The organism is Rhizobium sp. WYCCWR 11146, from assembly GCF_013591995.1.
Classification (GTDB): domain Bacteria; phylum Pseudomonadota; class Alphaproteobacteria; order Rhizobiales; family Rhizobiaceae; genus Rhizobium; species Rhizobium indicum.
The window spans coordinates 86,421-139,399 of the sequence record NZ_JACCEY010000043.1; the positions used below are offsets into that span (position 1 = coordinate 86,421).

47 protein-coding genes, 3 tRNA genes and 1 pseudogene are annotated in these 52,979 nt (G+C 61.4%); 20 read left to right on the forward strand and 31 right to left on the reverse strand.

Annotated elements, in window-relative coordinates; genetic code table 11:
• From HX899_RS35405 to HX899_RS33540, 3 genes and pseudogenes are all read left to right on the forward strand, one after another.
• Positions 1-655, forward strand: a pseudogene (locus tag HX899_RS35405) (ribonuclease E/G); the annotation flags it as partial.
• 143 nt (positions 656-798) lie between these two features.
• Entirely contained in the window at positions 799-1,008 is a 210-nt protein-coding gene (locus HX899_RS33535) for a type II toxin-antitoxin system VapB family antitoxin (protein ID WP_138328959.1), read from the forward strand.
• Entirely contained in the window at positions 1,005-1,394 is a 390-nt protein-coding gene (locus HX899_RS33540) for a PIN domain nuclease (protein WP_181294466.1), read from the forward strand. The genes HX899_RS33535 and HX899_RS33540 overlap by 4 nt, the downstream gene beginning before the upstream one ends.
• Positions 1,395-1,511: 117 nt before the next feature.
• Here the strand turns inward: HX899_RS33540 and HX899_RS33545 are convergent, their stop codons facing one another.
• Positions 1,512-3,170: an acyl-CoA dehydrogenase family protein gene (locus HX899_RS33545; protein ID WP_129418772.1), complete on the reverse strand. Its 1,659-nt coding sequence runs from the start codon at positions 3,168-3,170 to the stop codon at positions 1,512-1,514.
• Between the two features lie 179 nt (positions 3,171-3,349).
• On the opposite strand from HX899_RS33545, the gene HX899_RS33550 reads away from it, so the two are divergent.
• From HX899_RS33550 to rpmG, 9 genes are all read left to right on the forward strand, one after another.
• On the forward strand, positions 3,350-4,306 hold the full coding sequence (locus tag HX899_RS33550; protein ID WP_007626148.1) for an aspartate carbamoyltransferase catalytic subunit: 957 nt from the start codon (positions 3,350-3,352) through the stop codon (positions 4,304-4,306).
• Positions 4,303-5,592, forward strand: a complete 1,290-nt coding sequence (locus HX899_RS33555; protein WP_138328231.1) for a dihydroorotase — start codon at positions 4,303-4,305, stop codon at positions 5,590-5,592. The genes HX899_RS33550 and HX899_RS33555 overlap by 4 nt, the downstream gene beginning before the upstream one ends.
• Before the next feature lie 78 nt (positions 5,593-5,670).
• Entirely contained in the window at positions 5,671-6,291 is a 621-nt protein-coding gene (plsY, locus tag HX899_RS33560) for a glycerol-3-phosphate 1-O-acyltransferase PlsY (RefSeq protein ID WP_072638785.1), read from the forward strand.
• Positions 6,291-7,433, forward strand: a complete 1,143-nt coding sequence (dprA, locus tag HX899_RS33565) for a DNA-processing protein DprA (protein ID WP_181294467.1) — start codon at positions 6,291-6,293, stop codon at positions 7,431-7,433. Before plsY ends, dprA begins: the two co-directional genes overlap by 1 nt.
• Positions 7,434-7,681: 248 nt before the next feature.
• Positions 7,682-10,336: a type I DNA topoisomerase gene (topA, locus tag HX899_RS33570; protein ID WP_171599458.1), complete on the forward strand. Its 2,655-nt coding sequence runs from the start codon at positions 7,682-7,684 to the stop codon at positions 10,334-10,336.
• Between the two features lies 1 nt (position 10,337).
• Entirely contained in the window at positions 10,338-12,710 is a 2,373-nt protein-coding gene (rnr, locus tag HX899_RS33575; protein ID WP_181294468.1) for a ribonuclease R, read from the forward strand.
• A 123-nt stretch (positions 12,711-12,833) separates the two neighbouring features.
• Entirely contained in the window at positions 12,834-13,286 is a 453-nt protein-coding gene (locus HX899_RS33580) for a DUF983 domain-containing protein (protein ID WP_138328235.1), read from the forward strand.
• A 254-nt stretch (positions 13,287-13,540) separates the two neighbouring features.
• Positions 13,541-14,725, forward strand: a complete 1,185-nt coding sequence (locus HX899_RS33585; RefSeq protein WP_029872828.1) for an MFS transporter — start codon at positions 13,541-13,543, stop codon at positions 14,723-14,725.
• A gap of 92 nt (positions 14,726-14,817) precedes the next feature.
• Entirely contained in the window at positions 14,818-14,985 is a 168-nt protein-coding gene (gene rpmG / locus HX899_RS33590) for a 50S ribosomal protein L33 (RefSeq protein WP_003547442.1), read from the forward strand.
• A gap of 749 nt (positions 14,986-15,734) precedes the next feature.
• On the opposite strand, the gene HX899_RS33595 is transcribed toward rpmG, so the two are convergent.
• Positions 15,735-17,108 carry a PleD family two-component system response regulator gene (locus HX899_RS33595; protein WP_011651390.1) on the reverse strand — a complete coding sequence of 458 codons (1,374 nt, stop codon included), beginning with the start codon at positions 17,106-17,108 and terminating at the stop codon, positions 15,735-15,737.
• An 18-nt stretch (positions 17,109-17,126) separates the two neighbouring features.
• Positions 17,127-17,498, reverse strand: a complete 372-nt coding sequence (locus HX899_RS33600; protein ID WP_003547430.1) for a response regulator — start codon at positions 17,496-17,498, stop codon at positions 17,127-17,129.
• 132 nt (positions 17,499-17,630) lie between these two features.
• On the opposite strand from HX899_RS33600, the gene HX899_RS33605 reads away from it, so the two are divergent.
• Both HX899_RS33605 and HX899_RS33610 read left to right on the forward strand, forming a co-directional pair.
• A complete protein-coding gene (locus HX899_RS33605) occupies positions 17,631-17,939 on the forward strand; it encodes a DUF3572 domain-containing protein (RefSeq protein WP_138387543.1) in 309 nt (102 codons plus the stop codon).
• A gap of 2 nt (positions 17,940-17,941) precedes the next feature.
• Positions 17,942-18,616: a hypothetical protein gene (locus tag HX899_RS33610; RefSeq protein ID WP_181294469.1), complete on the forward strand. Its 675-nt coding sequence runs from the start codon at positions 17,942-17,944 to the stop codon at positions 18,614-18,616.
• Here HX899_RS33610 and HX899_RS33615 read toward each other — a convergent pair.
• The gene (locus tag HX899_RS33615; RefSeq protein WP_138328239.1) at positions 18,591-19,178 is read right to left on the reverse strand and encodes a GNAT family N-acetyltransferase; all 588 of its coding nucleotides are present in this window, start codon (positions 19,176-19,178) and stop codon (positions 18,591-18,593) included. The genes HX899_RS33610 and HX899_RS33615 overlap by 26 nt on opposite strands.
• Positions 19,179-19,254: 76 nt before the next feature.
• Between HX899_RS33615 and HX899_RS33620 the strand changes: the two genes are divergently transcribed.
• Both HX899_RS33620 and HX899_RS33625 read left to right on the forward strand, forming a co-directional pair.
• Complete coding sequence (locus HX899_RS33620; RefSeq protein ID WP_181294516.1) at positions 19,255-20,547, forward strand: DNA polymerase IV; 1,293 nt, start codon at positions 19,255-19,257, stop codon at positions 20,545-20,547.
• A gap of 92 nt (positions 20,548-20,639) precedes the next feature.
• Positions 20,640-21,893 carry a L,D-transpeptidase family protein gene (locus HX899_RS33625; protein ID WP_181294470.1) on the forward strand — a complete coding sequence of 418 codons (1,254 nt, stop codon included), beginning with the start codon at positions 20,640-20,642 and terminating at the stop codon, positions 21,891-21,893.
• A gap of 11 nt (positions 21,894-21,904) precedes the next feature.
• On the opposite strand, the gene dnaE is transcribed toward HX899_RS33625, so the two are convergent.
• Positions 21,905-25,402, reverse strand: a complete 3,498-nt coding sequence (gene dnaE / locus HX899_RS33630; RefSeq protein ID WP_181294471.1) for a DNA polymerase III subunit alpha — start codon at positions 25,400-25,402, stop codon at positions 21,905-21,907.
• Positions 25,403-25,903: 501 nt separating this feature from the next.
• Between dnaE and HX899_RS33635 the strand changes: the two genes are divergently transcribed.
• Positions 25,904-26,368 (forward strand): DUF5680 domain-containing protein, encoded by a 465-nt coding sequence (locus HX899_RS33635; protein ID WP_180196697.1) that lies wholly within the window; start codon positions 25,904-25,906, stop codon positions 26,366-26,368.
• Between the two features lie 203 nt (positions 26,369-26,571).
• Here HX899_RS33635 and HX899_RS33640 read toward each other — a convergent pair whose 3' ends face one another.
• From HX899_RS33640 to HX899_RS33760, 25 genes are all read right to left on the reverse strand, one after another.
• A complete protein-coding gene (locus HX899_RS33640) occupies positions 26,572-27,255 on the reverse strand; it encodes an ABC transporter ATP-binding protein (RefSeq protein ID WP_025394108.1) in 684 nt (227 codons plus the stop codon).
• Positions 27,256-27,269: 14 nt separating this feature from the next.
• Entirely contained in the window at positions 27,270-28,574 is a 1,305-nt protein-coding gene (locus HX899_RS33645; RefSeq protein ID WP_062943872.1) for a lipoprotein-releasing ABC transporter permease subunit, read from the reverse strand.
• Between the two features lie 15 nt (positions 28,575-28,589).
• Positions 28,590-29,912, reverse strand: coding sequence for a proline--tRNA ligase (gene proS / locus HX899_RS33650; protein WP_138328244.1), 1,323 nt, complete (start codon positions 29,910-29,912; stop codon positions 28,590-28,592).
• A gap of 590 nt (positions 29,913-30,502) precedes the next feature.
• Positions 30,503-30,778: a DUF1467 family protein gene (locus HX899_RS33655; protein WP_028741386.1), complete on the reverse strand. Its 276-nt coding sequence runs from the start codon at positions 30,776-30,778 to the stop codon at positions 30,503-30,505.
• Between the two features lie 206 nt (positions 30,779-30,984).
• Entirely contained in the window at positions 30,985-31,389 is a 405-nt protein-coding gene (mce, locus tag HX899_RS33660; RefSeq protein ID WP_180196696.1) for a methylmalonyl-CoA epimerase, read from the reverse strand.
• 2 nt (positions 31,390-31,391) lie between these two features.
• Positions 31,392-33,062: a ribonuclease J gene (locus HX899_RS33665; protein WP_181294472.1), complete on the reverse strand. Its 1,671-nt coding sequence runs from the start codon at positions 33,060-33,062 to the stop codon at positions 31,392-31,394.
• A gap of 17 nt (positions 33,063-33,079) precedes the next feature.
• Positions 33,080-33,844 carry a biotin--[acetyl-CoA-carboxylase] ligase gene (locus tag HX899_RS33670; protein ID WP_138328247.1) on the reverse strand — a complete coding sequence of 255 codons (765 nt, stop codon included), beginning with the start codon at positions 33,842-33,844 and terminating at the stop codon, positions 33,080-33,082.
• Positions 33,844-35,289 carry an NADH-quinone oxidoreductase subunit NuoN gene (nuoN, locus tag HX899_RS33675; RefSeq protein WP_138387550.1) on the reverse strand — a complete coding sequence of 482 codons (1,446 nt, stop codon included), beginning with the start codon at positions 35,287-35,289 and terminating at the stop codon, positions 33,844-33,846. Before nuoN ends, HX899_RS33670 begins: the two co-directional genes overlap by 1 nt.
• 18 nt (positions 35,290-35,307) lie before the next feature.
• Positions 35,308-36,819, reverse strand: coding sequence for an NADH-quinone oxidoreductase subunit M (locus HX899_RS33680; RefSeq protein WP_130667953.1), 1,512 nt, complete (start codon positions 36,817-36,819; stop codon positions 35,308-35,310).
• The gene (gene nuoL / locus HX899_RS33685; RefSeq protein ID WP_171599450.1) at positions 36,819-38,819 is read right to left on the reverse strand and encodes an NADH-quinone oxidoreductase subunit L; all 2,001 of its coding nucleotides are present in this window, start codon (positions 38,817-38,819) and stop codon (positions 36,819-36,821) included. Before nuoL ends, HX899_RS33680 begins: the two co-directional genes overlap by 1 nt.
• A gap of 7 nt (positions 38,820-38,826) precedes the next feature.
• Entirely contained in the window at positions 38,827-39,135 is a 309-nt protein-coding gene (gene nuoK, locus HX899_RS33690) for an NADH-quinone oxidoreductase subunit NuoK (protein WP_003547388.1), read from the reverse strand.
• 23 nt (positions 39,136-39,158) lie between these two features.
• Positions 39,159-39,773 (reverse strand): NADH-quinone oxidoreductase subunit J, encoded by a 615-nt coding sequence (locus tag HX899_RS33695; RefSeq protein ID WP_003547387.1) that lies wholly within the window; start codon positions 39,771-39,773, stop codon positions 39,159-39,161.
• A gap of 142 nt (positions 39,774-39,915) precedes the next feature.
• Complete coding sequence (nuoI, locus tag HX899_RS33700; protein WP_003547385.1) at positions 39,916-40,407, reverse strand: NADH-quinone oxidoreductase subunit NuoI; 492 nt, start codon at positions 40,405-40,407, stop codon at positions 39,916-39,918.
• Positions 40,408-40,447: 40 nt separating this feature from the next.
• Complete coding sequence (nuoH, locus tag HX899_RS33705; RefSeq protein WP_181294473.1) at positions 40,448-41,491, reverse strand: NADH-quinone oxidoreductase subunit NuoH; 1,044 nt, start codon at positions 41,489-41,491, stop codon at positions 40,448-40,450.
• A 12-nt stretch (positions 41,492-41,503) separates the two neighbouring features.
• Positions 41,504-43,585 carry an NADH-quinone oxidoreductase subunit NuoG gene (gene nuoG, locus HX899_RS33710; RefSeq protein WP_180196694.1) on the reverse strand — a complete coding sequence of 694 codons (2,082 nt, stop codon included), beginning with the start codon at positions 43,583-43,585 and terminating at the stop codon, positions 41,504-41,506.
• Positions 43,586-43,803: 218 nt separating this feature from the next.
• Complete coding sequence (locus HX899_RS33715) at positions 43,804-44,502, reverse strand: 5' DNA nuclease (RefSeq protein ID WP_181294474.1); 699 nt, start codon at positions 44,500-44,502, stop codon at positions 43,804-43,806.
• A gap of 2 nt (positions 44,503-44,504) precedes the next feature.
• Positions 44,505-45,809 carry an NADH-quinone oxidoreductase subunit NuoF gene (nuoF, locus tag HX899_RS33720; protein WP_138328252.1) on the reverse strand — a complete coding sequence of 435 codons (1,305 nt, stop codon included), beginning with the start codon at positions 45,807-45,809 and terminating at the stop codon, positions 44,505-44,507.
• A gap of 10 nt (positions 45,810-45,819) precedes the next feature.
• Entirely contained in the window at positions 45,820-46,986 is a 1,167-nt protein-coding gene (locus tag HX899_RS33725) for an NADH-quinone oxidoreductase subunit E (protein WP_181294475.1), read from the reverse strand.
• 16 nt (positions 46,987-47,002) lie between these two features.
• A complete protein-coding gene (locus HX899_RS33730) occupies positions 47,003-47,275 on the reverse strand; it encodes a hypothetical protein (protein ID WP_025394095.1) in 273 nt (90 codons plus the stop codon).
• Complete coding sequence (locus HX899_RS33735) at positions 47,275-48,465, reverse strand: NADH-quinone oxidoreductase subunit D (protein WP_012756960.1); 1,191 nt, start codon at positions 48,463-48,465, stop codon at positions 47,275-47,277. The genes HX899_RS33730 and HX899_RS33735 overlap by 1 nt, the downstream gene beginning before the upstream one ends.
• 65 nt (positions 48,466-48,530) lie before the next feature.
• A complete protein-coding gene (locus tag HX899_RS33740; protein ID WP_181294476.1) occupies positions 48,531-49,133 on the reverse strand; it encodes an NADH-quinone oxidoreductase subunit C in 603 nt (200 codons plus the stop codon).
• Between the two features lie 18 nt (positions 49,134-49,151).
• Positions 49,152-49,736, reverse strand: a complete 585-nt coding sequence (locus tag HX899_RS33745) for an NADH-quinone oxidoreductase subunit B family protein (RefSeq protein ID WP_027685149.1) — start codon at positions 49,734-49,736, stop codon at positions 49,152-49,154.
• Complete coding sequence (locus tag HX899_RS33750) at positions 49,727-50,092, reverse strand: NADH-quinone oxidoreductase subunit A (protein ID WP_010055493.1); 366 nt, start codon at positions 50,090-50,092, stop codon at positions 49,727-49,729. The genes HX899_RS33745 and HX899_RS33750 overlap by 10 nt, the downstream gene beginning before the upstream one ends.
• A 246-nt stretch (positions 50,093-50,338) precedes the next feature.
• Positions 50,339-50,415: transfer RNA gene (locus HX899_RS33755), tRNA-Asp, on the reverse strand.
• Positions 50,416-50,499: 84 nt separating this feature from the next.
• A tRNA-Asp gene (locus HX899_RS33760) sits at positions 50,500-50,576 on the reverse strand.
• A 404-nt stretch (positions 50,577-50,980) separates the two neighbouring features.
• Between HX899_RS33760 and HX899_RS33765 the strand changes: the two genes are divergently transcribed.
• The 3 genes from HX899_RS33765 to HX899_RS33775 all read left to right on the forward strand — a co-directional run bounded on the left by HX899_RS33765 (position 50,981) and on the right by HX899_RS33775 (position 52,184).
• Positions 50,981-51,056 (forward strand) — tRNA-Val (locus HX899_RS33765).
• A gap of 101 nt (positions 51,057-51,157) precedes the next feature.
• A complete protein-coding gene (locus tag HX899_RS33770) occupies positions 51,158-51,556 on the forward strand; it encodes a hypothetical protein (RefSeq protein WP_181294477.1) in 399 nt (132 codons plus the stop codon).
• A 415-nt stretch (positions 51,557-51,971) separates the two neighbouring features.
• Positions 51,972-52,184: a hypothetical protein gene (locus HX899_RS33775; protein WP_171599447.1), complete on the forward strand. Its 213-nt coding sequence runs from the start codon at positions 51,972-51,974 to the stop codon at positions 52,182-52,184.
• Positions 52,185-52,295: 111 nt separating this feature from the next.
• Here the strand turns inward: HX899_RS33775 and HX899_RS33780 are convergent, their stop codons facing one another.
• Positions 52,296-52,844 carry a glutathione peroxidase gene (locus tag HX899_RS33780; protein ID WP_138328256.1) on the reverse strand — a complete coding sequence of 183 codons (549 nt, stop codon included), beginning with the start codon at positions 52,842-52,844 and terminating at the stop codon, positions 52,296-52,298.
• Positions 52,845-52,979 lie beyond the last annotated feature (135 nt).

The window sequence follows — 52,979 nt, forward strand, 5'->3', positions numbered from 1 at the left end:
CAATGCCGAACAGCCGGTATCGGCAGGCGAAGCCGGCGACGAGGATGAGGACGGCGACGACGAGGGCGGCGAAGGTGATGAAAACACCGAAGCCACGCCCGAGACACGCGCTGAAAGCGAGGAATCGCAGCGCCGCAAGCGCCGCCGTCGCGGCAAGCGTGGCGGCCGTCGCAATCGCGCCGAGGATGGTTCCGAACTGACGGCTGGCGAAGCCGGTGAAGACAATGGTGGCGACGAGGACGAAGGCGACGACGTTTCGAACGACGGCGCTCCGGGCGAAGCCGTAGCGGTCGAAGCGATTGCCGAACAGGCCGACGAAGGCCAGGCCGCGATGGCAGCCGTGGAGAGCGCGCCTGTCATAACCGAAGAGGTGAAGCCCGCCCGTGCCCGCGGCCGCCGCAAACCGGCTGCAGCGCCGGTCGAGGAACCGGTTGCAGAGACGGCCCCTGCGGTCGAGCCCGAGCCGGAATTGGTGGAAGCCTCCGCCGATCTCGAAACGGCCGTTCAGGAAGAAGCAAAGCCGGTTCGCGCCAACCGCGAATCCAACATCTCCTCCTCCGAGCCGACGGTGAAATCCACCCGCGTCGAGAATGGCGAAGGCGATGACGGCAAGCCGAAGAAAGCCGGCTGGTGGCAGCGCCGTGGCTTCTTCTGAACGCTGATTTTCGGACGTAAACACTGAAATCCGGCCGCGGCGACGTGGCCGGATTTTCTTTTATGGGAACGATATCGTCAGTAGTCTTGAACCCCGTCGCGTTGATGTGTATATTTTACGAAGACTATACACATGGAGTAAAAATGCGGACTAATATCGATATCGATGATGCCTTGCTCAACGCGGCAATGACCGCCACGGGATTGGCGACGAAAAAGGCCACGGTCGAGCAGGCCTTGCGAAGCCTCGTTGAAAAGCATAGCCGGCGCAATGCGATCGCAAATCTTGCAGGAATAGGCTGGGAAGGTGACCTCGACGAGATGCGTAACGACCGGCCGGACGAAAAACGGTGATCGTTGTCGATAGTTCGGTCTGGATAGCGCATATGCGTGGGATAGAAAGCGCCGCCATGCGGCGTCTGCAGAACATCGAGGATCCATCAGATGTTATCGTCGGTGACCTGATCCTTCTGGAAGTGCTCCAAGGTGCGCGCAGCGAACGCCATGCAGCCATCATCGAACAGAGCCTGCGCAAGTTCACCATCCGCCCGATGCTTAACGATGACCTCGCGGTCCAGGCGGCTCGCAACTACCGCCTGCTGCGGGAGCGTGGCGTCACGGTGCGCAAGACCATCGATGTGATCATCGGCACCTTCTGCATCCATGAAGGCCATGCACTCCTGCATGACGATCGGGATTTCAATCCGATGGCCGAGCATCTCGGCCTCAGGATCGCCTGATCTCAAAGCGACCGGACGAACCAGACAGTCGTTTCGGATGGGGGAATGAGCGGCGGCTCCAAACGAACGCCCTCCGCGCCACCCAGGAGCGCAACCCACCCTGATTACCGCCTGCGATCAAGCCGCCGGCGGGTAGAGCAGGTCGACGATGTAGCTGGCGTCGAAGCGGGAATCGAGCATGCCGTAGGTGGAGCGCCAGCCGCCGGCAAGACGCGTCTCGATGAAGGCATCGGCAATGCGCCCTGCCCCAAGGCGATAGAGTTCGGCTGCACCGGCGGCGAGCGCCAGCTGCTCGACAAGCAGGCGCGCGGCGCCCTCATCCTGTTCGCACAGCGCGATTGCGGCGCGCAGCACGTCGATCGTCTTCTTGCCGGCGGGGCCAAGATCGCGGGCAAGGCCGGCAAAGACCGTTTCGAACAGATCCTTGCCGCGGTTGAGCACGCGCAGCACGTCGAGCGCCATGACGTTGCCCGAGCCTTCCCAGATGGCGTTGACGGGAGCCTCGCGGTAATGGCGGGCGATCGGGCGCTCTTCGATGTAGCCGTTGCCGCCGATGCATTCCATCGCCTCGTAGATCAGCGCGGGCGCGATCTTGCAGCACCAGTATTTGGCGACCGGCGTCATGACGCGGGCATAGGCCGCCTCCTCGGCGTTGCCGCGCGCCTTGTCGAAGGCGTCGGCTAGACGGAAGGACAGTGCCGTCGCGGCGGCGACATCGAGTGCCATGTCGGCGAGCACGCGCGTCATGATCGGCTGGTTGACGAGCATCTTGCCGAAGACGCTGCGGCCGCGGGTGTGGTGCACGGCTTCGGCGAGCGAGGCGCGCATCATGCCTGACGAGGCCAGCGCGCAGTCGAGCCGGGTCAGCGTCACCATGTCGAGGATGGTGCGGATGCCGGCATCCGGCCCACCGAGCAGGAAACCGAACGTGTCTGTAAACTCGACCTCGGAAGAGGCGTTAGAGCGGTTGCCGACTTTGTCCTTCAGCCGCTGGAATTGCAGGCCGTTGGCGGAACCATCCTCCAGAAGGCGCGGCACGAGAAAGCAGCCCATGCCCTCCTTCGTCTGCGCCAGCATGATGAAGGCATCGCTCATCGGCGCCGACATGAACCACTTGTGCCCGGACAGCCGGTAGATGCCCTCGCTGACCTTTTCGGCAGCGCTCCTGTTGGCGCGCACATCCGTGCCGCCCTGCTTTTCCGTCATGCCCATGCCGATGGTCACGGCGGATTTCTGCATGGCGGGCTTGTTCGACGAATCATATTTGCGTGAGAGGATTTTCGGCGCCCAGTCCTTCTGGACCGCGGGCGAAGCCGAGAGCGCCGCAACGGAGGCGCTCGTCATCGTCAGCGGGCAAAGATGGCCGGATTCCAGCTGCGACGTCAGATAAAACCGCGCGGCGCGAACCTTGTGGGCCTCGTCCTTGGCGTCGGTATCGGCCTGGGGATCCCAGACGGAGGAATGCAGGCCGACCGACATGGAACGGCGCATCAATGCATGCCAAGCAGGATGGAATTCGACGACGTCGAGGCGTTCACCGCGCGGACCGTGGGTGCGCAGCTGCGGCGCGCCCTGGTTTGCCATGCGCGCCATCTCCTGCGCCTCCGGCGAGGTGACGTAGCGGCCCATGTTTTCCAGGTCTTCGCGGATGCCGCGCGGCAGGGCCGCCGTCAGGTCGACGATCAGCGGATCGGACCGATAGGCGTTGATGCCGGACCACAGGCTCGGCTGGTTGAGTTCTGCGAGTTTGTCGTCAGTCCGGTTGGCGGAGGTCATAATTCGCTTCTAGTGTAAGAGCCCGGCAAAGGGAAACCGGAAGTTATGATTCGGTTCATTCTGCTCTATCGGAATTCGGGCGAAAATGCATGGGGACATAAGCCTTTGCCCACAGCACATGCTTGCCCCGGCGGGCAGCACTCTTTATAGACCCGCCAGAGACAGCAAGAGGCAGGGTCATGGTCTTTTTCCCCCACCGCCACCTCATCGGCATCAAGGGCCTCACCGAGCAGGATATCACCTATCTTCTCGACAAGGCGGACGAGGCCGTCAAGATCAGCCGCCAGAGAGAGAAGAAAACGTCGACGCTGCGCGGGCTGACGCAGATCAACCTCTTCTTCGAGGCATCAACCCGCACGCAGGCCTCCTTCGAGCTTGCCGGCAAGCGGCTCGGCGCCGACGTCATGAACATGTCGGTCGGCAACTCCTCTGTGAAGAAAGGCGAAACGCTGATCGATACGGCAATGACGCTGAATGCGATGCGCCCCGACGTGCTGGTGATCCGCCATTCGAGCGCCGGTGCGGCCGCCCTTCTTGCCCAGAAAGTCTCCTGCTCGGTCGTCAATGCCGGCGACGGGCAGCACGAACATCCGACCCAGGCACTGCTCGACGCGCTGACGATCCGCCGCGCCAAGGGCAAGCTGTCGCGCATCATCGTGGCGATCTGCGGCGACGTGCTGCATTCGCGGGTGGCGCGCTCCAATATCCTGCTGCTCAACGCCATGGGCGCCCGCGTGCGTGTCGTTGCGCCCGCGACTCTCCTGCCTGCGGGCATCGCCGAGATGGGCGTCGAGGTCTTCCATTCGATGAAGGAAGGGCTGAAGGACGCCGACGTGGTGATGATGCTGCGGCTGCAGCGCGAGCGCATGTCCGGCGCCTTCGTGCCTTCAGTGCGCGAATACTATCACTTCTACGGGCTCGACGCCGAAACGCTGAAGGCGGCCAAGGAGGATGCGCTGGTCATGCATCCCGGCCCGATGAACCGCGGCGTCGAAATCGCTTCGGAAGTGGCGGACGGGCCGCAGAGCGTGATCGCCGAACAGGTGGAGATGGGGGTCGCGGTGCGCATGGCCGTCATGGAGACGCTGCTCGTCTCGCAGAACCAGGGTCCCCGAAGCGATGGAATGATGGCATGAGCAACCCGATCGTCCTCAAGAACGTCCGCATCATCGACCCGTCGCGCAATCTCGACGAGGTCGGGACGATCATTGCCGAAAACGGCGTGATTCTCGCCGCGGGCCACAAGGCGCAAAACCAGGGTGCACCTGATGGAGCCGTCATCCGCGACTGCACGGGCCTTGTCGCGACGCCCGGCCTTGTCGATGCGCGCGTCCATGTCGGCGAACCCGGCGGCGAGCACCGTGAGACGATCGCCTCGGCGAGCCGGGCGGCGGCGGCCGGCGGCGTCACCTCGATCATCATGATGCCGGACACCGATCCCATCATCGATGACATCGCGCTCGTCGAATTCGTCAAGAAGACGGCGCGGGATACGGCCGACGTCAACGTCTATCCAGCAGCCGCCATCACCAAGGGCCTTGCCGGCGAGGAGATGACGGAGATCGGCCTGTTGATGCAGGCGGGCGCCGTTGCCTTCACCGATGCCCATTCCAGCGTCCACGACACGCAGGTGCTGCGCCGGATCATGACCTATGCGCGCGAATTCGGCGCCGTCGTCTCCTGCGAGACGCGCGACAAATATCTCGGCGCCAACGGCGTCATGCATGAGGGGCTTTTTGCCAGCTGGCTCGGGCTCTCCGGCATTCCAAAGGAAGCCGAGCTCATCCCGCTCGAACGCGATCTCAGGATCGCGCAGCTGACGCGCGGCCGTTATCACGCCGCGATGATCTCGGTGCCGGAATCGGTCGAGGCGATCGAGCGTGCCCGCAGCCGCGGCGCCAAGGTGACCTGCGGCATCTCGATCAACAATCTGGCGCTCAACGAAAACGACATCGGCGAATACCGCACCTTCTTCAAGCTCTATCCGCCGCTGCGCCCGGAAGACGACCGGGTGGCGATGGCCGACGCCGTTGCGAGCGGTGCGATCGATATCATCGTCTCCTCGCACGACCCGCAGGATGTCGATACGAAGCGCCTGCCCTTCGGCGAGGCAGAGGATGGCGCGATCGGCCTCGAAACCATGCTGGCGGCAGCGCTCAGACTTCATCATGGCGGCCAGGTGAGCCTAATGCGCCTGATCGACGCTATGTCGACCCGCCCCGCTCAGATTTTCGGCCTGAATGCCGGCACGCTGAAGCCGGGCGCTGCGGCCGATATCGCGCTGATCGATCTCGATGAGCCTTGGCTTGTCGCCAAAGACATGCTTCTCTCCCGCTCGAAGAATACGCCGTTCGAGGATGCGCGCTTCAGTGGGCGGGCGGTCGCGACATACGTCTCGGGAAAGCTTGTCCACGCAATTTAGAACCGACACGATCGCCGTCCATCCCGCAACGGGAGAAGGCTGACTCGAGGATAGGCCACGGAGAGGCTGAGGGGACATATGTTATCCAATCTCATGTCATGGCAGATCACGCTGCCGATCGCGCTTGCCGCCGCCGTTATCGGTTATCTCTTCGGCTCGATCCCGTTCGGCCTGATCCTCACGCGCGCCGCCGGCCTCGGCGACGTGCGCAGCATCGGCTCCGGCAATATCGGCGCGACCAATGTGCTGAGAACAGGAAACCGGACGCTCGCCGCGGCGACGCTGTTGCTCGATGCGCTGAAGGCATCGGCCGCGGCCTGGGTCGTCGGCTATTTCCTCGGTGAGGAAGCCGCGATCATCGCCGGCTTCTTCGCCTTTATCGGCCATCTTTTCCCGGTCTGGATCGGCTTCAAGGGCGGCAAAGGTGTCGCCACCTATATCGGCACCCTGCTCGGCGTCGCGCCGATCATGGTCGTGCTCTTCGCCGCCGTCTGGCTGGCGGTCGCCTTCACCACCCGCTACTCCTCACTGTCGGCGCTGGTTGCCATGCTTGTCATTCCAGTTGCCCTGTGGATATTGGGCAACGAAAAAGTTGCGGCAGTGATGGCAATCATGACCCTCATCTCCTACTGGAAGCACAAGGCAAATATTTCTCGCCTGATGGGCGGGACGGAAAGCAAGATCGGGGCGAAGGGATAATGGATGCGCTGAACGCCGAACCAAAAGGCGTCGTGCTGACCGAGCGGCAAAGAATTGCCTGGCTGCGCCTCATCCGTTCCGACAATATCGGCCCCGCCACCTTTCGTGACCTCATCAATCATTTCGGTTCGGCCGAGGCAGCACTTGCCGCACTGCCGGAGCTTTCGGCGCGTGGCGGCGCCACACGGGCAATCCGCATCGCCAGCGAGGCCGAGGCGCATCGGGAACTGGAAGCGGCGCGTCGCTTCGGGGCCCGCTTCGTCGGCATCGGTGAGCCGGACTATCCGCAAGCGCTGAAGCAGATCGACGGCGCGCCGCCGCTTCTGGCCGTCAAGGGCGCACTTGCCGCTGCCAAACGACCGGCCGTCGGCATCGTCGGCTCGCGCAATGCCTCGATCGCAGGCGCGAAATTCGCAGCGATGGTGGCGCGTGACTGCGGCCGGGCGGGTTACACCGTGGTCTCCGGCCTGGCACGCGGCATCGACACCGCCGCCCACCGGGCAAGCCTCGACACAGGCACGATCGCAGCACTCGCCGGCGGCCTCGACCAACCCTACCCGCCGGAGAATATCGGCCTGCTCGAAGAGATAACCGGCGGCAATGGCCTGGCGGTGAGCGAGATGCCCTTCGGCTGGGAACCCCGCGCCCGCGACTTCCCACGCCGAAACCGGCTGATCGCCGGCATCGGGCTCGGCCTCGTCGTCATTGAAGCGGCGACGCGTTCGGGCTCGCTGATCACGGCGCGGCTTGCCGGCGAGTTCGGCCGCCTGGTGTTTGCCGTGCCTGGCTCGCCACTCGATCCGCGCTGCCATGGCACCAACGGCCTGCTGAAGGACGGCGCTTCGATCGTCACCGCACCCGCCGATGTCATCGAGGCCCTGGCGCCGCTTGCGCAATTCGAGCTGTTCCCGTCATCGATGGCGGAGGAACTGGCACCTGACGGCAAGGCAATGTCGGTGCCACCAGGTGATTCCGATCGAAACCGCATCATCGATGCGCTCGGGCCGACGCCGGTCGAGATCGACGACGTCATCCGCCATACCGGCCTGTCGGCATCCGCGGTCTATCTCATCCTTCTGGAGCTTGATATCGCCGGCAGGCTGCACCGGCATCAGGGCGGCCTCGTCTCGCTTTCAGATTGAACCTGAGTACGACATCGGGTGGCGGCTTTCGAATTGCCAAACGCTGAGTCGAAAACCTTCGACAGCATATCTAAAATTGTATTTTACCGACAATCTCCCTTTGGCTGCAGCGAACACAAGAGGTAAAATTGTAGCAAACCCCTTGACCGCGGCGATTTCCCTGTCCATGTCGGAGGGCCGATATCCATGTTGCGGTGTGTGTCGCGCTGGCTTCAACGCTGGCGTCGTTTCCTTTTTAGAGAATCATCATGAATGTTGTAGTGGTGGAATCGCCTGCCAAGGCCAAGACGATCAATAAGTATCTGGGTCCGGGATACAAAGTGCTCGCCTCCTTCGGCCATGTGCGCGATCTGCCTGCCAAGGACGGCTCAGTTCTTCCTGATCAGGACTTCGAAATGCTTTGGGAGGTCGACAGCGCCTCCGCCAAGCGCATGAAGGACATTGCCGACGCGTTGAAATCCTCGGACGGCCTCATTCTCGCGACCGACCCGGATCGCGAAGGAGAGGCGATTTCCTGGCATGTTCTCGACATGCTGAACAAGAAGCGCGCGCTCACCGGCAAGTCGGTCAAGCGCGTCGTCTTCAACGCGATCACCAAAAAGGCAGTGCTCGACGCGATGGCTGCGCCACGCGATCTCGATGTGCCTCTGGTCGACGCTTATCTCGCTCGGCGCGCACTCGACTACCTCGTCGGCTTCAACCTTTCACCGGTTCTCTGGCGCAAGCTGCCCGGCGCGCGTTCGGCCGGCCGCGTCCAGTCGGTGGCACTGCGCCTCGTTTGCGACCGCGAATCCGAGATCGAGCGCTTCATCTCGGAAGAATACTGGAACATCTCGGCGCTGCTGAAGACGCCGCGCGGCGACGAGTTCGAGGCGAGGCTGGTTTCGGCGAACGGCAAACGGCTGCAGCCGCGCGCAATCGGCAACGGCGAAGATGCCGGCCGGCTGAAGGCATTGCTCGAAGGTGCGAGCTACGTCGTCGACTCAGTCGAGGCGAAGCCGGTCAAGCGTAATCCCGGACCGCCCTTCACGACCTCGACGCTGCAACAGGCCGCCTCCTCCAACCTCGGCTTCTCGGCCTCGCGCACCATGCAGGTTGCCCAGAAGCTCTATGAGGGCGTCGATATCGGCGGCGAGACGGTCGGTCTCATCACCTATATGCGAACCGACGGCGTGCAGATGGCGCCCGAGGCGATCGACGCGGCGCGCAGCGCCATCGTCGACCAGTTCGGCGAGCGCTATATGCCGGAAAAGCCGCGCTTCTACTCGACCAAGGCGAAGAACGCCCAGGAGGCGCACGAGGCGATCCGACCGACTGATTTCTATCGTTCGCCCGACCGTGTGCGCAAATTCCTCGATGCCGACCAGATCCGGCTCTACGAGCTGATCTGGAAACGCGGCATCGCCAGCCAAATGGCGTCGGCCGAGATCGAGCGCACGACGGCTGAAATCACCGCCGACAACAAGGGCGAGAAAGCCGGTCTGCGCGCCGTCGGTTCGGTCATCCGCTTCGATGGTTTCATCGCCGCCTATACCGACCAGAAGGAAGATGGCGAGCAGAGCGACGACGGCGACGAGGATGGCCGCCTGCCGGAGATCAATGCGCGCGAGGCGCTCGCCAAGCAGAAGATCAATTCGACGCAGCATTTCACCGAACCGCCGCCGCGCTATTCGGAGGCCTCGCTGATCAAGAAGATGGAAGAGCTCGGCATCGGCCGCCCCTCCACCTATGCCGCGACGCTCGCGACACTGCGCGACCGCGACTATGTGACGATCGACAAGCGCAAGCTGATCCCGCAGGCCAAGGGCCGGCTGGTGACCGCCTTCCTCGAGAGCTTCTTCACCAAATATGTCGAATACGACTTCACCGCCGATCTCGAAGAGAAGCTTGACCGGATTTCCGCCGGCGAGCTGAACTGGAAGCAGGTGCTGCGCGATTTCTGGAAGGATTTCTTCGCCCAGATCGAGGACACCAAGGAACTGCGCGTCACCAACGTGCTCGATTCGCTGAACGAGGCGCTGGCACCCCTCGTCTTCCCGAAACGGGAGGACGGTAGCGATCCGCGCATCTGTCAGGTCTGCGGCACCGGCAACCTGTCGCTGAAGCTCGGCAAATACGGCGCCTTCGTCGGCTGCTCGAACTATCCGGACTGCAACTACACCCGCCAGCTCTCTTCCGAAAACGGCGGAGAAGCGGACGGTGCGGCACTCAACGAGCCGAAGAACCTCGGCACCGATCCGACGACAGGCGAGGAGCTGACGCTGCGTTCCGGCCGCTTCGGCCCCTATATCCAGCGCGGCGACGGCAAGGAAGCCAAGCGCGCTTCGCTCCCGAAGGGCTGGAAGCCCGAGGACATCGATTATGAAAAGGCGATGGCGCTGATCTCGCTGCCGCGCGATATCGGCAAACATCCCGAATCGGGCAAGATGATCTCGTCCGGCATCGGCCGCTATGGGCCGTTCCTCCTGCATGACGGCTCCTATGCCAATCTGGAAACCGTCGAGGACGTGTTCTCGGTCGGCCTCAATCGCGCCGTGACTGTTATCGCCGAAAAGGCGAAACAGGCCCCGGGCCGGGGTGCGCGCGGCACGCCGGCAGCGCTGAAGACGCTCGGCGATCATCCTGATGGCGGCGCCATCACCGTTCGCGACGGCAAGTACGGCCCTTATGTCAATTGGGGCAAGGTCAACGCTACACTGCCGAAGGGCAAGGATCCCCAGGCGATCACCGTCGAGGAGGCGCTTGCGCTGATCGCCGAGAAGGCCGGCAAGGCCCCTGCGGGCAAGGCGGCCAAGGCGAAAGCCAAGCCGAAGGCGGCCGCCGCCGAAGCCAAGAGCACCAAGACGGCTGCCAAGCCGAAGACAACGAAGGCGAAAGCGCCCGCGAAATCGAAAAAGGGCTGACGTGAGCAGAATACCGCGCGAGAGAACGAACCCTGCGGGCAAGCGCCCGGGCAAGACCGGCCGCGCCGGCAAGGATGCTCCCGCCGTCGAGCCGCTGAACATCGTCCACGGCGCGCTGCCTTCGCGCGAGGTGATCCTGCGCTTCATCGCCGATCATCCGCAGAAAGCGTCCAAGCGTGAACTCGCCAAGGCTTTCGGCCTGAAGGGCGACAACCGCGTTGAGCTCAAGCACATGCTGCAGGAGCTCGAGCAGGAAGGCATGCTGCAGAAGAACCGCAAGTCGCTGATCCGGCCCGGTGCGCTGCCGCCTGTCACCGTCCTCGATATCACCACGCGCGACAAGGACGGCGATCTGATCGGCCGGCCGGCGGAATGGCCGGAGGACCAGGGCGTGGCACCCGCCGTTTCCATCCGCCAGCAATCGCCGGCAGGCCGCCAGGGCAAGGGCAAGGCGCCCGTCGCCGGGCTCGGCGACCGCATCCTGGCGAAGATCTTCCCGGCTGTCGATCGCGGCGGGCCGGCCTATACGGCGCGGATCATCAAGGTGATCGACAGGCGCCGCGGCGCCTCGATGGGCGTTTTCCGCACTGCACCCGGCGGCGGCGGCCGACTGCTGCCGATCGAACGGCGCGGCGAGGAGATGGTGATCGATCCCGACTTCACCGGCGGCGCCACGGACGGCGACCTGGTCGAAGTCGAAATCGCCCGTCTCGGCCGTTTCGGCCTGCCGCGCGCCAAGGTGCTTTCCGTCGTCGGTTCCGTCGGTTCGGAAAAGGCGATCTCGATGATCGCGATCCATGCGCACGGCATCCCGCATGTCTTCCCGCCGGCCGTTATCGCCGAGGCGGAGGCCGCAAAGCCCGCCAGCATGTCGCATCGCGAGGATTGGCGCGACGTGCCGCTGATCACCATCGACCCGGCCGACGCCAAGGACCATGACGACGCCGTCTATGCCGAGCTCGACCCCTCGCCCGACAATCCCGGCGGCGTCCTCGTCACCGTCGCGATCGCCGACGTCTCCTGGTATGTCCGACCCAATTCGCCGCTCGACCGCGAGGCGCTGAAGCGCGGCAACTCGGTCTATTTCCCTGATCGTGTCGTGCCGATGCTGCCGGAGCGCATCTCAAACGATCTCTGCTCGCTGAAAGAAGGCGTCGACCGCCCGGCGCTCGCCGTGCGCATGAGCTTTTCCGGGGAAGGCCGCAAGATCGGCCATACTTTCCATCGCATCATGATGAAGAGTGCCGCCAAGCTCTCCTACCAGCAGGCGCAGGCAGCCATCGACCGGAAACCGGACGATCAGACCGGACCGATGCTCGAGCCGATCCTGAAGCCGCTCTGGCACGCCTATGAGGTGATGAAGCGCGGACGCGACCGGCGCCAACCGCTGGAACTCGATATGCCGGAGCGCAAGATCCTGCTGAAGCCCGACGGCACGGTCGACCGGGTCGTCGTGCCGCCACGCCTCGATGCGCATAAGCTGATCGAAGAGATGATGATTCAGGCGAACGTCTGCGCCGCCGAGACCTTGGAAAAGAAGCGTCAGCCGCTGATCTACCGTATCCATGACGGCCCGACGCTTGCCAAGCAGGAGATCCTGCGCGAGTTCCTGGCCACGCTCGGCATCTCGCTTGCCAAGGGCGGCAACATGCGTGCCAACAACTTCAACGGCATCCTGGCGAAGGCGGACGGCACGCCGCATCAGACCATGGTGAGCGAGATGGTGCTGCGTTCGCAGAGCCAGGCGATCTACGGCCCGGAGAATATCGGCCATTTCGGCCTCAACCTGATGAAATACGCCCACTTCACCTCGCCGATCCGCCGTTATGCCGATCTCATCGTGCATCGCGCCCTCGTCGGCTCGCTCGGCTTCGGCGAAGGCGGCATCACGCCCGAAGAAGAGGCGGCACTCGACGATATCGCCGCCGAAATCTCGACCTTCGAGCGCCGGGCTATGGCAGCCGAGCGAGAGACCGTTGACCGGCTGATCGCGCATCACCTCAGCGGCCGTGTCGGTGAGGAATTTGCCGGGCGGGTCTCGGGCGTGACAAAATCGGGACTTTTTGTTTCCCTGCCGGACTATGGCGCCGACGGTTTCGTCCCTATATCTACGCTCGGCAGCGATTATTTCATCTATGACGAGGCGCATCAGGCACTCTCGGGTGAACGAACAGGGCTCGGCTATCGCCTGGGCGATAGCGTCACCGTGAAACTTGCCGAAGCGATCCCGCTTGCCGGTGCACTGCGTTTCGAGATGATTAGCGAGGGCCGAGAAATGCCGGCTGCGGTGCGTTCCTTCCACAAGGCGGGGCGCCGCGACAGGGGCCAGGTTCGTAAGAAGCCCGGAACGAGGCCGCCGCGCGGACGGCACTAAAGCGCGTCGCAATCTTTCAGATTGGCTCCCCCGCGCTGTAGGTCCTTGTTTTTACGCGTGTCGTTATCGCGAAACCGCTGCACAGTTTGCGCGACATGTTTTAGATCCGAAGAGGAACATGCGATGAGCACACCGACCGATCCGGCCGTCCGCTACGGCGATACGCCCGAGGTCGAGCGTCCGCTTGGGCGCTCCATCATGCGCGGGCTGATGAACCGCTGCCCGGCCTGCGGCAACGGCAAGCTCTTTCGTGCCTTCCTGAAGCCGGCCGATCATTGCGCGGCCTGCGGCGAGGCGATGCATCACCAACGCGCCGACGACCTGCCGCCCTATATCGTCATCCTGGTCCTCGGCCACGTCGTGGTCGGCGGCTATATGCTGACCGACCTAACTTTCGTGCTGCCGGTCTGGGTGCATCTCGCCATCTGGGCGCCGATCACCGTCATCACCGCGCTTGCCTCGATCCAGCCGATCAAGGGCGGCGTCATCGGCCTGCAATGGGCGCTGCGCATGCACGGCTTCGGTGGCGAGAGTGACGGTCCGGACGATTATGACATCCCCGGCCGGCCGAATTAGCGCCTTCACCTTCCAGACATATTTAACGTGTAGTGCCAGCCCTCCACCGACCACCACCCAAATGCGGGAGCCGACGATCCTCAAGACCTGACATGGTAAGCATTTCTTGCCCGAACGGGCTTTACATTCCGCAGATGGTCACTCACATCGGAAATACTGCGAAGCGGCATCCGTCACCTGGATTTGGCACGTCCGTGTCTATCTATCTGACGGGATCGGTCGATTCGTTCGCGCACCTCTCTAAGGATGGATAAATGTCTCAGCCGAGAACCGGCACACCGGGCGATGTCGAAGAAATCCATTGGCCTTCTCTGGTGGCAGCCATCTCGTCCATCTCAGCCGTTGGCATAGCAATCGGCCTCGGTCTGCCCCTCCTCAGCATCATCCTCGAAAAACGCGGTATCTCGTCCACCCTGATCGGGCTCAACACGGCGATGGCCGGGGTCGCGGCGATGGCCGCCGCACCGATCACCACCAAGCTCGCCCATAAATACGGCGTTGCGCCGACGATGATCTGGGCTGTGCTGATTTCGGCGCTGAGCGCGCTTGGTTTCTATTACGCCCAGGATTTCTGGATGTGGTTTCCGCTGCGTTTCGCCTTCCACGGCGCGACGACGACGCTGTTCATCCTCTCCGAATTCTGGATCAACGCCGCTTCGCCGCCTTCCAAGCGCGGCTTCGTACTCGGCATCTATGCGACGGTGCTTTCCCTTGGCTTCGCGGCCGGACCGCTGCTGTTTTCGATCCTCGGCAGCGACGGTATCTTCCCCTTCCTGATCGGCGCCGGCGCCATCCTGCTTGCCGCCATCCCGATCTACATCGCCCGCGACGAAAGCCCGGTGCTCGAGGAAAAACCGGAGCTGCATTTCATGCGCTACGTTTTCCTGGTGCCGACTGCGACGGCGGCGGTCTTCATCTTCGGCGCGGTCGAAGCCGGTGGGCTGTCGCTTTTTCCGATCTTTGCCGTGCGCGCCCATTTCACCGAATCGCAGGCAGCACTTCTGCTCACCATGATGGGCGTCGGCAACGTCATCTTTCAGATCCCGCTCGGCCTGCTTTCCGACCGCATCGCCGACAAGCGGCCGCTTCTGGCCGGCATGGCGCTGATGGGCTTCATCGGCTCGATGATGTTGCCGCTGTTGCTCGACAACTGGCTGCTGATGGCCGGGCTCCTGCTTTTCTGGGGCGGCTGCGTCTCAGGCCTCTATACGGTCGGCCTCAGCCATCTCGGCTCGCGGCTGACGGGCTCCGATCTTGCTGCGGCCAATGCTGCCTTTGTCTTCTGTTATGCGATGGGAACCGTGGCCGGGCCGCAGGCGATCGGCGCAGCGATCGATGTCGCTGGAAATAACGGTTTTGCCTGGGCGATTGCGGCTTTCTTCGGTCTTTACGCCCTACTTTCCGGCATCAGACTGATGTTCATTCGAAAACGGGCTTGACTTTTCGGGCGGGATTCGTAGTTTCGCGCCAGGATTTGCCGTGGAGCCCATCCGGCTTCCACGGCTTTCATTTTCTTAGAGGCAGGACGACCATGGCCAAGGCTACAACAATCAAGATCAAGCTGCTGTCGACGGCTGACACCGGTTTCTTCTACGTCACCACGAAGAACAGCCGCACGATGACGGACAAGATGACGAAGACGAAGTACGACCCGGTTGCGAAGAAGCATGTCGAGTTCAAGGAAACCAAGATCAAGTAATCACTTGGCCTGACGGATTTCAAAAAAGCGCGCGCCTTCGGGTTGCGCGTTTTTTATTGCCCGGATTAATCGTCTTTAAAAAATGATAGCGCAAACAGACAAAACGCCGCCCTTCCATCTTCGGGAAGTGGCGGCGTTTTCGTGAAAGGGGGTCGGCCAGCATGCAAAACGGCACGAGGAACCGCTATAACTTGCCTACTAGCCGACCGACCCCACGACCCAGGAGATGCGGCGGACCTGAGCATCATGGGGTATCGACAACTCCTCAACGGGAGCGCTTCTCTTATGAGCGATAATTTGCGCAAAAATGAAAGAAAATCAACAAATTCTTAATGATGAATTTTCTCATCTTGATTCTATGGTTAAAAGTCCAGATTTGGGACATACAAAGATTTGTCGCCTCTGCTTTGGATCGAAGCGTAGCGCCTGCTCTTTCCAAGAAATTCGACAATATAACTTAATAACTTACGCCACCCTTCCCCTTACGTGAGGTGACGCCGCCGCAATCTATTTGACCCCGTCGGCGATAGGCATTTTTTATAGTCTTCATTTCATATTGAGCTACGGCCTGCCGCTATCAAGACTATCGCGCGGCAACACATCCGCGGCAACGCGGCGAGTCCAATTTTGGGCTATTGGGCTGCAATTTTTTCGCCCCGCAGTGCACAGGCGGAGATTAAAAATCGGTAACAATTCGCTTACCGCAGTGGAAAACCCGCAAATGGCGCCTAATGGCGGAAAATGATTCGTCACGCGGCCGCGGCGACCACGCGGTTGCGGCCGGTATTCTTTGCCTCGTAAAGGGCCAGATCCGCCTGTTTCATCAGTTGGTCCGGGGTCAGCACCGACGTAATGCGCGAGGCGATGCCGAAGGAAGCAGTGACGTTCAGTGCTTCCCCGGCGTGTTTCAGCATGAAGGGAGCGTTTTCGATCGCCGCACGAAGGCGCTCGGCGACGGCGGCGGCAATTTCCGGCGAGGTGTCGGGCATCACGACAACGAATTCCTCTCCGCCGTAGCGGCAGGCGAGATCGGCACCGCGGATGGTCGACCGGACGCGATTTGAAAATTCCCGCAGCACCTCGTCGCCGCCGTCATGGCCGTAGGTGTCGTTCACATGCTTGAAGCGGTCGATATCGGTGATCAGCACCGAAAGTGGCCGGCCCCGCGCCATCGAACGGTTGAAGAGCACGTTCAGATGATTGTCGAGATAGCGCCGGTTATAAAGGCCGGTCAGCGGATCGGTCACGGCAAGCTCGATCGTCTGCTTGACGCTGGCGCGCAGGCGGTCGTTATAGCGCTTGCGGCGGATCTGCGTCAGGCTGCGGGCAACCAGTTCGTTGGGATCGACCGGGCGGATGATGTAGTCGTTGACGCCGAGATCGAGCGCGCGCACGACCATTTCGTCAGCGCCCTGCTCGGTGATGATCAGGATCGGCAGGAAGCGGGTGCGCTCCAGCGAGCGCAGCTGCGAGCAGAGGCGAAGCGGATCGTAATCGTCGAAGTTGGCGTTGACGATGACGAGATCGAACGCGCTTTCGGCCGCCTCGAAGAGGGCGGCCTGCGGATCGGAAAGGGCAAGCACGTCGGCGACGGGCTTCAGCGCCTTGATGATGCGCTCCTGCGAATTGGCGCGGCCGTCGACGAGCAACACTTGTGCGGTTTCGTCGGCGCGGCCCTCGCCTGCCCGTGTGAGGTCGTCAATGCCCATCGTATGGGCGGTGTCGGCGCGGATGCGCAGCTCATCGCTCAACGTCTTCAGCCGCAGCAGGCTCTTCACCCGGGAGATCAGTTGCAGATCGTTGACCGGCTTGGTGAGAAAATCGTCAGCGCCGGCCTTCAGGCCGCGCACGCGATCGGTCGGCTGGTCGAGCGCGGTGACCATGACGACTGGAATATGGGCGGTCTTCTGGCTGGCCTTCAGCCGCTCGCAGACCTCGAAACCGTCTATGCCGGGCATCATGATGTCGAGCAGGATGAGATCGACCTGGTTGCGCTCGCAGATCGCCAGTGCCGTGTAGCCGTCGGCTGCGGTCATCACGTCGAAATACTCCGCAAGCAGCCGCGCTTCGAGCAGCTTCACGTTGGCCGGAATATCGTCAACCACCAGTATTCGCGCAGTCATCAGCGTCTTTCCGATGCGTCAGGCATCGCCCAGATAGGTCTTGATCGTCTCGATGAATTTCGGAACCGAGATCGGCTTGGAAACATAGGCCTCGCAGCCGCCCTGGCGGATCCGCTCCTCGTCGCCCTTCATCGCGAAAGCCGTAACGGCGATGACGGGAATCACGTGCAACTCGTCGTCTTCCTTCAGCCATTTCGTGACTTCGAGGCCGGAGACTTCGGGAAGCTGAATATCCATCAGGATGAGGTCGGGGCGATGCTTGCGCGCCAGATCGAGCGCCTCCATACCGTTTCTGGTCTGGATCGTCGTATAACCGGACGCCTCGATGAGGTCGCGAAAGAGCTTCATGTTGAGCTCGTTATCTTCTACAATCATCACCTGTTTGGGCATGACAAGCTGTCCCTACGTCCGTTCGCGCAGCGGTTCGTCCCATGAGAAAGGCACATGCGGACAAATAGCTCGTGAAACCGATAGCGCACGCTACCGGTATTTGGTTGAAGAAAAGGTAACTTACCCAGCGAAATGCAAAGCAACTTCAAGACTTCGAAACAACAGGCCGCCGACCCGCACGAGACAGCGATCGCCGTGCTCGGCTGGCTTGCCGACGATCCCGACATGTTCGGCCGCTTTCTTTCCCTGACGGGTGTAGCGCCCGGCCAGGTGCGCAACGCCGTCAACGATCCCGGATTCCTCGCCGGCCTGATGGATTTCCTGATGAACCACGAACCGACGGCGATGGCCTTCTGCGCGGCGAGCGGGATCAGCCCGGAGACGGTGACCGCCGCCTGGCGGCATTTCTCGTCACCGGGCCTCGATTCCGGAGAATACTGACCGTGACCTCCGGGGAATTCGACATCTCGCATATCCGCCTCGGCGAACGGCCGTTGATCGTCTGCGACGTCGACGACGTCGTGCTGCAGTTCATCGGTCCCTTCCAGCTTTTCCTTCAGAGCCAGGGCCACGCGTTTCTGCCGCGATCGTTCCGGCTTCACGGCAACATCGTATCGCAAGCGGACGGCGTGGAGATCGAGGATCAAGAGGTCAACCGGCTGATCGAGGAATTCTTCGAGGCCCAAGAGCTGTGGCAGACGCCGCTCGACCGCGTGGTCGAAACGCTCGACCGACTTTCGGAAGAGGCCGATGTGCTTTTCCTGACAGCCATGCAGCCGCGGTTCCAGGACCAGCGCCGACGCCTGCTGGACAGGATGGGCCTCGTCTTTCCGCTGCTTGCCACCGAACAACCCAAGGGGCCGATCGTTCACGCATTGCATGCCAGCCGCTCCCTTCCCGTCGTCTTCATTGATGATATGGCGCGCAATCTGCATTCCGTTAGGGATCACGTCGCCGATTGCCTGCTGATTCACCTGATGCCGAACTCGCCCGTCCATCGTTTCGCACCGGCGGTTGCCGACGAGATCACCCGCGCCACCGACTGGACGCATGCGGCCGAGCTGATCGAGGCGCATTTTCTTTCCGGCACCTTCACGCACGCAGTTCCAGCCGCATGAGCGGCCGCCCGTCCTTGCGCCGTGCTATCGTCTCGAAACCGGCGGCATCGAAGATCGCCGTCGAGCCGATGCAGAGCGTCACGGATTTCGACTGCTTCACATGATCGATCGGACAGGCTTCGAGCAGCCGCGCTCCCTGGCGCCGCGCATGGTCGATCGCGCCGGCGAGCAGACGGTGGCTCATTCCCTTGCCGCGCAGTTTGGGCAGCAGGAAGAAGCAACTGACGGCCCAGATGGATGGATCATGCGCATCGCTCTCCTCCAGCGGCCGCGAGACGGTGCGCGGCGAATTGAACTGCGACACGTCGTGGCGCGGCCCGACCTGCACCCAGGCGACCGGCGCGCCGTCGGCATAACAGAGGATGCCAGGCGGCGGACCCGCCTTGATCCGCTCCCGCATATGCGCCTTGCGCTCGTTGGCCGCCATCTTGGTCCTCACCGCATGTGGCAGGCGCAACGCGACGCACCAGCAGTTATAGAAGCCACCCTGTGGCCCGAACACGATTTCGAAGTCATCCCAGCGTTCTGGCGTTACCGGCTCGAAACGAAGATCGTTATCCAAAGGCAAAGCTTCCACCCTATCTTGTGACTCGGAAGCTTAAGGCGTAACCTCACAATGTTCAATCTTTGTTCCCATGATGACGCCCACGCCTGACAAGACACCCGGCTTCTGTCGCGACTGCCTTGCCGAGCAGAAGGGCGAGGCGCGCCGTTGCGTTTCCTGCGGCAGCCCGCGCCTCGTGCGCCATCGCGAACTCTACGCGCTGACGCTCGCCCATATCGACTGCGACGCCTTCTACGCAGCCGTCGAGAAACGCGACAATCCCGAGCTTGCCGACAAGCCTGTCATTATCGGCGGCGGCAAACGCGGCGTCGTCTCCACCGCCTGCTATATCGCCCGTATCCATGGCGTGCGGTCGGCCATGCCGATGTTCAAGGCGCTGGAAGCATGCCCTCAAGCGATCGTCATCCGTCCCGACATGGAGAAATATGTCCGGGTCGGACGGCAGGTGCGCGCCATGATGCAGGATCTGACGCCGCTAGTGCAGCCGCTATCGATCGATGAGGCCTTCCTGGAGCTCGACGGCACCGAGAGGCTGCATCACGATCCGCCGGCACGCACGCTGGCCAAATTCGCCCGTCGCATCGAAACGGAGATCGGTATCACCGTTTCGGTCGGGCTTTCCTATTGCAAATTCCTCGCCAAGGTCGCCTCCGATCTGCAGAAGCCACGCGGCTTTTCCGTCATCGGCCGCGAGGAAGCGGTCGAGTTCCTGGCGCCGCGTCCCGTCACCACGATCTGGGGCGTCGGCAAGGCCTTTGCGGCGACGCTGGAGGCGGACGGCATCCGCACCATCAGCCAGTTGCAGCAGATGGAGGAAAACGACCTGATGCGCCGCTACGGCAGCATCGGCCAGCGGCTCGCACGGCTGTCGCGCGGCATCGACGACCGCGAGGTGCATCTCAATGATGCCGCCAAGAGCGTATCGGCCGAGACGACCTTCTTCGACGACATCTCGCGCTACGACGATCTGGTGCCGATCCTGCGCAACCTTTCCGAAAAGGTGTCCTGGCGGCTGAAGAAAAACGGCATTGCCGGCCATACCGTCGTCCTGAAGATGAAGACCGCCGATTTCAAATCGCGCACCCGCAACCGCAAGCTCGAAGACCCGACCCAACTTGCCGACAGGATCTTCCGCACCGGGCTCGAACTTCTCGAAAAGGAAACGGACGGCACGAAATTCCGCTTGCTTGGCATCGGCGTCACCGATCTCGGCGATGCCGGCCGCGCCGATCCGCCCGATCTCATCGACCAGCAATCGGGCCGGCGAGCGGCGGCCGAAGCGGCGATGGACAAGCTGCGTGACAAATTCGGCAAGAACACAGTGGAGACCGGCTATACGTTCGGCAGCGGCAAACGCGATCACTAAAGCGTGAGGCCTGCCAGCCATGCCGCCTATAAAATCTTCCTTAAACTTCGTCCCATAATGTGCCGGGCAAGTATTGCGTATGGTTGGGTATCATGTTCTCGCGTCTCGTCTTCGGCCTCGGCTTGCTGTCGGCCACCGCACTCGTGCACCCCGCTCTTGCCGCGGATGTGCGCACGCTGCAGATCATCGTCTCGAAGGACAAGCAGTCGCTTGCGGTCTATGATGGCACCGAGGTCGTCGCGACCTCGAAGGTCTCGACCGGCAAGGACGGCCACACGACGCCGAGCGGCATCTTTTCGGTGCTGGAAAAGCAGAAATACCACGAATCCAATCTCTATTCCAACGCCCCGATGCCGTTCATGCAAAGACTGACATGGTCAGGTATCGCGCTGCACGAATCCAATTCGGTGCCGCGTTATCCGGCCTCGCATGGCTGCGTGCGTATGCCCGGCGCCTTCGCAAAAATGCTCTATGGGATGACCGACCGCGGTGTCCCCGTCATTATCAGCGACGGTGAACTGGCGCCGCAGCCGATCGAGCATCCGACGCTTTTCCATCCGGATGCACCGGCGATGCCGCTGCTGTCAGACGTCGAACTGCGGCCCTCCATGCCCGACAGCCCCGAGAAGCCTGTGCAGGTGGCGATGAACGACACGGCTGCGATGCCGATGCCGGCAGCGCCGCCGATTGCAGCGCCCGAACCCGAGCCGCCGTCCGAGCCGATCAGCATGCTCGTTACGCGCCGGACCCTTCGCGAGACGGTGATCGACATCCAGACCCTCCTCAACCAGCTCGGCTTTTCCGCCGGCAATCCGGACGGCTTCCTCGGTCCGTCGACCGTGCAGGCGATCAAGGCTTTCAGGACATTGCGGCCGACGGAATTCGCCGCCGACAGGAGCCTGGTCTCCGACACACTCCTCAGGGAAGTCTATGCCGCAGCTGGCAAGGGCGAGCCGCCGAACGGCGTCATCATGGTGCGGCAGGCCTTCAAGCCCCTCTTCGAAGCGCCGCTGACGATCGCCGATCCGGGACTGGCGCTTGGCACGCATTTCTTCACGTTGCATGCCATCGATGCAAAGGCCGGCACAGCGGACTGGCTCGGTATCACCCTCGAGAACAATCTCTCCCGCGAAACGATGAAGCGGCTCGGCATCACCAATCAGGAAAGCTCGATCATCACAGGCAAGCCGATCGCCCGTTCGCTCAGCCGGATTACCATCCCAGATGAGACCCGTCACAGGATCGACGCCCTCATCGCGCCAGGCTCGACGCTGACGATCTCCGATACCGGCCTCGGCCGGGAGACCGGCGAAGGCACGGATTTCATCACAATCACCCGCGGGTGACGCGGGGCTGATCAAACCAGTTCGACGTCGACGACGCCGGGGGCGGCACGAAGGGCGGCGGCAATCTCCGGCGTGATGCGGTATTTCTCCGGCAGCACCACCTCCACCTCGCGTTTGCCCTCCTCCTTGATGACGATGAAGGAAACGAGGCCGTCGCCCTTGGCGTTCAGATGGCCGGCCACCATTCTCAGCGGTCCGGAATCGCGGACATAGACGCGCAGCGCCTTCTGCATCTGCAGCGACTTTTCCTCCAGCGATTGGATCGTCTGGATGCGCAGGCCGATGCCCTCCGGCCGTTCCTCGCCCGTCGCGGCCAGCACGAAGGATTTGCCTGACTCCAACACGTCGCGATACTGGTTCAGCATTTCCGAAAATAGCACCGCTTCGAACTGGCCCGAAGAATCCGAAAAGACGATGATGCCCATCTTGTTGCCGGTGCGGGTCTTGCGCTCCTGCTTCGAGATGACGGTACCGGCAAGGCGCGCATTGGCAGAGCCCTGTTTGATGGCGGCGGAAAATTCGGCAAAAGTCTGCACCCGCATCTTCTGCAGGATGTTGTTGTAGGAATCGAGCGGGTGGGCTGTCAGATAAAAGCCCAGCACCTGGAATTCCTTGAGCAGCCGCTCGGAGGGGAGCCAGGGCGAGAACGGCGGCAGGGAGATCTTCTCGGGCCCCGACGTCAGCGTGCTGCCGAAAATGTCTGACTGGCCGCTCAGCTTGTTCTCCTGGGCGCGCTGGGCATAACCGAGAACACGATCGAGGCCGGCTGCCAGCTGGGCGCGGTCCATGTCGAAACAATCGAAGGCGCCGGCATAGATCAGGCTTTCGAGCACGCGACGATTGACCTGACGCGGATCGATGCGCAGGCAGAAATCCTCAATGCTGGCAAAGGGCTTGTCGCCGCGCACCTCGACGATATGGTCGACGGCGGATTCGCCAACACCCTTAAGGGCGGCGAGCGCGTAATAGATACGGTTGTCGCCGGTCTCGAAATGGCGGAAGGAGGTCTGCACCGAGGGTGCGATCACCTCGATGCCGAGGCGCTTGGCATCCTGACGGAAATCATTGACCTTTTCCGTGTTGGACATGTCGAGCGTCATCGAAGCGGCGAGGAATTCGACCGGATAGTGCGCCTTCATGTAGGCCGTCTGGTAGGAGACGATGGCATAGGCGGCGGCATGCGACTTGTTGAAGCCGTAATTGGCGAACTTCGCCAGCAGTTCGAAGATATTGTCGGCCTGCGGTTTCGATACGCCGTTCTTGACCGCGCCAACGACGAAGCGTTCGCGCTGCTGGTCCATCTCGGCCTTGATCTTCTTACCCATGGCGCGGCGCAGAAGGTCGGCTTCGCCCAGCGAATAGCCTGATAGTACCTGGGCGATCTGCATCACCTGTTCCTGATAGACGATGACGCCTTGCGTTTCCTTGAGCAGGTGGTCGATCATCGGATGGATCGATTCCAGCTCTTCGTCACCGTGCTTACGGGCATTGTAGGTGGGGATGTTCTCCATCGGACCCGGACGATAGAGCGCCACCAGCGCGATGATGTCCTCGATGCAGTCCGGCTTCATGCCGATCAGCGCCTTGCGCATGCCGGCACTTTCCACCTGGAACACGCCGACCGTCTCGCCGCGCGACAGCATCTCGTAGGTCTTCTTGTCGTCGAGAGGAATGGCTGCGAGATCGACCTTGATACCGAGCTTGGCGACGAAATCGACCGCGACCTTCAGCACGGTCAGCGTCTTCAGGCCGAGGAAGTCGAACTTGACGAGGCCTGCCTGCTCGACCCATTTCATGTTGAACTGGGTGACCGGCATGTCCGAGCGCGGATCGCGATACATCGGCACCAGCTTGGAAAGCGGCCGGTCGCCGATTACGATGCCGGCGGCATGGGTCGAGGCGTGGCGGTAAAGCCCCTCGATCTTCTGGGCGATGTCGAGCAGGCGCGCGACAACAGGTTCTTTCGCCGCCTCCTCCTGCAGCTTCGGCTCCTCCTCGATCGCCTTGGACAGCGGCGTCGGATTGGCCGGGTTGTTCGGCACGAGTTTGCAGATCTTGTCGACCTGGCCGTAGGGCATTTCCAGCACGCGGCCGACGTCGCGAAGGGCGGCGCGCGCCTGCAGCGAACCGAAAGTGATGATCTGCGCCACCTGCTCGCGGCCATATTTGGCCTGGACGTAGCGGATCACTTCTTCGCGGCGGTCCTGGCAGAAGTCGATGTCGAAGTCGGGCATCGAGACGCGTTCCGGATTGAGGAAGCGCTCGAAGAGCAGCGAAAAACGTAAGGGATCGACGTCGGTGATCGTCAAGGCATAGGCGACCAGCGAACCAGCGCCCGAACCACGGCCGGGACCGACCGGAATGTCATGCTGCTTGGCCCATTTGATGAAGTCGGCAACGATCAGGAAGTAGCCGGGGAAACGCATGCGCTCGATGACGCTGAGTTCGAAATCCAGCCGTTCGCGATAATCCTTTTCCTCGTAACCCGGCGACATGCCGAGCGTTGCAAGCCGCATGTCCAGCCCTTCGACCGCCTGGCGGCGCAGCTCGCTCGCCTCGGCGCGTTCGGCCTCCTCGGCATCGTCGGTCGCACCGGTGAAGCGTGGCAGGATCGGCTTTCGCGTCTTCAGCACGAAGGAGCAGCGCGTGGCGATCTCGATCGTATTTTCCAGCGCTTCCGGCAGGTCGGCGAAGAGCTTGACCATCTCGGCCCGGCTCTTCAGATAGTGATCTGGCGTCAGGCGAAAGCGGCTGTCGTCGGAGACGATGGCGTTGTGCGCGACCGCCATTAGCGCATCATGGGCGTCGTAATCGTCGCGGGTCGGAAAGAAAGCCTCGTTGGTCGCAACCAGCGGCAGGTCGTGGGCATAGGCGAGCCCGATAATCTTCTGCTCGTGCCGCTTGTCGTAGGTGCCGTGGCGCTGCAGCTCGACATAGAGCCTGTCGCCGAAGAGACGCTTCAGCGTGAGCAGCCGGACTTCCGCCTGAGCGGGATGGCCTTCCTTGATCGCCACGTCGACCGGCCCGGTCAAGGCGCCGCTCAATGCGATCAGCCCTTCCGTGCCCGCCTCCTCCAGCCAGGAGGCGCTGATATGAACGGCCTGGTTGCTCTCGCCGCCGAGATAGGCCCGACTGACGAGATCGACCAGCCTTTCATAACCGGCATCCGTCGCGGCGAGAAGAACGATCGACGGCAGCTTGACCAGTGCCTGCTGGCCGCCGCGCTTCTCCGTTTCCAACCCATCTTCCATGTCGATCGAGACCTGGCAGCCGATGATCGGCTGCAGGCCGTCTTCCATCGCCTTCTGGGAGAATTCGAGGGCGACGAACAGATTGTTGGTGTCGGTAATCGCAATCGCCGGCTGACTGTCGCCGGTCGCCTTGTAGAGGATCTTCTTCAGTGGCAGGGCGCCCTCGAGAAGCGAATAGGCGGAATGGACCCTCAGGTGGATGAAGCCTGGCGTGCCGCCGGTCGCCTCACCCGTTGAACCCTTTGCCGTATCCGCCATGACATGCCTTCCCAATCACCCGAATGAATCGGACGCATTGTCGGCATAGAGGGCGATGATGTCCAGAAGAAGTCCCGCGTCCGGACCGCATGATTGCCATACGGTCCCCTGAAAACTTTAGAGCGCCATGACGATGAGCGAGAAGCTTGCAACGAACATTGCGATGGAGGTGAATGCTGCGATATCACGGATCATGTCAGTCATCGGGCTCTCCTTTACTCGTTATGTTTTCAATTTGTTCCATTTATGTTCCGTTGTCAACAGGAATCTTTTCCTTCTTTGTTGTGTTCGAAAAATGCCGGGATGTGCACCTGCGAATCGCTGGGAGCCAGTACCCGATGTGATGGGCAGCAGGTTGCCCCTTCTCGGCCTGTCCCAGATCGGTCACGGCGCCTAGACGGCCAACCTCCTCGGTGGCCCGTTTATTTCCAACCTACGTTCCCTTTTTGTTCTTTACACATCGCAGCATATTTGCCAGCATCAGGCTGAGAGGAGAAGGACATGTTGGATATTGCGATGCTGAACCAATTCGTCGTGGAGGCGAAGGCTGCGACCTATGTCGGCGGCGGCGTGGCGCGCGCGCCCTGCCGGCCGGGTGCCCACGATATCGGTTTCGAACGCGGCGACTGGCGCTATCTCGACAGCTATTTCGGCGGGACCGATTTCGCCGGACAGGAAGTGGTGTGGCTCGCCGACGAGCCCGTCTGGGCGATGAATTATTTCGGCTGCATCATTGCGCCTGAGCTTATCGACGGCGCAGCAGCCGGAACGGTGATCAAGGCTGCACTTTCTGCGATGTATCGCGAGGGCCGGTTTCTTGGCGGGATGGAATTCGACCATCCGTTCGGCCACTATATCGACAGCAGCGAAGGCGGCTGCGAGCGGTTCATCGGCCACGAATGCATCATGGTCGATGGCCAGAAGGCCTATATGCTCGACTATCGCGGCGGACTGGTCATCCCCTGATCGCGGCCCGCTGCACCTTCCCCGCTCGCGGGGCGAAGGGATATGCCGCACCGGCTTTCTCTAACCTCGACGCTGCGTTTGGCACGTTCCCTCGCCCCGCTTTTACGGGGGTCCGAAGGACGGGGCGAGACGAGTGGCTCGCCCCCGGTAGGTTAGGGTGAGGGGCAGCCATCGGCGCAAACCGGACATCCTGGACCGCAGTCTCAGAAATCGACGATCTTGCCGTCGGAGATCGTCACGCGCCGATCCATGCGGCGGGCGAGTTCGTGATTGTGGGTGGCGATGAGGGCAGCAAGGCCGGACTGGCGCACCAGCGCTTCCAGTGCGTCGAAGACGTAGCTTGCCGTTTCAGGGTCGAGATTGCCGGTCGGCTCGTCGGCAAGAAGCAGGGTCGGCGCATTGGCGACGGCGCGAGCAATCGCAACGCGCTGCTGCTCGCCGCCGGAAAGCTCGCCCGGGCGATGCGAGCCACGATGGCCGATGCGCATATAATCGAGAAGCTGGCCGGCCCGCTCTCCGGCTTCCTTCCAGGAAAGCCCGGCGATCAGCTGCGGCATCATGATATTTTCGAGCGCCGAGAATTCCGGCAGCAGGTGGTGGAACTGATAGACGAAGCCGATTTCGCTGCGGCGGATGGCGGTGCGTTTCTCGTCGCTCAGGCCGTCGCAGGCATGGCCGTTGATGTTGACCTCACCGCCGTCCGGATGCTCCAGGAGGCCGGCGACATGCAGCAGTGTCGACTTGCCGGTGCCGGAAGGGGCGACGAGAGCGACAATCTCCCCCTTCGATATCGAAAAATCCGCGCCCTTCAGGATCGAGAGCAGCGTACCGCCCTGCCCGTAATGGCGCTCGACGCCGGTAAGCTGGAGAACGACGTTGCGTTTCATGAAGGCGGCATTCCTTATTCGTAGCGCAGGGCCTGCACCGGATCGAGCCTGGAGGCACGCCAGGCCGGGAAGATGGTCGCGATGAAGGAGAGCGTCAGCGCCATGACGACGATCGAGATCGTTTCGCTCAGATCCATCTCGGCCGGCAGCTGGCTGAGGAAATAGACCTGCGGATTGAAGAGTACGGTGCCTGAAATCCAGGAGAAGAACTGGCGGACGGATTCGATGTTGACGCAGACGAGGACGCCGAGCAGCACACCGGCAATGGTGCCGACAATGCCGATCGCCGCCCCGGTCATGAAGAAGATGCGCATGATCGCGCCGGCGCTGGCGCCCATGGTGCGCAGGATGGCGATATCGCTGCCCTTGTCCTTCACCAGCATGATCAGGCCGGAGATGATGTTCAGCGCCGCGACAAGCACGATCAGAGTCAGGATCATGAACATGACGTTGCGCTCGACCTGCAGCGCGGAGAAGAAGGTCTGGTTGCGCTGGCGCCAGTCGGTGATGGCGATCTGGCGGCCGGCCGCTTCCTCCACCTTGGGCCTCAGATCGTCGATATCGTCGGGGTTGTCGACGAAGAGCTCGATCGACTGCACCAGTCCCTCGGCATTGAAATAGAGCTGCGCCTCCTCGAGCGGCATGAAGATGATCGAGGAGTCATATTCCGACATGCCGATCTCGAAGAGGCCGGAAATCTTGTAGGACTTGATACGCGGGCTGACGCCCATCGGCGTAATGTCACCATCTGGCGACGTCAGCGTAATGAGATCGCCAACACGCAGACCGAGTTGGTCGGCCATGCGGGTGCCGATCAGCACGCCGTCGCCGGAGGCATACCCCACCATATCGCCTGATTTGATGTTGTCGGAGACCGTTTTGAGCTTGGTCAGATCCTCGGCGCGGGCGCCGCGCACCAGAGCGCCGGTGCTGCCGCCGGCCTGGGCGGAGGCGAGCACCTGGCCTTCCACGAGCGGTAGCGCCATCTTGACGCCGGGCACGGCGGCGAGTTTGCTGCTGAGGACCGGATAATCGGTGAAGGGGCCGTCGACCGGCTGGACGATCATGTGGCCGTTGATGCCGAGGATGCGCGAGACGAGTTCGGTGCGGAAGCCGTTCATCACGGCCATGACGATGATCAGCGTCGCAACGCCGAGCATGATGCCGACAAAGGAGAAGCCGGCGATCACCGATATGAAGGCTTCCTTGCGGCGGGCACGCAGATAACGCCACGCCACGAGGCGTTCAAAGGTGGAAAATGGCTTGCCAGCCGGACCCAAGCCGGATTTCGAACTCCGGTCCACTGCTGCCTCTGCCATTTCGCCTCCGTTTCCTTAAGCCACGAACCGATTGATCGCCGCTTCGATGGTCATCGTTTCGCGGGCGCCGGTCTTGCGGTCCTTCACTTCCACCTCGCCGTTTGCGACCGCGCGCGGGCCGGCGATAATCTGGACGGGTACACCGATCAGGTCGGCGGTCGCGAATTTCGTGCCGGCCCGGTCGTCGGTATCGTCATAGAGCACATCCTTGCCGGCCTTGCTCAGCGCGGCATAGATCAACTCGCAGGTATCGTCACAGGCCTGATCGCCCGCCTTCATGTTGATCACAACGATATCGAAGGGTGCGACCGATGCCGGCCAGATGATTCCGTTATCATCATGCGATGCTTCGATGATGGCGGGAACAAGGCGTGTCGGGCCGATACCGTAGGAACCCATGTGAACGAAGTGTTCCTTGCCATCAGGTCCCTGCACTTTCGCGCCCATCGGCTCGGAATATTTCGTGCCGAAATAGAAGATGTGGCCGACCTCGATGCCGCGCGCCGACAGGCGGTCGCCTTCGGGAACGGCGTTGAAAGCCGCCTCGTCGTGCATTTCCGAGGTCGCAGCATAGAGCGAGGTCCACTTGTCGAAGATCGCCTGCAGGCCCTCGACGCTGTCGAAATCGGTATGTTCACCAGGAATATCGAAGTCGACGAAATCCTTGTGGCAGAAGACTTCGGATTCGCCGGTATCGGCGAGGATGATAAATTCATGGCTGAGCTTGCCGCCGATCGGGCCGGTATCGGCGCGCATCGGGATGGCGCGCAGGCCGAGTCGGTCGAAGGTTCTGAGATAGGCGGCGAACATCTTGTTATAGGAATGCTCCGCCGCTTCGCGCGTCAGATCGAAGGAATAGGCATCCTTCATCATGAATTCGCGCGAGCGCATGGTGCCGAAGCGCGGACGGATCTCGTCACGGAACTTCAGCTGGATATGATAGAGATTGAGCGGCAGGTCCTTGTAGGACTTGACGGAGGAGCGGAAAATATCCGTCACCATCTCCTCGTTGGTGGGGCCGTAGAGCATCGGCCGATCCTGACGGTCCTTGATGCGCAGCATCTCCTTGCCGTAGGCGTCGTAGCGGCCGCTTTCCTGCCAGAGCTCGGCCGATTGCAGGGTCGGCATCGACAGCTCGATGGCACCGGCGCGGTTCTGCTCGTCGCGGATAATGGCGTTGACCTTGTCGAGCACACGCTTGCCGAGCGGCAGCCAGGAATAAATGCCCTGCGACTGCTGGCGGATCATGCCGGCGCGCAGCATCAGCCGGTGGGAGACGATTTCCGCCTCCTTGGGGTTTTCCTTGAGGATGGGCATGAAATAGCGGGACAGACGCATGGCGGATTCCGGAGCAGTTGAGATCCCGCAGCAGGCGGAATCGAAAGACCATTGTTAATGTCGGGAGCGTTCATAGCCGCTTCGCGGCAGGAAGGAAACCCGCAACGGATGCCGGCAACCTCCCGGAAGCGCATGTTCGCACCCGCAAAATGAAATGGCATGAAAAAGCGCGTGTTTATAAGGGCTTGAACGAAAATCTTGTCAACAGAAAAATTTTGCTAGAGTGTAGCAAAAATGCAAAAAAAGCTGATGACAAAGCCCAATGTTTGAGCTAGTTTTAGCTCACAAAACAGGCAGGAAGTTAAATTCTTGCCGAATTCGCGGTCAAGTCTTGGGAGGATCAGATCTTAGGCGCGCTCGTCGCAGCCCCGGCAACGGTTACAGATCACGCGATACTTAAAACAAGGCTTTTAGCCTTGTTTTTTTTTGGCTTTTCGGCCTCCACCCCACCCAGAAATCCAACCGGCTTCCGTAAGGGGATGGCCATCATTCCGTTACGAGAGCTCTTTGCCGCAACAGTATGACGCTGGTATGACGAAATTCGCTTTCAATAGGGTTACATCTGCTCAAAGTTTGAGCAAAAGCCACACTCAATAGAAGCTGGGGCCGAGTTGCGGCAGGGCATCGAAGCCCCAGCCGAAATAGGTGTCGCAGAGGTACCAGAGGCCGTAGACCAGGGCCGAAATCAGCGTCGTCAGCGAAAACACGAAAGCGGCGCGAAACCGGGTGGGCGCGCTCGGAACGGTGCCGAGCACGACATCATTGTCGTCCGCCTGGGTGCGCAGGCCGATCGGCAGGACGGCGAAAAGCGTCATCCACCAGATGATGAAGTAGACGGCAAATCCCTGAAGAAAGATCTGGAGCATTCTGGTTCCCGTTGGTGTGGCGCTGCTGCATTCCTTAAATCGGAATCGATTTAAGGAATGCAGCAATTTAAATTGTTACAGCGTCCTTTGCGCGTCTTAGAAGACACGCGGCGCTGTAATATCGCGTCCTTATACGGTGGAATGGCGACCAACTCAAAGCGGACGAAAGGTTTTGCGGTCTTCGGGTCACTCTGCCGCAGCAGTGCTCAGGCCTGTTCGAGTTCGATCAGCGTGCCGAAGAAATCCTTGGGGTGCAGAAAGAGCACCGGCTTGCCGTGTGCTCCGGTCTTCGGCTGGCCATCGCCAAGCACCCTTGCGCCCGCCGTGACCAGCCGGTCACGGGCGAGAAGGATATCGTCCACCTCGTAGCAGATGTGATGCATGCCGCCGGATGGGTTCTTTTCGAGGAAGGCTGCGATCGGCGAAGTATCGCCGAGCGGTTGCAGCAATTCGACCTTGGTGTTCGGCAATTCGACGAAGACGACGGTGACGCCGTGTTCCGGCAGAGCCTGCGGCTGCGATACGGCAGCACCCAGCGTATCGCGATAGGCCGCCGTCGCTGCGGCCAGATCGGGCACGGCGATGGCGATATGGTTGACCCGGCCGAGCATGGTCAGACCTTGGTGACGAAGGCGGTGACAAGAGGTTTCTTGCCCCAGGTGTTGTTCGCGGCCGAGCGGATGGCGCGGCGCACGGCCTCCTGCAGCATGTCGATATCCTTGCGGCGGGCGCGCGGAATGCTCTCGATGGCGCTGACCGCCGCGTCGAAGAGCGTATCCTCCATATCCTCGCCCTCATCATCGTAGGTCGGCAGGCCGATCGAAATGAGGTCGGGTTCGCCGACGATGTCATAGCGGGCGTCGAGCAAGACGTTGACCGCGACATGGCCGACATAGGAGAGCTTCTTGCGCTCGCCGATACCCATCTCGTCGAAATCGCCGATCAGCGTACCGTCCTTATAAATCCGGCCATGCGGCGCCTCGCCGATCACCTCGACGGGACCGGGCGCCAGCCGCAGGATATCGCCGTTGCGCACCCGCGGCACCAGTGCGATGCCGGATTGCTCGGCAAGTTCCTTATGCGCCGTCAGATGTGTTGCCTCGCCATGCACCGGCACGACGATCTTCGGCCGTGTCCACTCATACATCCGCTGCAACTCGTTGCGGCGCGGATGGCCGGAAACGTGGACCAATGCCTCGGTATCCGTGATGATGTGCACACCCTGCTCGACGAGGCCGTTCTTGATGTCCTGGATCGCCTTCTCGTTGCCGGGAATGGCGCGCGAGGAAAAGACGACGATATCGCCTGCCGTAAACGCCACATTGCGCATCTCATCGCGCGAGAGTTTGGCAAGGGCTGCCCGCGCCTCGCCCTGGCTGCCGGTCAGGATGACGACGACCTTGTCGCGCGGGATATAGCCGTATTCGTCCTCGGAGATGAAGGGCTTCACACCTTCCATCAGGCCGATGTCCTGGGCAACGTTCACGACGCGCTTCAGCGAACTGCCGAGCAGCAGCACTTCGCGGCCTGCCGCCTCTGCAGCCTCGGCAACAGTACGGATGCGCCCGACATTCGACGAGAAGGTGGTGATCGCCACCCGGCCCTCGGCATTCTCGATGATCTTACGCAGGCTTTCGGACACATCCTTCTCGGAAGGCGAAACACCGTCGCGCAGCGCATTGGTGGAATCGCACATCAGCGCCAGCACGCCCTCGTCGCCGAGTTGGCGGAAACGTGTCTCGTCGGTCAGGGGCCCGAGCGAAGGCTCGTGGTCGATCTTCCAGTCGCCTGTATGGATGACATTGCCGACCGGCGTGCGGATCATCAGCGACATCGGCTCGGGGATCGAATGGTTGACGGCGACACCTTCGATACTGAACGGGCCGACATTGATCGTATCGCCGGCCTTGAACGGCGTCACCGGCACTTCGCCGATCGTCGCCTTCTCGAAATTGCGCTTGGCTTCGAGCAGACCTGCGGTAAAACCAGAGGCATAGACCGGCACGTTGAGGCCGGGCCAGAGATCGGCGAGCGCACCATAATGGTCTTCATGCGCATGGGTGATGATGATCGCCTTGAGGTTCTTTCGTTCGCTGGCGAGGAAGCGGATATCCGGCAGTACGAGGTCGACGCCCGGCAGGTCAGGCCCGGGAAAAGTGACGCCACAATCGACCATGACCCACTGGCGATGCTCGGGCGGGCCGTAGCCGTAGAGAGCGAGATTCATGCCAATCTCACCGACACCGCCCAGAGGCAGGAATACCAGTTCGTCCTGTTTCGCCATAATTTTCGTTTTTTCCGCTATCCAAAAAACACATCACCGGCAGCAATGGGCATTATCCTGCCAGCGCCGGTATCGAGCATCAACAAGCCATTATCATCAATTCCGGCGAATTGTCCGGAAATCGATCGGTCCGGCAAATTGACCGTAATCTTTTCGCCGATGCCGCAGGCGATGGCGCGCCAGAGCGTCGTGATCTCGCCGACGCCACGGCCCTGGTCCCATATTTCAAGCACTTCCGCCGTGGCGGCGAAGAGATGCGCGAAAAGTTCCTCCGGCGACGCCGCACTTCCCTGCTGACGCAGGCAGGTAACGGGGTAGAGCGGATTGTCGGGCATTATCGAGATATTGATGCCGATGCCGACGATCAGCGCGTAACGGCCGTCCGGCAGCCCCTCGCCTTCGACGAGAATGCCGCAGGTCTTCTTTCGGCCGATGAGGATATCGTTCGGCCATTTGACCTCGAGCGGTTCGGCGCCCAGTGGCAACACCCTGCGGATCGCCTGGTGCACGGCAACGGCGATTGCCAGCGGCAGCGAGCCCAGCCGCTCCATCGGCGCCGGGTCGATCAGGAGAAGGGAAGCGTAGAGATTGCCGCGCTCGGAAACCCAGAGCCTGCCGCGGCGGCCGCGACCGCCCGTCTGCCTCTCGGCGGTCACCCAGAGATTACCGCCATCGCCCGCCCGAGCCCGGGCGAGGCATTCGCTGTTGGTGGACGATGTTTCCGACAGAGCCTCGTGCCTGAAATCGCCGAGCGATATCCGGCGCCGTCCGTCGGAAGCCATCAAAAGAGCGTCGCAGCAGCTAGCTCTGCCGCACCGCCGATCGGGCCGCCGATGAGGACATAGGCGGTGACGAAGAGACCGGAGAGACCGAAGACCAGACGCAGAGAACCGGAGACACGGGCGAATTCGCCGGTCGCCTCATCGAACCACATCAGCTTGATGACACGCAGATAATAGTAAGCGCCGACGACCGAGGCGAGAACGCCGATGATGGCGAGCGCATAGAGCTTGGCCTCGATGGCGGCAACGAAGACGAAGTACTTCGCGAAGAAGCCGGCGAGCGGCGGGATGCCGGCGAGCGAGAACATCAGCGCCGTCAGCACCACGGCCATGAACGGGTTGGTTGTGGAGAGGCCGGCGAGATCGTCGACATTCTCGACGACGGTGCCGTCCTTGCGGCGCATCGACATGATGATCGCAAAGGTGCCGAGCGTCATGACCATGTAGATGACCATATAAAGCATGACGCCGGTGACGCCGGTCTGGTTGCCGGCGGCAAGGCCGACCAGCGCATAACCCATGTGGCCGATAGAGGAATAGGCCATCAGTCGCTTGATGTTCTTCTGGCCGATCGCGGCAAACGAACCGAGCAGCATCGAGGCGATCGAGATGAAGACGACGACCTGCTGCCAGTCCGCCAGAACCGGCTGGAAGGCGGTAATGACGATGCGGGTCATCATCGCCATGGCAGCAACCTTGGGTGCTGCGGCAAGGAAGGCGGTCACCGGCGTCGGCGCGCCCTCGTAAACATCCGGCGTCCACATATGGAAGGGAACAGCGGAGATCTTGAAGGCGATGCCCGCGAGGATGAAGACCAGGCCGAAGATCAAGCCGAGCGAACGCGCACCCTCAACGGACAGCGCCTGGGCGATTTCGGAGAAGTGGGTGTGGCCGGTGAAGCCGTAGACCAGCGACATGCCGTAGAGCAGCATGCCGGAGGAAAGCGCGCCGAGGACGAAATATTTCAGGCCGGCTTCGGTCGACTTCAGGCTGTCGCGGTTGATCGCGGCGACGACATAGAGCGCCAGCGACTGCAGTTCCAGCGCCAGATAGAGCGAGATCAGGTCATTGGCCGAAATCATCAGCAGGATGCCGAGGGTCGCAAGTACCAGGAGAACCGGGAACTCGAACTTGTCGAGCTGATTTTCGCGGGCGTGGCCAATCGACATGAACATGGCGACCAGCGAACCAATGAGCGCCACCAGCTTCATGAAGCGCGAGAAGCCGTCGGCCATGTAGACGCCGCCATAGGCAAGGCCTTCTGCGGGCACGAAGAGCAGCCACAGGCCGGAGGCCAGGAGCAGGACGATGGCCAAGCCGGTGACGACAAGGCCCGACCGCTCGCCTGAGAAGACGCCGACCATCAACAGGACAAGGGCGCCGACCGCGAGGATGAGCTCCGGCGCGGAAAGATGCAGACTGAGGAGAATTGTTTCAGCGGTCATGTCCAATAAGTCCCGTCATCATTTCATAGACAGCGCAACATTCTGCGCTGCGTGCACGGCGGCCGTGTAGTTGTTGACCAGCAGATCCACCGAGGCGGCCGTCGCATCGAAGACCGGAGCCGGATAAACGCCGAAGAAGATGGTCAGCGCGACCAGCGGGTAGAGGATCAGCTGTTCGCGTCTGGAAAGATCGAGCAGCGCCTTCAGCTTCTCCTTCTCCAGCGCACCGAAGATCACCCGGCGATAAAGCCAGAGCGCGTAGGCGGCCGAGAGGATGACGCCGGTGGCGGCAAAGAGCGCCACCCAGGTGTTGACCCGGAAGACACCGATCAGCGTCAGGAATTCGCCGACGAAGCCGGACGTGCCGGGAAGCCCGACATTGGCCATAGTGAAGACCATCATCGCCACGGCATATTTCGGCATGTTGTTGACGAGGCCGCCATAGGCGTTGATCTCGCGGGTGTGGGTGCGGTCGTAGACGACGCCGACGCAGAGGAAGAGCGCGCCGGAGACGATGCCGTGCGAGAGCATCTGGAAGATCGAGCCTTGGACGCCCTGCATATTGGCGGCAAAGATGCCCATGGTCACGTAGCCCATGTGGGCCACGGAGGAATAGGCGATCAGCTTCTTGATATCGTCCTGCATCATCGCCACCAGAGAAGTGTAGATGATGGCGATGACGGACATGGCAAAGACGAGCGGCGCGAAATAATCGGACGCGACCGGGAACATGCCGAGCGAGAAGCGGATGAGACCGTAGCCGCCGAGCTTCAGCAGTACGCCGGCCAGGATCACCGAGCCAGCCGTCGGCGCCTGAACGTGGGCATCGGGAAGCCAGGTATGGACCGGCCACATCGGCATCTTCACCGCAAAGGAGGCGAAGAAGGCAAGCCATAACCAGGTCTGCAGCGCCGGCGGGAACTTGTAGGCGAGCAGCGCGGTGATGTCGGTCGTGCCGGCCTGCCAGTACATCGCCATGATGGCGAGCAACATCAGCACCGAGCCGAGTAGCGTATAGAGGAAGAACTTGTAGCTCGCATAGACGCGGTCCTTGCCGCCCCAGACGCCGATGATCAGGAACATCGGAATAAGGCCCGCCTCGAAGAAGACGTAGAAGAGCACGATATCGAGCGAGACGAAGACGCCGATCATCATCGTTTCGAGGATGAGGAAGGCGATCATGTATTCCTTCAGGCGCTTTTCGATCGAGAGCCAGCTCGCCAGCACGCAGAAGGGCATAAGGAAAGTCGACAGGATGACGAACAGCATCGAGATGCCGTCGATGCCGACGTGGTAGCCGATGCCGGTGCCGAGCCAGTTATGCTTCTCGACCATCTGGAAGCCGGGATTGGCATTGTCGAAGCCGATCCAGATGAAGAGCGAGACGACGAAGGTGAAGACGGTGGTGATCAGCGAGATCCACAGCACGTTCTTCCGGCCGGTTTCGCTCTCGCCGTTCATCAATAGCAGGAGCACCACGCCGACGAGCGGCAGAAAGGTGACCGTTGAAAGAATAGGCCAATCGGTCATCAGAAGGAACTCCCGAGCATCATCCAGGTAACGAGCGCCGCAACGCCGATCAGCATGGCGAAGGCGTAGTGATAGAGGTAACCGGTCTGCAGGCGGACCACGCGATCGGTGACGGCGACGACGCGAGCGGCGACGCCGTTCGGGCCGTAGGTGTCGATGACGCCAACATCACCCTTCTTCCACAGGAAGCGGCCGAGCGCCTTGGCGGAGCGGACGAAGAGGAAGTCGTAGAGTTCGTCGAAATACCACTTGTTCAACAGGAACTGGTAGAGCACGCGGTGCTGCTGCGCGAGGATGCGCGGCGTCTGCGGCGAGCGGATATACATGTACCAGGCAGTGACGAAGCCGAGCACCATGGCGATGAACGGGCTCAAAGCCACGAGCGCCGGAACATGGTGAAACTCTTCGACCAGTTCGTTCTCGGTGCCGGTAAAGAGCGCACCCTTCCAGAACTCGGCATATTCCTCGCCATAGAACCGGCCTTCGAAGATCACGCCTGCAAGCACCGCGCCGATCGCCAGGAGATAGAGCGGCACCAGCATGACCTGCGGCGACTCGTGGACATGGTGCATCACCTCATGGGAAGCGCGCGGCTTGCCGAAGAAGGTCATGAAGATCAGGCGCCAGGAATAGAAGCTGGTGAACAGAGCCGCAATGACCAGCAGCGAGAAGGCGAAGCCGGCGACCGGCGAATGCGATGCATAGGTCGCCTCGATGATCACGTCCTTGGAGAAGAAGCCGGCAAAACCGATCGGCGTGAAGGGAATGCCAAAACCGGTGATCGCCAGCGTGCCGATGATCATCAGCACGGCAGTAACTTTAATGTGCGGCCACAGGCCGCCCATGTAGCGCATGTCCTGCTCACCATCGACGGAGTGGATGACCGAGCCCGCGCAGAGGAAGAGCAGAGCCTTGAAGAAGGCATGGGTGAAGAGATGGAAGATGGCTGCGCCATAAGCCCCGGCTCCGAGCGCCACGAACATGTAGCCGAGCTGTGAGCAGGTGGAATAGGCGATGACACGCTTGATGTCGTTCTGCACGAGAGCGACGGTTGCCGCGAAGAAGGCGGTGATCGCGCCGATCACGGTGACGACAACCAGCGCATCCGGCGACAGTTCGAAGAGCGGCGACATGCGGGCGACGAGGAAGACGCCGGCGGTGACCATGGTGGCGGCATGGATCAGGGCCGAGACCGGGGTCGGGCCTTCCATCGCGTCCGGCAGCCAGGTGTGCAGCAGGAACTGCGCCGACTTGCCCATCGCGCCCATGAAGAGCAGCAGGCAGATACCCGTCAGCGCATGCGCCTTGTCGAGCTGCATGCCGAAGAGATTGAGGATCACCTCGCCCGCTTCGCCGGCGCCTTCATGCGGGGCGAAGTTCGAGGCATTGGCGAAAATCGTGTCGAGGTTGATCGAGCCGAACAGCACGAAGACGCCGGCAATGCCGAGCACGAAGCCGAAGTCGCCGACGCGGTTGACGATGAAGGCCTTCATCGCCGCGGCCGTCGCCGACGGCTTCTTGAACCAGAAGCCGATCAGCAGATAGGAGGCGAGACCGACGCCTTCCCAGCCGAAGAACATCTGGGCAAGGTTGTCAGCGGTCACCAGCATCAGCATGGCGAAGGTGAAGAGCGAGAGATAGGCGAAGAATCGCGGACGATGCGGATCGGTATGCATGTAGCCGATCGAATAGACATGCACGAGCGTCGAGACCGTGTTGACGACGATCAGCATGACTGACGTCAGCGTATCCACGCGCAGCGACCAGGAGACGTCGATGCCGCCGGACTGAATCCAGCGCAGCACCTCGACCTTGATCGGACCGCCTTCGGCATGGCCCATGCCGACAGTGAAGAAGACGACCCAGGACAGGATGGCGGCGATGATCATCAGGCCGCTGGTGACATATTCCGAAGCCTTGGCGCCGATCGCGCGGCCGAAAAGGCCGGCGACGATCGCACCGATCAAGGGAAGAAAGACGATAGCCTTATAGAGGAACATGAGCCACTCAGCCCTTCATCATATTGACGTCTTCGACCGCGATCGAGCCGCGGTTGCGGTAGAAGACAACGAGAATTGCAAGACCGATCGCCGCTTCGGCAGCCGCGACCGTCAGGATGAACAGCGCGAAGACCTGGCCGACGATGTCGTTCAGGAAGGAGGAGAAGGCGACCATGTTGATATTGACGGCAAGCAAGATCAGCTCGATCGACATCAGGATGACGATGACGTTCTTCCGGTTCAGGAATATGCCGAAGACGCCAAGCGTGAAGAGGATGGCGCTGACCGTCAGGTAGTGGGAAAGTCCGATGACCATGTTCTTTGTTCCTTGACCTGCCTTTAGACGCCCTGCCCGGGCTTGACCGACACCACCTCGACGGCGGTGGCGGGCGTGCGGGCAACCTGCCTGGGAATATTCTGCCGCTTGATGTTGGTGCGGTGTCTCAACGTCAGCACGATCGCGCCGATCATGGCGACCAGGAGCACCAGACCAGCGATCTGGAAGAAATAGACGTAGTTGGTGTAGAGCACGTCGCCGAGGGCAGCCGTATTGGTGCGCTCGCTCAGCGCCGGGATCGGCATGGCGACGGATTTGGCGATCTCAGGCGAGATGACGCTGCCACCGATGACGACGATCAGCTCGGCCGCGAGGATCACCCCGATCAGCCCGCCGATCGGCGCATATTCGAGAACGCCGGCCCTCAATTCGGTGAAGTCGATATCGAGCATCATCACCACGAAGAGGAAGAGCACGGCGACGGCGCCGACATAGACGACAAGCAGGATCATCGCCAGGAATTCGGCACCGAGCAACAGGAAGAGGCCGGCGGCATTGAAGAACACCAGGATCAGGAAGAGAACCGAGTGAACCGGGTTCTTCGCCCAGATGACCATGAACGCCGACGCCACCGCGACAAAGGCGAAAAGATAGAAAAATAGAGCCTGCAGACCCATGTTGGTGCCTTTTTCATCTTCCCCCGGGCAGCCGGGAGTTTTTCTGCCCGATAGAACTTTGCGCGGCTGACCGGCAAAACTCCTGTGCATATTGACCGCGACCGAAGCGCTCAAGCTCCATTACGGCATTTCAAAAACTCGATCAGCGGTACGGCGAGTCGATCGCGATGTTGCGGGCGATTTCGCGCTCCCAGCGGTCTCCGTTATCCAGAAGCCGCGCCTTGTCGAAGTAGAGCTCTTCGCGGGTTTCCGTCGCAAATTCGAAATTCGGGCCTTCGACGATCGCGTCGACCGGGCAGGCTTCCTGGCAGAAGCCGCAATAGATGCACTTCACCATGTCGATGTCGTAGCGCACCGTGCGGCGCGTGCCGTCATTGCGGCGCGGACCGGCCTCGATGGTGATCGCCTGGGCAGGACAGATCGCCTCGCAGAGCTTGCAGGCGATGCAGCGTTCCTCGCCGTTAGGATAACGGCGCAGCGCATGCTCGCCGCGGAAACGCGGGGAGACCGGACCCTTTTCGAAGGGATAGTTGATCGTCGCCTTCTGGCGGAAGAAATAACGCATCGACAGAAAGAACGCGCCGACGAATTCCTTGAGAAACAGCGAGCTGATGGAGCCGGACAAGCTTGCCATCTTCAACCTCCAATTTTGCCGAAAACGAGAGTGGGCACCATCATGCCCAACCCATCAGTTTCAGCACGAATGCAACGATGACGACCATGGCGAGCGACAGCGGCAGGAAGACCTTCCAGCCGAGGCGCATGAGCTGGTCGTAGCGGTAGCGCGGAACGAAGGCCTTGACCATCGCGAACATGAAGAACACGAAGCAGGCCTTCAGCGTGAACCAGATGATGCCTGGGACCCAGTTGAGGATCCAGATATCGACCGGGGGCAGCCAGCCGCCGAGGAAGAGGATCGTCGTCAGCGCGCACATCAGGCAGACGGCCGCATATTCCCCGAGCATGAACATCATGTATGGCGAGGAGCCGTATTCGACCATGAAGCCGGCGACGAGTTCCGATTCGGCTTCCGGAAGGTCGAAGGGCGGACGGTTCGTCTCGGCAAGCGCCGAAATGAAGAAGATGATGAACATCGGGAACAGCGACAGCCAGTGCCAGTCGAGGAACGACGACGGCAGGCCGAGCATAGTGCCAAGGCCGGTATGCTGCGCATTGACGATATCGGTCAGGTTCAGCGAACCGACGCAGAGAAGCACGGTGACGATGACGAAGCCGATCGAGACTTCATAGGACACCATCTGTGCCGCCGAGCGCAGCGCGCCGAGGAACGGATACTTCGAGTTCGAAGCCCAGCCGCCCATGATGATGCCGTAAACCTCGAGCGAGGAGATCGCGAAAATGTAAAGGATGCCAACATTGATGTTGGCGATCACCCATCCGTCGGCCAGCGGCACCACCGCCCAGGTGGACAACGCCAGCAGCACCGTCACCAGCGGGGCAAGCAGGAACACCGCCTTGTTGGCGCCGGCCGGAATGATCGGCTCCTTGAAAACGAACTTCAAAAGATCGGCGAAGGACTGGAACAGGCCGAAGGGACCAACGACGTTCGGGCCGCGGCGCAACTGCACGGCCGCCCAGATCTTGCGGTCGGCGAGCAGCACGTAGGCGATGAAAACGAGCAGGCAGACGAGAAGCAGCAGCGACTGACCGATCATGATGATCGCCGGCCAGACATAGGTCGAAAAGAAAGAATCCATAGTCCCCTGCCCTTACTCTGCCGCGACTTTGAAGTTGTTGCGGGCCAATGCCGAGCACTCCGCCATGACAGCCGAGGCACGCGCTATCGGGTTCGTCAAATAGAAGTCTTTCACCGGCGACGCAAACCCGGATTTGTTCATCTTGCCGGCTTTTTTCGCAACTGCGGCAATTTGGGCGCTATCGGTTTCAGCGATCTCGTCGATGGCAGCGAAATGCGGGAAAGCGGCATAGAGCCGGACACGCAATTCGCTGAGCGAATCGAAGGGAAGCTTCTTGCCAAGCACGTCGGAAAGGGCACGGATGATCGCCCAGTCCTCGCGGGCGTCACCCGGCGCAAAACCTGCGCGGTTGCCCATCTGGACGCGGCCCTCGGTGTTGACCCAGGTTCCGGACTTCTCGGTATAGGCTGCGGCCGGCAGGATGACATCGGCATGATGCGCGCCGTTATCGCCATGCGAGCCGATATAGACGGTGAGCTTGGCCTTCTTCGCGGTGAAGTCGAGTTCGTCTGCGCCGAGCAGGAAGAGCACGTCCATCGCCGTCAGCATCTCGGCGGCATTGACGCCCTTGGCGCCCGGCACGAAGCCGAGGTCGAGTCCGCCGACGCGCGAGGCAGCGGTGTGGAGGACGGCAAAGCCGTTCCAGCCTTCGGAGACCGCGCCGACCGAGCCGGCGAGCTTGGCAGCGCTGGCGAGAACGCCGGCGCCATCGGTGCGCGACAGCGCGCCCTGGCCGATGATGATCATCGGCTTGGCGGCGTTCTTCAGGACTTCGGCGAAGGCATGGGTGCCGTCGACCAGATCCTTCAGCGTGTCGGGACCGCCGCCGAGGTAATCATAGCTGTAGCGCAGTTCACCCAGCTCGCCGATCACGCCGATCGGGAACTTGCCGCGGCGCCAGCGCTTGCGGATGCGGGCGTTGAGGATGGCTGCCTCAAAGCGCGGATTGGCGCCGATGATCAACAGCGCATCGGCCTGGTCGATGCCCGATATGGTCGGGTTGAAGAGATAGCTTGCACGGCCCAGCGACGGATCGAGTGCCGCCCCATCCTGGCGACAGTCGAGATTGGCCGATCCCAGCGACTTCACCAGTTCGGAGAGCGCATACATTTCCTCGACGGAAGCAAGGTCGCCAGCAATGGCGCCGATCTTGTCGCCCGAGGTGGCGCCGACGGCGGCCTTGATGGCGCCGAAGGCTTCGGCCCAAGTGGCCGGCTGCAGGCGGCCGTCGCGGCGGACGTAGGGCCGGTCGAGGCGCTGGGTCTTAAGGCCGTCCCAGATGAAGCGGCTCTTGTCGGAGATCCACTCTTCATTGATCGCCTCGTTGACACGCGGCAGGATGCGCATGACTTCGCGGCCGCGGGTATCGACGCGGATCGCCGAACCGACGGCATCCATGACGTCGATCGATTCGGTCTTGTTCAATTCCCAGGGGCGCGCGGTGAAGGCGAAAGGCTTCGAGGTCAGCGCGCCGACCGGGCAAAGGTCGACGACGTTGCCCTGCAGCTCGGAGGTCATCGCCTGTTCGAGATAGGTGGTGATCTCGGCATCCTCACCACGGCCAATCAGGCCGAGTTCGGAAATGCCGGCGACCTCGGTCGTGAAGCGGACGCAGCGCGTGCAGTGGATGCAGCGGTTCATCACCGTCTTGACGAGCGGGCCGATATACTTGTCCTCGACGGCGCGCTTGTCTTCCTGATAGCGCGAGGTGTCGATGCCGAAGGCCATCGCCTGGTCCTGCAGGTCGCATTCGCCGCCCTGGTCGCAGATCGGGCAATCGAGCGGATGGTTGATCAGCAGGAATTCCATCACACCTTCGCGGGCCTTCTTGACCATCGGGGTGTTGGTGAAGACCTCGGGCAGTTCGCCGTTCGGGCCGCCGCGGATATCGCGCACGCTCATGGCGCAGGAAGCCTGTGGCTTCGGCGGGCCGCCCTTCACCTCGACAAGGCACATGCGGCAATTGCCGGCAACCGACAGGCGCTCATGGAAGCAGAAGCGCGGAACCTCGGCACCGGCATCCTCGCACGCCTGCAATAGCGTGAAATGATCCGGAACTTCGATCTCGTTGCCGTCAATCCTCAGTTTTGCCATCGTCGCTCAGTCCTGTTTCCCGTTTGCCTGATGACGGCAAACAAACCTATTTTTGCAGCACTCTCATTGCCAAGCCGGATCTTTCGTCCTGCCGACATCTGATGTCGCCCAAATTCTCTATCGCGCGTTCCAGACCCGGAACCCGCACCGGCATCTTCGGGCCCCCGCCCGTCCGCCGACCTGCCCATCTTTCCGGCCGATCGACACGGCCGGACAGTTCATTTCTTTCTGCGGCCCCGCCCTGCCAGAACTTTCGCCTGGCCCGTCCAGTCGTCACGGCCGATGCGGCCATTGAAGCCGAGTTCAGCGTCGAACCGGGCGATTTCCTCGTCGGTCCAGGCAGCGATATCGGCGAAGCTGCGAATGCCTTTGGCGTTCAGCACCTGCTCCAGCTTCGGGCCGATGCCGGCGATCAGCTTGAGGTCGTCGGTCTTCCCCCGCGCAACCGGTTTTGCCTTCACGGCCGGCTCTGGCTGGCTGGCCTTCGCTTGGCTGGCTGGCTTGGCTTGGCCGGCTGGCGTCGGCTCGCTGACCGGCTTGACGACAGTCAGTGTCGGCTTTGCCTTCTTCTCGGCCGGCGGCTTGGTGAAAGCCTTGACCTCCGAGCGAATATTCTCCGGCCGGATATCGACATCGGGCTTCAGTTCGTCCGGAGGCGTGTCATCGAGGGCGGCCGCGACCTTGCCGGTGGTTTCCAGGGCGCTCTGCCAGGCACCGAAGAAAGCGCCGGCCATCTGGGTCGAGAAACCAAAGCCGATCGCCGTTGCGGCGGCAAAGGCTGCCGCGGGCTGCGCCATCAGCGGATGCACCGGCATCGCCCGTGCATTTTCCAGCATCTCGGCGGCTAGACGGCCGAAACCGGCCGCGAAATCGGCGACTTCTTCCTTCTTCCCACTCTTGGATGCGTTGTCCGCCATGATTATTCAGCCGCCTCCAGAACCGCACCGTGATCAAGCGCGCTCGCGGTATACTGGTCGATGCGCTTTTCGATCTCGGGACGGAAGTTACGGATCAGACCCTGCACCGGCCACGCGGCGGCGTCGCCGAGCGCACAGATGGTATGGCCTTCGATCTGCTTCGTTACCTGGAACAGCATGTCGATTTCGCGCTTCTGGGCATTGCCCTTGGCCATGCGTTCCATGACGCGCCACATCCAGCCCGTGCCTTCGCGGCAGGGCGTGCACTGGCCGCAGCTCTCATGCTTGAAGAAGGCGGAGATGCGGGCAATCGCCTTGATGACGTCGGTGGACTTGTCCATGACGATCGCGGCGGCCGTACCGAAGGAAGAGCCGACGCCGCGCAGGCCGTCGAAATCCATCGGGCAATCGATGATGTCCTTGGCCGGAACGATCGGGCAAGATGCTCCGCCTGGAATGACGGCAAGCAGGTTGTCCCAGCCACCGCGGATGCCGCCGGCATGGCGGTCGACCAGTTCGCGGAAGGTGATGCCCATTTCCTCTTCGACCGTGCACGGCTTGTTGACGTGGCCGGAGAGCATGAACAGCTTGGTGCCCACATTGTTCGGACGGCCGATGGCCGAGAACCAGCCGGCGCCGCGGCGCAGGATCGTCGGCGCGACAGCGATCGATTCGACGTTGTTGACCGTCGTCGGGCAGCCGTAAAGGCCCATATTGGCCGGGAACGGCGGCTTCAGGCGCGGCTGGCCCTTCTTGCCTTCGAGGCTTTCGAGCAGGGCAGTTTCCTCGCCGCAGATATAGGCACCGGCGCCGTGATGGACGAAGATGTCCATGTCCCAGCCGAGCTTGTTGTTCTTGCCGAGCAGGCCAAAATCATAGCATTCGTCGATCGCCGCCTGCAGCGCTTCGCGCTCGCGGATATATTCGCCGCGCACATAGATGTAGGCCGCATTGGCGCCCATCGCGAAGCTCGCGATGACACAGCCTTCGATCAGCGTATGCGGATCGTGGCGCATGATGTCGCGGTCTTTGCAGGTGCCGGGTTCCGATTCGTCGGCGTTGACGACGAGGTAATGCGGCCGCCCGTCGCTTTCCTTCGGCATGAAGGACCATTTGAGGCCGGTCGGGAAACCGGCGCCGCCGCGACCGCGAAGGCCAGACGCCTTCATCTCATTGATGATCCAGTCGCGGCCCTTTTCGAGGATCTGCTTGGTGCCGTCCCAGTGGCCGCGGCTCATCGCGCCCTTCAGGGATTTGTCCTTGAGGCCGTAGATGTTGGTAAAGATGCGGTCTTTATCTTGTAACATGCTTCACCTCTTACCGCGGCTTCTTGCCGAAGACCTTGATATATTCCGCTTCCCCGCCCTTGGCGAGCGCCTTGGCCTGCTTGACCCAGTCATCGCGCTCGATGCGGCCGCGGAAATTCAAATAGCCATCGACCCAATCGCGTTCGGTCTTCTTCCAGCCTGCGACCTGCGCGAAGGTGAAGATGCCGATTTCGTTCAACGTCGCCTCGATCTTCGGGCCGACACCCGAGATCATCTTCAGATCATCAGGTGCGGCAGGCTTTTCGATGCCGGCCGGCCGGTTCTTGTCGGTCAGAGCAGGCTTTGCCGCCGGGGCGGCTTCAGCCTTGACGGCAGCTTTCGGCGCCGGTTCGGCAGCCGCAGTGCCTGATATCGGCTGCTGCTCGGCTGCCTTTGCGTTTTTCGCAGCCGCCTTCGGCGCCGTCGCCGGCGTCTTCAGGGCAGCATTGGTCTCGGCATCGGTACTCTTCGGGCGGGCGGCCTCGGAGGGCGGAACCGGCGCGGCGTCGACCGGAGCCGACACGGTTTCGGCATCGGCCTTCTTGGCGCGCGTCCTTGCCTTCGGCTCTTCGGTCGTCAGCGAGGTCGGGCCGCCTTCGGGCGCCGAAAACACCCGGTCGATCTGGGTGCCGGGCTTGATGCTGGCGCCATTGCCGGCGGCAAAAACGTCGATAATCTCTTCGAGACGCTGGGGCGTTAGGTCCTCATAGGTGTCCTTGCCGATCATCACCATCGGGGCGTTGACGCAGGCCCCGAGACATTCGACCTCTTCCCAGGACAGAGTGCCTTCGGCATTGCGCTCGAAGGCATGGGCATGGATCTTGCTCTTGCAGACCGACATCAGCGCTTCCGAGCCGCGCAGCATGCAAGGCGTCGTGCCGCAGACCTGCACATGGGCGCGGGTGCCGACAGGATGCAGCTGAAACTGCGTATAGAAGGTCGCGACCTCGAGCACGCGGATATAGGCCATATCCAGCATGTCGGCGATCTTTTCGATCGCCGCGCGCGTGACCCAGCCGTCCTGCTCCTGCGCCCGCATCAACAGCGGAATGACCGCCGATTGCTGGCGGCCGGCGGGGTATTTCTGGATCGTCTTGTCCGCCCAGACCGCATTCTCATCGCTGAAGGCGAATGCGGCAGGCTGAAATTGATCTTCGGCTAATCGACGAACGGACATTCTTTCTCACGCCTTGTCAGTTTAGGGTTCCACACCGCGAAGCGGTCAAAGACTGCATTTCGCAGGCATAGGCCGACTGGTCTTTTTGCATAAACACTACGAATTTGCTGCCGTTCGGAATGGCAGCCTTGATCTGATAGCCCTTGGACAAAAGCTCACCCATGGACGATTGCTGCGCCGGCGGCGTCTCTTCCTTATGGCCGAGCGGCGTGCCGAGGCTATCGGACTCCTGAGCCGAAACCCCGGATGCCGAAAGAAGGATTGCGACGGCCAGCGGCAGAAGCTGCATCAGCGATCCACCTCGCCGAAGACGATGTCGAGCGAGCCGAGGACGGCCGCGACGTCGGCAAGCTGGTGGCCGCGGCACATGAAGTCCATCGCCTGCAGATGGGCATAACCGGGGGCGCGGATCTTGCAGCGATAGGGCTTGTTGGTGCCGTCGGAGACGAGATAGACGCCGAATTCGCCCTTCGGCGCCTCGACAGCGGCGTAAACCTCGCCGGCCGGCACATGGTAGCCTTCGGTATAGAGCTTGAAGTGGTGGATCAGCGCTTCCATCGAGCGCTTCATCTCGCCGCGCTTCGGCGGCACGACCTTGCCGTCGATCGACGAGAAAGGACCGGTCCTGGCATCCGAGAGCAGGCGGTTGACGCATTGCTTCATGATGCGGACCGATTCGCGCATCTCGATCATACGGATCAGATAGCGGTCGTAGTTGTCGCCATTCTTGCCGATCGGAATGTCGAATTCGAGATCGGAATAACATTCATAGGGCTGGGCGCGACGCAGATCCCAGGCCGCACCCGAACCGCGCACCATGACGCCGGAGAAGCCCCAGGCCCAGCATTCCTCCAGCGAGACGACGCCGATATCGACGTTGCGCTGCTTGAAGATGCGGTTGCCGGTCAACAGGTTGTCGATGTCATCGAGCGCCTTCAGGAACGGGTCGCACCAGGCGCCGATATCCTGCACGAGCTGTTCGGGCAGATCCTGGTGGACGCCGCCCGGACGGATATAAGCGGCATGCATGCGTGAGCCGCTGGCGCGCTCGTAGAACACCATCAGCTTTTCACGCTCTTCGAAGCCCCAGAGCGGCGGCGTCAGCGCGCCGACGTCCATGGCCTGCGTCGTGACGTTCAGAAGGTGCGACAGGATGCGGCCGATTTCAGAATAGAGAACGCGGATCAGCTGACCGCGAATCGGGATCTCGATGCCGAGCAGCTTTTCGACGGCCATCGCATAGGCATGTTCCTGGTTCATCGGCGCGACGTAGTCGAGGCGATCGAAATAGGGCACGGCCTGAAGATAGGTCTTGGTCTCGATCAGCTTCTCGGTGCCGCGATGCAAAAGGCCGATATGCGGATCGACACGCTCCACAATTTCGCCGTCAAGCTCCAGGACAAGACGAAGAACGCCGTGCGCCGCCGGATGCTGCGGTCCGAAATTGATATTGAAGTTGCGGACGTTATGTTCTGTCATGGCGATGGGCTCGCGTTCTCAGATAACCAGTGAATGGCGGGCTAAGCCCACCAGCCGCCTTGAATTTATTGCTTCGCTTTTTCGTCGCCGGGCAGCACATACTCCGTGCCTTCCCAGGGCGACATAAAATCGAAGTTGCGGAATTCCTGCTTCAGCTCGACCGGCTCGTAGACGACGCGCTTTGCCGCGTCGTCGTATCGAACCTCGACGAAGCCGGTGGTCGGGAAATCCTTGCGTAGCGGATGACCTTCGAAGCCGTAGTCGGTCAGGATACGGCGCAGGTCCGGATGGCCGGTGAAGAGCACGCCATACATGTCCCAGGTCTCGCGCTCGAACCAGTCGGCACCCGGATAGACGGGGCAGGCCGACGGAACCGGCGTATCCTCGTCGGTCGCGACCTTGACGCGGATGCGCAGGTTCTTCTTCGGCGACAGCAGGTGGTAGACGACGTCGAAACGCAGCTCGCGCTGCGGCCAGTCGACGCCGCAAATATCGATCAGATTGACGAAACCGCATTTGGCGTCGTCGCGCAGGAAGGTCAGAAGCGCGATCAGGTTTTCACCCGTCGTCGTCAGCGTCAGCTCGCCATACTTCATCTGCGATGCGGCGATCAGATTGCCGCGCGCTTCGCCAAGGTAGGACGCAAGCTCAGTCAGGGCTTCACTCATATGCCTTGTCCTTAACCCTTAGCGTTCGATCGTGCCGGTACGCCGGATCTTCTTCTGCAGCAGAAGCACGCCGTAAAGCAGCGCCTCTGCCGTGGGGGGACAGCCCGGCACGTAGATGTCGATCGGCACGATGCGGTCGCAGCCGCGCACCACCGAATAGGAATAGTGATAATAGCCGCCGCCATTGGCGCAGGAGCCCATCGAAATGACATAACGCGGCTCGGGCATCTGGTCATAGACCTTACGCAGCGCCGGCGCCATCTTGTTGGTCAGCGTGCCGGCGACGATCATTACGTCGGACTGGCGCGGCGAAGCGCGCGGCGCAAAACCGAAGCGCTCGACGTCGTAACGCGGCATCGACAGCTGCATCATTTCGACGGCGCAGCAGGCAAGACCGAAGGTCATCCACATCAGCGAGCCGGTACGGGCCCAGTTGATCAGCTCGTCGGTCGAGGTGACGAGAAAACCCTTGTCGGCGAGCTCATTGTTGATCTCACCGAAAAATGGGTCGTTGCTGCCGATCGGCTTGCCGGTCGAGGGATCGATGATCCCCTTTGACTGCTGTGCGACGAGCGGCTGATTGCTCACAGGGGCTACTCCCATTCCAGGGCTCCCTTCTTCCATTCATAGATAAAGCCGATGGTCAGCACGAGAAGGAAGACCATCATGGACCAGAAGCCGAACCAGCCGATGGCGCCGAAAGACACGGCCCAGGGAAAGAGGAAGGCGACTTCGAGGTCGAAGATGATGAAGAGAATCGACACGAGATAGAAGCGGATGTCGAACTTCATGCGGGCGTCGTCGAAAGCGTTGAAGCCGCATTCGTAAGCCGAGAGCTTTTCCGAATCAGGCGCTTTGAAAGCCACGGCGAACGGCGCAATGAGCAGCGCCAGGCCGATAACGAGCGCAATAGCAATGAAGATAGCGATCGGAATATAAGAACTGAGCAGTTCAGTCATCATGTTCATCCCTGCTTGCCGGAGACGCCAGGGGGCGCATTTGGGCAAATGCCCGGCAAGCGAACGTGCGTTGCAACAAGCCGTGGTTAGCGCAGCCGAGGCCCCGGCGCAAGACTTTTACAGAGGCAATTCGACGCGTGTCGCGCGGACATTATCAAGCAGATGCAACGATGTCGCGACAAATCCGTGCAGGCCGTTTGAACCTGCATGCCTGACCACTGGAAACTGCATGGCTTTCGGAAGAAATGGCGCGAGTGACGGGGCTCGAACCCGCGACCTCCGGCGTGACAGGCCGGCACTCTAACCGACTGAGCTACACCCGCGCATTGATCGGCCATTTTGCGGCCGCGAGGATGAAGTGAACCGGACAAACGACAAATCGCATTTGCGTTTTACAAGACTTGAAATGGCGCGAGTGACGGGGCTCGAACCCGCGACCTCCGGCGTGACAGGCCGGCACTCTAACCAACTGAGCTACACCCGCAATTCATTTCAAGCAGTCCGGATGCCTTCGCACCCTCTCCAAAACGGCTGCCCGTTTCGATGAGCGGCTAACTACGGGGTTCGCCTTTTAGTGTCAAGCAGGTTTGGAGACAAAACCATGACAGTTCGTGAATTGTTTCGGCGACTTGGGCCCCGGACGAACAAAAGCCGGCACTTCCGTCTTCCGCAGCGATGCTCAGGCGCAGACGCAGCGCCTTCGAAACGGAGATGCTCGCCACCCTCCCCTCACTTTTCCACAGCCGAGCCGAAGCTAAGCGGCATCGCAAGACACGGGACCACCACCAAAAAAATCAAAAAATCTTCACAAACACTCTTGCGGTTTTGCCGCGATCCGCATAGATCACGGCCACCAACGCGGCAGGCCGATCCGGCTTCGTTTGCGATGGGCGATTAGCTCAGTTGGTAGAGCGCCTCGTTTACACCGAGGATGTCGGCGGTTCGAGTCCGTCATCGCCCACCATTACCAAACTTTCCCGCAACTTGTTCATCAGAGTTAGGCTCCCGAATTAGCTCGCTAATCCGGTCACGATCTGCGCAAGGTGTTTTGTCAGGAGACACCTCATGAAAACCGTTGCCATCATCTCTGCGCTGCTTCTCGCCAGCGTGGCTGCGCCGCCGTGCATTGCCAGAGAGCCGGCGCAAGAGGTGTTCCTGTCTACCGGGGATCAGGCTATTACAACCTCGGGAGAAACCCCGGCGCGTCAAGCTAGGACCTATCTCCTGAGAATGCCGTCAGATCTGCCGATTGTCTTTTCGGTCGATGCCGACAATTCAGCCTGCAGCCTGGAAATCATGAAAACCAGCCAGCGCGGCGTCTTAAGCACAATCAGCCGATTCCCCGCATCTTTCAGAGACAGCGGTCAAAGCGGCGATGAATATACGTTTTCGTTTTTCCAAAACCGCGTTTCATTTATGAGCGGCGCCCGATGCGCCTTCTCATTTTCTCTCACTCAGATGTGACTGTGTGATTGGGGTAATGGGCACGCCTTGCCGTTTTGGAGGACGCCCATCGTCTGCCATTTCATGGTGATTACATCCACGCCGTAAACTCACCGCTGCCTATCGGTTCGTTACGACTCTTCGTATCCGGTGAACCGGCTGGCCGATGCCCCGTGCACCGGCACACCACGATCCGAGTTGTGGGCAGGTCTGCGTTCTCCAGGTGGCATTCGGCGAAACGTTCCGGCGCAGCAAGGCGTTGCGCCCGGCGGCTTCAGCTGCGCGCCGTCCGAAAGCCAGCGCTCCATAAAACGGACTACTCCCAATCGCCGCGCCACCTCCTATTGGGCGAATGGATAGGGGCCGGCAAAAGTGGGAATATTCGTCGCCCGGAAAGTCTCCGCGCTTGAAGGTTCATCACGCCTGGAGGTGTCCCATGAGGACCCTGCGCTCCACATTGACGCTGTGCATCGCGATTGCCCTTGGCACGCCAAGTGCCACATACATCGCCCTGCCCGGATATGCATTCAAGACGAATCCGCAATGCCAGCGCCACGAACCAAAGACGAAATTCGACAAGAGGTGCGACTGGCCGAGAGTGGGCTTCAAGGACTTTACGCCCCCGCTTGTGACCGTGCTTGGGATCTGAGGATCTTGGAACGGCGCCGGATGCGCTTTCTCATTTTCTCCGACTGAGATGTGAGAGCGTGATCGGGGTAATGAGCATCCCGCTGTCTGGTGGGTGCTCATCGCCCACCATTCATGCCTTCGCCAGTTCTTTATCCACAGCGGAAACCAGCCGCGAATCGTCCGCCGTCACATCCGGCGCGAAGCGGGCGGCGACTTTGCCGTCGCGGCCGATCAGGAATTTTTCGAAGTTCCAGAGGATATCGTCCTCATCGCCGCCTGTCATGCCATGGGATTTCAGGCGTTCGCGCATCGGGCCGTCACCCGTCGTCGCGACACCCGACTTGGTCAGTTGCCGGTAAAGCGGGTGTTGGGCCTCGCCCTTGACCGAGATCTTCGAGAAGATCGGGAAGGTGACGTCGTAGGTGCTGGTGCAGAAATCGAGGATTTCGGCGTCGGTGCCGGGCTCCTGGCCCTTGAAGTCGTTGGCGGGAAAGGCGGCGATGACGAAGCCGCGCTCGCGCTTTTCCCCGTAGAGCTTTTCCAGCCCCCCATATTGGACGGTGAGCCCACATTTCGAGGCGACATTGACGACCAGGAGCACCCTGCCCTTGTATTCGTTGAGCGTGGTCTCACGACCATCCACAGTCTTGACCGGGATATCCAGCACATTGCCCGTCACGGGAACCTCCAATTCGTAAGGATATGTTTCGCCAAGCTTAGCGATATCGCCGCTGTTGTCATCAGCGTCGGGATCAACTTGGCTTCCACAGGCACCGGTGCGGCTTCCGGCCGCACCGGGCCTCAGCACCTCAGG

Coding starts and splice junctions, on each gene's coding strand:
- HX899_RS33550 (WP_007626148.1), top strand. CDS start 3,350: ATGGTCTTTTTCCCCCACCGCCACCTCATCGGCATCAAGGGCCTCACC.
- HX899_RS33640 (WP_025394108.1), bottom strand. CDS start 27,255: ATGAAACGCAACGTCGTTCTCCAGCTTACCGGCGTCGAGCGCCATTAC.
- HX899_RS33750 (WP_010055493.1), bottom strand. CDS start 50,092: ATGACTGAACTGCTCAGTTCTTATATTCCGATCGCTATCTTCATTGCT.
- HX899_RS33735 (WP_012756960.1), bottom strand. CDS start 48,465: ATGACAGAACATAACGTCCGCAACTTCAATATCAATTTCGGACCGCAG.
- HX899_RS33645 (WP_062943872.1), bottom strand. CDS start 28,574: ATGGCAGAGGCAGCAGTGGACCGGAGTTCGAAATCCGGCTTGGGTCCG.
- nuoK (WP_003547388.1), bottom strand. CDS start 39,135: ATGGTCATCGGACTTTCCCACTACCTGACGGTCAGCGCCATCCTCTTC.
- nuoG (WP_180196694.1), bottom strand. CDS start 43,585: ATGGCAAAACTGAGGATTGACGGCAACGAGATCGAAGTTCCGGATCAT.
- HX899_RS33580 (WP_138328235.1), top strand. CDS start 12,834: ATGAGCACACCGACCGATCCGGCCGTCCGCTACGGCGATACGCCCGAG.
- HX899_RS33535 (WP_138328959.1), top strand. CDS start 799: ATGCGGACTAATATCGATATCGATGATGCCTTGCTCAACGCGGCAATG.
- nuoF (WP_138328252.1), bottom strand. CDS start 45,809: ATGTTACAAGATAAAGACCGCATCTTTACCAACATCTACGGCCTCAAG.
- HX899_RS33555 (WP_138328231.1), top strand. CDS start 4,303: ATGAGCAACCCGATCGTCCTCAAGAACGTCCGCATCATCGACCCGTCG.
- dnaE (WP_181294471.1), bottom strand. CDS start 25,402: ATGGCGGATACGGCAAAGGGTTCAACGGGTGAGGCGACCGGCGGCACG.
- HX899_RS33715 (WP_181294474.1), bottom strand. CDS start 44,502: ATGGCGGACAACGCATCCAAGAGTGGGAAGAAGGAAGAAGTCGCCGAT.
- HX899_RS33655 (WP_028741386.1), bottom strand. CDS start 30,778: ATGCTCCAGATCTTTCTTCAGGGATTTGCCGTCTACTTCATCATCTGG.
- proS (WP_138328244.1), bottom strand. CDS start 29,912: ATGCGTCTGTCCCGCTATTTCATGCCCATCCTCAAGGAAAACCCCAAG.
- HX899_RS33670 (WP_138328247.1), bottom strand. CDS start 33,844: ATGGCTTCCGACGGACGGCGCCGGATATCGCTCGGCGATTTCAGGCAC.
- nuoN (WP_138387550.1), bottom strand. CDS start 35,289: ATGACCGCTGAAACAATTCTCCTCAGTCTGCATCTTTCCGCGCCGGAG.
- HX899_RS33595 (WP_011651390.1), bottom strand. CDS start 17,108: ATGACTGCGCGAATACTGGTGGTTGACGATATTCCGGCCAACGTGAAG.
- HX899_RS33600 (WP_003547430.1), bottom strand. CDS start 17,498: ATGCCCAAACAGGTGATGATTGTAGAAGATAACGAGCTCAACATGAAG.
- HX899_RS33740 (WP_181294476.1), bottom strand. CDS start 49,133: ATGAGTGAAGCCCTGACTGAGCTTGCGTCCTACCTTGGCGAAGCGCGC.
- HX899_RS33585 (WP_029872828.1), top strand. CDS start 13,541: ATGTCTCAGCCGAGAACCGGCACACCGGGCGATGTCGAAGAAATCCAT.
- topA (WP_171599458.1), top strand. CDS start 7,682: ATGAATGTTGTAGTGGTGGAATCGCCTGCCAAGGCCAAGACGATCAAT.
- HX899_RS33775 (WP_171599447.1), top strand. CDS start 51,972: ATGAGGACCCTGCGCTCCACATTGACGCTGTGCATCGCGATTGCCCTT.
- rpmG (WP_003547442.1), top strand. CDS start 14,818: ATGGCCAAGGCTACAACAATCAAGATCAAGCTGCTGTCGACGGCTGAC.
- HX899_RS33770 (WP_181294477.1), top strand. CDS start 51,158: ATGAAAACCGTTGCCATCATCTCTGCGCTGCTTCTCGCCAGCGTGGCT.
- HX899_RS33680 (WP_130667953.1), bottom strand. CDS start 36,819: ATGACCGATTGGCCTATTCTTTCAACGGTCACCTTTCTGCCGCTCGTC.
- HX899_RS33625 (WP_181294470.1), top strand. CDS start 20,640: ATGTTCTCGCGTCTCGTCTTCGGCCTCGGCTTGCTGTCGGCCACCGCA.
- dprA (WP_181294467.1), top strand. CDS start 6,291: ATGGATGCGCTGAACGCCGAACCAAAAGGCGTCGTGCTGACCGAGCGG.
- mce (WP_180196696.1), bottom strand. CDS start 31,389: ATGCTCGGCCGGGTCAACCATATCGCCATCGCCGTGCCCGATCTGGCC.
- plsY (WP_072638785.1), top strand. CDS start 5,671: ATGTTATCCAATCTCATGTCATGGCAGATCACGCTGCCGATCGCGCTT.
- HX899_RS33725 (WP_181294475.1), bottom strand. CDS start 46,986: ATGTCCGTTCGTCGATTAGCCGAAGATCAATTTCAGCCTGCCGCATTC.
- nuoH (WP_181294473.1), bottom strand. CDS start 41,491: ATGGATTCTTTCTTTTCGACCTATGTCTGGCCGGCGATCATCATGATC.
- nuoL (WP_171599450.1), bottom strand. CDS start 38,819: ATGTTCCTCTATAAGGCTATCGTCTTTCTTCCCTTGATCGGTGCGATC.
- HX899_RS33545 (WP_129418772.1), bottom strand. CDS start 3,170: ATGACCTCCGCCAACCGGACTGACGACAAACTCGCAGAACTCAACCAG.
- HX899_RS33635 (WP_180196697.1), top strand. CDS start 25,904: ATGTTGGATATTGCGATGCTGAACCAATTCGTCGTGGAGGCGAAGGCT.
- HX899_RS33605 (WP_138387543.1), top strand. CDS start 17,631: ATGCAAAGCAACTTCAAGACTTCGAAACAACAGGCCGCCGACCCGCAC.
- HX899_RS33620 (WP_181294516.1), top strand. CDS start 19,255: ATGACGCCCACGCCTGACAAGACACCCGGCTTCTGTCGCGACTGCCTT.
- nuoI (WP_003547385.1), bottom strand. CDS start 40,407: ATGGCAAGCTTGTCCGGCTCCATCAGCTCGCTGTTTCTCAAGGAATTC.
- HX899_RS33695 (WP_003547387.1), bottom strand. CDS start 39,773: ATGGGTCTGCAGGCTCTATTTTTCTATCTTTTCGCCTTTGTCGCGGTG.
- HX899_RS33730 (WP_025394095.1), bottom strand. CDS start 47,275: ATGCAGCTTCTGCCGCTGGCCGTCGCAATCCTTCTTTCGGCATCCGGG.
- HX899_RS33745 (WP_027685149.1), bottom strand. CDS start 49,736: ATGGGAGTAGCCCCTGTGAGCAATCAGCCGCTCGTCGCACAGCAGTCA.
- HX899_RS33665 (WP_181294472.1), bottom strand. CDS start 33,062: ATGGCGAAACAGGACGAACTGGTATTCCTGCCTCTGGGCGGTGTCGGT.